Source organism: Thermodesulfovibrionales bacterium, assembly GCA_035686305.1.
Taxonomy (GTDB): domain Bacteria; phylum Nitrospirota; class Thermodesulfovibrionia; order Thermodesulfovibrionales; family UBA9159; genus DASRZP01.
Genome location: DASRZP010000084.1, coordinates 1 through 53,305 on the forward strand (window position 1 = coordinate 1; position 53,305 = coordinate 53,305).

Here is a 53,305-nt window from a genome sequence, read left to right on the forward strand (position 1 = left end):
AGCCTTCACCGCGTGGGGATGCTGAAGGAGATGGAGAAGCCCCTCGATATTGGCATCGAGGATCCTGTGCTTCACTCCGTATGAAAGCAAGGCTCCCGAAAGCTTCGAGATGCCGGCCGGGGGCTCGGAGGGCTTTGCAACAGGCGGGTAGATAAGGAGCATTCAAAGAAAAAAGGGCTTTATGGCGTTGCCATACAGCCCTTCTCCCTTTTCATTCCTGAGAATGGGTCCTGCTCTCTCTTAGTAAATCCCCACGTGCGGTTTCGCAGCCTTCTCGATCTCACGGCGTGCTGCCATATCCATAAGGATCTTCTCTGTGGCGAACTTGCCGCGCTCGTACTTCTTCAGCTTCAGGGCCTCACGGGCCTTATCGATGTAATCGATTGCAAGGTCGAGCATCTTCTGGGGGTCCGGCTCAAAGTGGAGAGAACCCTTGAATCTCTCGAACCAGCCCTCGGTCATGAGCCGCGTCACTTCCTTGCTCGCAGAGACAGGCGATTCACCACCGAAAATAACCGGCACGCCTGATGCCGCGAAGTAGCATCCAATGGCGATCGCCTTCTCCGACATCCACTCAGGGGCGATGCCGACCGCAGGCATGCCGCCGATTTCATCGGACAATCCGCCCTCGGCAGCCATGGCGCTGGCTATCGTGAGGATTCTCGAATTATCGACACAGGAACCAAGATGGAGGATCGGCGGAATACCGATGGCCTCGCAGACTTCCCGTAAACCCGGTCCTGCCTGCTCAAGGGCCGTCTCGGGAGTGAGATAGCCCACGGTACCACAGGCTGCAGAGCCGCAGCCCGTCGAAACGATCAGGATGTCGTTCTTGATCAATTCCGTAGCAAGGAACTGATGGAGTCCCGTTGAGGGAACCCTCGGGTTGTCGCATCCTGCGAGTCCCACAACGCCACGAACCCTTCCCGCCATGATGGCGTCATTGAGAGGCCTGAAGGAACCCCTCCATTTTCCTCCCTGCATGTATTCGATGTACTCATGGGAGAAGCCGGCAATGGCAGGGAACACCTCCGTAATATGGCTTCCCTTCGCCTTTCTGTTCGGGAAATTGTCAATCGCCATCTTGAGCACCTCCCTGGCAATGTCCTTGCCCCGGTGCTCGTCGAATTGGACATGGACCGCCCCCACCATCTTTGCCTTGGGGTTTGTCGTAATGACCTTTGTATGGAACTTCTTCGAGAGTTCTACGATGGCAGGCATGATGCACTGCACATCCACGGAAATGGCGTCTACCAGCCCCGACATGATACCGAGTTCCTGGTTCGTAAATCCGCCAGCCGAAGCTATCCCGTGACGCACGAGGATTTCGTTTGCCGTACAGCACATCCCTCCCAGGTTGATTCCCTTGGCGCCCTTTGACTTGGCATAGGCGATCATCTCAGGATCAGAGGCCAACTCAACGATCAGTTCAGCAAGGAGAGGCTCATGACCATGGACGATAAAGTTCACCTCATCTTCCTTGAAGATGCCGAGACTCATCTTGGCCTGCTGCGGGCTCGGCGTTCCGAAGAGGATGTCTGTGATATCTGTTGAAATCATGCAGCCGCCCCAGCCGTCAGCAAGGGCTGTCCTCAAACCTTGGAGCAATAGATGGTCCGGGTCGTGATCAACACCGATGGCAGTGCGGTGCATAGTCTCGACAACCTCCCGGTCAATGCTGCGGGGAACGATCCCCCATTTCCGCCACCGCTCCTGGGTCTTCTTCGGGGCCCTTTTCACGTAGTTCAGTTCGCCGCCGTGCTGGCGTCCGAAGTCATTGAGAAGCGTCGTCGCCACATCGCGGGCAACATCGTTCACCGGCCTTCCCTCAAACTCGATATCGAGAATACCGGCGACCTTGTAAAGCTTTCTCACATCGGTGATCTTAAAGTCCTTTGTCTCGCCGTTCGCCACAGCAAGGAGCGCTTCAGCCATGCCGCGGGCATGGTCAGAATGGGCCGCGGTCCCTGCCGCGATCATGCGGAGGAAATTCCTCGCCGTCACCGTCGCAAGGGACGCGCCGCATACACCGGTAATCTCTTCCTCCGCGTTCTTGCCGACGAGCCTGCAGGGTCCCATGTGGCAATGCTTGCAGCAAGCACCCACATGGCCGATCGGGCAGGGTTTCATCTTCTGGGCACGCTCAAAGACCGTCTCTATTTTCTGTTCGACTCCCCATTCGTGGATCTTCTCAGAGAAGGGATTCCCGCTCTTCGTTCTTCCTTCTTTTTTTGCCTCTTCACTCATAGTTGCCTCCAATGGTAACGTTGTTTTATCCTTTTCCAAGGCCGAAATCGATTGTCTCGACCCTTCCTCTCCTTTGTTCTATATGATCGAAGCCATCCCCAATGCAGGATGTCCTACCTGTGTCAGGTGTTCGACCAGTTTTTCAGAATCCTCACAGATCGACTCATCAGCGATTTTGTCGAGGAGGTCCGGAACGCCGGCAGCCTCAGCAGTCTTTTTGAAATCCTCGGCGATCCTCTCTTTCAGCGCCTTCGGCATCCAGACGATCCTGCTGACGCCTCCGTCGCCAAAAAGGAACTTCTTGCTCGATATGAAGTTCACCCCGATGCCCATAAAACCTGGGGTCTGCGCCCCTCCGCCAACGGTGCCGGCAAGGGTCGAGAACTTCATTCCGATCGGTGTCATTCCGGTATGGCCCCTATGGACGATCATGACGCCGTTTGCCTCGGGGATGATCGCAACGATGCACTCGAAACATCCGCAGGAGGTCATCGGATTTTCCATAATCGTGTAGAGGTTCAGTGTTTCAACGGCATTGCCCGTCGCCTTTTTGAGATATTCGTCTGCTCCGGTGTAACGGCCATATTTTGGATCGATGCATTCACCCTTTGCGATGGGCTGATTGCCGCCGGTGGGGTCTATCTCATAGGCTGCCTTGCCGTCAAGCCAGTTGTAAGCGCCGCAGAGCCCGAGTCTTTCCGGTGTTATGACGCAGACGTGGCTCGGCGCAAAAGACTGGCAGAGAAGGCATGAGTAGAAGGTGTCGACCGCTTCGTCAGTAAGGCTCCCGAGCCTCGTGTCACGCTCCCGGTAGGCATGCCTCGCCTCTTCGAGTTTCTCCTTCACATCCTTCTCGTCAATGAAGAGTGTGACCTGGACCTTATCGACAATGGATTTGAAACGGTGATGGGTCATCGTAGCATTGAGGATACCGAGGTGTTCAAGGGTAAATCCCTCGTTCTTTGCGGCGTTGCTGATTCTTATCCAGTTGATGTCGCGCTGGCCCATGTGCCAGACGCCCTGGGCCTCATTGATGTTGTGATGGATCTTTCTCTCTATAACGGATTCAAAGTCCTTCTGCATCTTTCTTCCGGCGACCTCGATGAGGATGCCGAGGGGGAGTTGGCCGCCCTTTTCAAACCGCTCCTGCCAGTTGTCTCCGGCAACAATGACCTTATTGTCTTCTATCTCATCCATCTCCCTCATCCTGACCCATTCAAAGGCCGGTGTCCTCTGACCGCCGAACTCGATGAAGGTGTCTTCCTTCCTGATCCTCTCGCCTTCGAAGGCAGGGCCGTAGGCGACAGGGATCGGCGGCTTCTCGACCGTGATCTTCAGTCCGCGCATCTCAATCGCCTTCTGGACAATCTTCGTATGGTCGAGTTCCTTGTCCACTTCTTCGTACGTGCATACTCCCGTAGGATGAATAACGGGGATGTCGGTATCGGCTATTGCGGGGAATCCCATGTTTATGGCGCCTGCGCCGGTCGTCCATATAATGTCATTAAGGGGACCGAGGACGATCGCAAAGGCAAAGACCCTGTCTTTCTGGTACATAAGGTGCGCCTTAAAGTCACCGGGCTTCTTGCCTCCGAAGATTAGAGATGCCCTAATCGCCCAGTCAAGGGCGTAGAGCGTGTGCTCGGTGTCGGGACCGAGAGGTACAATCCTTGTATCCCAGCCGAGCTCAACACCTTTTCTCAGGAGCTGTTTTGTAACGCTGTTTCCGTTGACGTTTCCGGAAAGGAAGGTCAGGATGTTCTTTTCCTGGAGCTCCCTGACGATATTCACCGCAATGTCATCAGTGGGAGCTGCGCCGATAATCGCTGCAAAACCGGGCATGGTGCCGTCGACAAGCTGTATGCCGAGATTTCTCTGAATCGTGTCTGATATGAACCCGTTGTAAACGTAGCCTGTCTCCGTGTCTTTGCACGGTTCGAGGCCGTAGATATATCTGATAGCGAGTATGATCTCTTCTGCAAAGAGGGTTGCCATCCCCGAATCAAGGGCTTCGCCCAGATAGGGCTTCCAGACATGTTCTATAGGTTCCTCGTGCTGAAGTTCCTTGGCAAAGCCAAGGGCCACCTTCATGTCTCCGAGGGTCTTCACCGCAAAGCCCGTCATCGCCAAAATCATCGGGAGCTGGAAGGCGGTGTCAGCAAACTCAAAGGTGAAGTCCTTCCCTTTCTCTGCTATAACTTTTTCGAGCATCTCTTCGGCCTGCGCCACGAGCCTGTTGGCACCTCGTATAGCCGCAGTTGCAATTAACTTGGACATGCTGACCTCCTGTTTTTTTATTTTATACTATAACAAGTATGTTACACAATTTCAATTTCGACCGTCACCCTTGTCGGGGAGATATTCCTGCTATCCCCGTAACTTTAGGAATGCAGGCAATGCATTCGCCTCCCTCGGTCCGACAGTCACCTTCCAGCCGGAGAGCTTCTCCTCAACAGAGCCGCTCAGGATCGCCACATATCCCGGAAGGATAAGTTCCCTGTGCTTTATCTCGTTTTCTACGCCGCTTTCCTGGATGAATTGCGCTATCTTTGAGGCAGTAAATTTTCCTGCCGCCCATGCCGTAAGAACGGACAACCCCTCGCAGTCCATGACCGCCAGCCTGCTCGGCACCTTGCTGTTTTCAACTTCACCGGAGACGATAAAGTAGGTGAGAGAGAAATTCGTGGTTATCATCAATGGTGAATCAGGGGTAGGTTCTCCGATCTTGTAGATCTTCTGTTCGACCTGCATCGGCACCTGTGGGTCGGTATAGACATTCTGCCTCAGAGTAAAGAGGGCAAGGTTTTTCCATCTGTCGACACTACTCATCACGATGATCGAGGAATATTTTGCGACGCCGAGAGCTGCGATAAGGAGCTCAGCCATACTGTCGTCCCTCTCGGCAAAGGTTATCACCGGGTATCCAAGGGCCTTGAAGTTTTTCTTGATCGCGGCGCGGCGAATGAGAGTATTGTCTCTGATAATTTCCTTTGCACTCCGCGCTCCGGAATCAATGACGATATCATCGACGCCGAGACCTTTTATCTTTTCGGTCAGTGTCGAGAGCGCATCGAGTCCATCCGCCCTCACACCGAGGGAAGTCTTGTAAGTCTTCGCAAGGACTGCCATGGCCTCGGCGTTTGATCCGTCAGCACCGTAAAGAAGAGTCTTCTTGTCCCCGACGACCTTAAGGGCAGCCTCGGCTGACGCGGGATTGCCTGTGGATATGATTAAGGGGACCGCAGGGGCCTTTGAGGCGACAGCTTTCACAACACCCTCAAATTTTGAAGCGTCGTTCGACGAGTTCGTTATGCATATTGCGTCGATCCTCAGTTTCTGGCCGACCCTGTCGATCTCGGATGATAGAACACCATCGACAGTCCTGTTGATCTCATCTTCAGGCATCGAATCCTTTACCTCAACAGCAAAGACCGCAGGGTTAACGAACTTCTTCTCGTGTCTGAAGAGGACCGTCTCTTCACCCATCTTGACAGCCTTGTCTCCCGTACCGAGGGTTATCGGCCTGACAGGGGGAGCAGAAGCCTCACCCAACAACTTCTTCGCCTCTTCTGAAACGTCAGGGCACGCATCAAGAGACGCCTGCCTCTGGGCGAGCTTCATAGCAAAGGCAAGACATGTTGGATGTCCGCATTTTTTGCAATTCGTCTTTGGAAGTAATTTAAATATCTCTACACCGGTGAGAGCCATATCCTTCCTCCCTTACATTAACTCGTCAATGAATTTTTCGACTGATTTTACCGCTGCCGGATGCCTCATGATCAGAAGCTCAGCTCCTGCAACAAGCAGCGCTCCTGCCGTAGTCGTCTCCCAGGCAATGCCCCTCTCCTCAAGAGAACCCCAGAGGGGAAGGTCGGCCTCGGGAGCCTGGGTTTCCTTGACCTTCCACACGTACATCCCGACATCACCAAGCATGGGAGGCTGCATCGTCGCGTCATTCTGCGTAAGCGCTGCAAGCCGTATCCTCTCCATGACGGAATACGTATATTCAACGCCGTATCCTAGGGCAGAGCACATCGGGTCGGTTATGAGCCGCTCTTTCTCGAAGCCCATCTGGGTTATGAGAATGTTGAGCTGCTTTGAGAGGTTGATGTCGAGCTCTGACATCGCGATGAGCTTGTGATTGTTCGCCATTGCCGCAGCGGCGATCGTCTTGTAGTTGGCTTCCTGTGCCTTCCCGATAATGCAATTCTTGTCCTTGGCTGCCTCTGCAGCCGCAACGAGCACAGAGGAATCCTTCTCGGAACTGTTGCTGCCGAGGATGATGAGAGGGACTTTGATAGCGGCAAGGACGTCCTTTACTGTTTTGGCAGCGTCCTCGGGAGAACGGTTTTCCCTGTCCGGATGTGTACCGATAAGCCTGAGGGCTATTGCCTTTGCCTTCAGTTCGTTCTGGCAGTATCCGGCCCACGTGACGGGGTCGCCCGAAACGCTTGCATAGACATTCTTCACAGTCTCAGGCCAGTCATCAGGAGGAATGTCTTGGATCTCAAAGGCTATGAGAGGTCTGTTCGGGACATTCCCTTCAAAAGAATGGAAGGTCAGTACGTTCTCTCCGCCGAACTTGGCGGGGTTATCGGTTCCTATGGTAACCTCAAAAACCTTGCCCGGATACGTCTCTGTCGGAGCAGCAAAAGCCATGTTCTACCTCCTAAGAATTAAGGATACGATTAAGGTCAAGATTAAGATTCATTAAACACGATGGCTTAACCCCAACCCTCGTCTCCATGCATTTACATTTCCAGATAGGAATGGGCGTACAGGGTCCTGCCCGTGATCACATCAACGGTCTTGATGACCTCGGCCATTTCATGGGCGTCAGCAATCGCCGCTGTCAGGCCGGCTTCCATGAGCAGCAGGAAAAAGTACTTGTTCAATATCGGCCTCAGTGTTTTGGGACAGCCGTTCGATATATTGCTTAAGCCCACCACGGTCTTCATGGGCGGATCGTTCAATTCCTGGAACATCTTTATGGACTTTATAACGTGGAGGGCATGGTCCTGGGAGGTCGCTATCTGCAGGACGAGGGGATCAAGGTAGAGGTCTTCGAGAGGAACGCCGCACTCCATCGCCCTAGCCATGATTTCTGCCGCTATCCCTGCCCTCTCTTCGGCATCAGCGGGAAGGCCACCCTTTCCAACGGTAAGTCCGATGACCTGGGCATGATACTTTGCCCCCAGCTCAAGGATAGGGAATCGTTCAGGGTCGTTCGAGGTGGAATTGATCAATGGCCGGCCCCACTGGTTATTATGTACCTTTAATCCAGCCTCAATCGCCTTGAAATTCGTCGTATCGAGACAGACGGGAAGGGAGACAACCTCCTGAATAGTCGTGACCATCCATTGCATCAGGTCTTCTCCTCCGTCCTCAGCAGGTCCTATGTTGGCGTCGATCATTCCAGCCCCCTGCTTCCACTGGGTCGTCGCGATTTCCTGGATAGGCCCCTTGTCCTTCTTCATCATAGCCTCTCTGACCCTCTTGGCTATGATGCTCAATTTCTCTCCGATAATAAACATTCCTCTCCTCCTTTCAAGAATATAAGCTTTATTAATCCGAGGATTAACAATCTTAATCAATTCTTCCACAAAAGTAAAGATTTTTCCGACACGGATCACTTCAGAGTCAAGGCACCAAATAAACAGATTATGCTCCCAAGAGCTCTTCGTCCCAACAGCTGCTCCCAATGATCGAAAGAGTCGAAAACCTTCCCAACCTCAATGTGAAGGAAGCATCACTGATGCTCTCCTTGCTCAGCAGATGGATGAGCGGAGCACGAGGAAACGTCCACTACCGGCCAATGATAAGGATAACAAAGATTTAAGAAGATTTCCATAGCTCATCTAATAAGTCTTATAAGATTATTTTATGAACTCATAATTATCAGGTCCTTTCTCTTTGGTGGGAGCTTTTCGGTCCTGAGGAGATGATTTACCTCCCTCCCTATGTGATGGAAATTTGCCCGGAGGAAACGGCAAAGACAGGATAAGCGATACTCGAAGATGTGGCTTGCTACGGGATCTGTAATGAATTGAATATGCTGAATACGGCTCTTACTGATTTCGCATCTTCGGGCAGGTTCATCACAGGCCTGCCCTCAAGATCATAAGTGAAGACGAGTTTATCCTGCGGCACTAGGCCGGCAACATGGATTCCAAGGTTCTCGGCCATTCTACTCAGTTCTTCCCCTTCATGTCCGGTCACCCTGTTTATGAAAAGGACCCTCTTGTCAATCTCGAGCCGGAGTTCGTCTACGAGGTCATAGATACGCTTGGCAGTCTGTATCCCCTTCACCGTTGGGTCGCTCACAATGATCAGGAGATCGACCTTGTGCGTTGTCCTCCTGCTGAGATGCTCCATGCCGGCTTCATTATCGATGACCACGTAGGGATAGGTCTCGGAGAGTTTATCGGTATACTTTCTGATCGTATTGTTGGCAGCACAGTAGCAGCCGGGACCTTCCGGTCTTCCCATGACCATGAGATCGAATCCCTTTGCCTCTATGACTGATTGTTGGACCTGGTAATCGAAAAGCTGCTCCATACTCATGCCGCCGGGCCGCTCCCCTCCGCCCCGGATGGCTGCAAGAGACTCCTCACGGAGTTTTCCGATTGTAGCGTGCACCTTGATGCCGAGGGCCTCGTTGAGGCATGAGTTGCTGTCGGCATCAACGGCCAGAACCGGACCTCTCCGGTTCTTCAGGAGATATTTGACGGTAAGGGCTGCGGTGCTTGTCTTGCCCGTCCCACCCTTTCCTGCGAAGGCAATTACGTACGCCATGAACTATTATACATAAGAAACAAAAAAAAAGAGGAACAGTGACTCCAATGGGGCACCGTCCCTCTTTACTCATCATTAGCAGCCTTCTACTGCCTTTTTCTTTGGTGCTGCCTTTGTCGCCACGCCATCCTTGACAGTGACTTCGTCGCCGACCTTCAGGTCCTTCGCGGACTTCACGTCAACGGTAACTTCCTTGTCTTTTGTCTTGATGGTGAGCTTGTTGCCGTCTATCTTCGTGATCTTGCCCATCACCGGTTCTGCAGCAAAAGCGAGGCCGACAACCCCAAGGGTGAATATCACGGCCACGAGTAAAGCGATAATCTTTTTTGTCATCATCTCCTCTCACCTCCTTTCAGTCTCTGAATTCTCCCCAAAGCATCTACAAGTATCATGCCAGCCGATATCCCCTATTGCAAGAGGCCTATCACCACACAAATATTCCCATTTCAGCAAGCCTTCCCTTTTTCAGGAGAGCTCAACCGCTAATCCTGCATCGGCTTTATGAACAGGAAATAGGTCATCGTCCAGTTGCCGAGGATGATAAAGATCGTCGCAACAATGCTTTGCAGGGCCAAGGCCGACATACCTGTCAGCGAGTGTCCGACAGTTCAGCCGCCGGCTATGGCAGCGCCGAAGCCCATCACAAGGCCGCCGAGAAAGACCCTGATCAATTCATCGACCTGCTTTGGCGCGGTCCACTTGAACTCGCCAAGTCCTTTTGAGCTGAGGTACGCCCCTATCGGAACACCTATCACGTAAAGGGCGCTCCACGAAGCCACACCGACACCGAAGAGATTGAATACCACGTCATTTTTTGCACCGCTGTTGCCGACGAGGACAAACATGAGGAACTCAGCAAGAGGGCCTGAGAAGGACAAGCCCCTTGCCCGGCCGCCCCACTGGTATGATGCCCACCATGCCACAACAACCAATACTCCGACGAGCAACCCGCCGACAGACCATGACCAGCCCTTCTTCGGCCCTTTGCCAAAAGGCTTTCCCTTCAGCACAACAGGGATGATGATAGCAGCGACGACGGCGATAACGACCCATTTCACCGTCATACCGCCGCCGACGAGGTCCCACAGGGCAGGGCTGGTTATAGCATCCTCACCCTGGCCGATCGAAACCTTGAATTGCTTGATGATCTGTGCAAGGGGTTTCAGGGGGCCATGCAAGGTTGCGATCAGAGATACACCGAAACCAAAGGTTGCTATGACAGCGGCAAACTGGCCTTCACCCTGTTTGTAGAGCACGCCACTTCCGCACCCGCCGGCCATAACAATGCCGACGCCGAAGATGTAGCCGCCGACAATAGCGGCAAGAGGGGCAAAGGCCTGACGAGTCAAACCGTCTTGACCCATGAACCCGAATTGCTCTAGGAGATTGGAACCGATCACGGCCACCAGGAGAGCCAGAAGCCATGAACGAAACAACGTAAGGTCATTAACAAAGATCACGTCTCTGAATGCTGAGTTCATTCAATATCTGCCGCGCTGGAGAACAAAGCCGAAGAGAGTGCCTACCAGGAGCGCACTCAGTACCGTAATGATACTCGCTGTCGCTACCTCTTCCATTCACTACACCTCCTCATGGTATTTGCGGCCACTCCATGGGCCCTCATTCTTCTCAGCGGTGGCCTATCGCAGGAGTCGAGGACTCCTGGTAATCTCAGCTAGTATGGCAGCACGTGGTCGTACTGCAACAGTCTCTCCGCAATCTCCTCTACAGGTATAACCTCACCCTGTCCATTCTCATCATAATTTGTATAGACCTTAAGGCCCATCTCTCTGATCATTTCGAGGCCGAATCTCACCTCTTCCGTATCTGCCAATCTTCTGTCAAGGATAAAGATATTCACATCATCGTTCAGAATAGTCAACCCGATGCCCATTCGTAAAGCCTCAGCCTGTCGGTCCCTGACGATGACAGCAATTCTCTTCATCGACATAAAAGATAATAGAAAGGAGACAAAAAAGACAATAAAAAAGCCTTATCAATCAATAAATCGGGTTTATGAACATGACGGTGAAAGAACTTCCTGTAATCCTTGTTTCGCCGAACAACCCCATCTAATCTTCACCCTCCTCATTCGGCTGACCGGATGAGAGTACTCCTGAATCTTCAAATTCAGAGGCCGTTGTTTCGTACCGTGCCTGACACTCGATACAGCGGAGAGCAAAGGGCATGGCATTCAATCTTCCAACAGGAATTTCTTCCCCGCAATCCTCGCAGATCCCGTAGGTACCGTCCTCGGCCCTGAGGAGGGCTTTTTCTATCGCCTTGAGCTGTGTGCGGTGACGACCTAATCTTGCAGCCTGCATCACATCCCTCCACGCCATGTCTGCCAGGTCTGCATCATCATGACCGCCGTTATAGTTGTCTCCCTCCTTCAGGATTTGACCGATCTCCGTCTTCGCTTCCCGGATAATCTCCTGCCGCATGAGCATGAGTTTTTTTCGTACGCCTTCAAGCCTGTCATCTTTCTTTTTCATGTCGCTCCTCTTTATCTCTCTTCCCTTCTTCGTTTGCGCCACATTCTATTATAAAGAATCTCGTCAAAGATCTTCTCGATGATCTTCTCTTCTCCGGAGGTCAGCACGTCCCGGCGCTCCATATTTTTATTCCCTCTCTTTACATATCGAAAGGCGCATGCAAAAACTTAAGCAGCATCAGTCTCGGCCCTTCAATCGATGAGACACATGAGTCGTGAATTCGCCCAACAACTTGTATCTTGAAGACCCGTTTGGTATTCTGACCTTGAATAGGAAGTCCCTTTTGATCATCTCATGGCGGCCCGATGCCCCATGGAGATCAACACATTGACACAACACATTGACGTGAGGAGGAGAGATATGAAGAAAGAAATGTACACGGCGATCGTCCTTCAGGGCGGCGGCGCCCTCGGCGCATACGAATGCGGCGTCATGAAGGAGCTCTATGAGTCCAGGGGCCCAAACTTTAAGCCTGACGTTATAACAGGGATATCCATAGGGGCTATCAATGCCGCGATCCTTGCCGGTTCCGAGAATCCGGCCGCGACTCTCGAACATGTCTGGCGTGAAGGCTTTTCGCTGCTCACACCCCTGCCTGCCTTTCTTGAAGCGACATACGAATCGCTCATACCACAGAAGGTGCAGCAATATCTCTCCGCTCTGGGCAACGAAAGCATGTACCGCTTGCGGCCTGAATACTATTGCAGCCCCGTCTTTGCCCCGTTCTTCACGAGCAGTATCTATGACACCTCCCCACTCCGTGCAACACTCGAGACCGTGGTGGACCTGAACAGATTGAACAGGGACTGCCAGGTAGTCGTGACGGCGGTGAATGTCGAGACCGGCAAGGCCGCGATATTTGGGAACAGACTCAGCATGAACGGCGGGGTCACCTTTGACAACGAAGACGGCCTCTCCATCGACCACGTCATAGCAAGCGGGAGCCTGCCGCCGGCATTCCCGATGACCGAGATCAAACAGAACTTTTACTGGGACGGAGGCCTCCATTCGAATACTCCCCTTTCAGAGGCAATCAATTGTCTCGAAAGGTGTAAGGCGGGTTCCCTTGACGTAAGGCGGGAACTTATCATTGTCGAGCTCGTCCCCATGGAGGGCGAGAAGCCGGGGAACATCGAGGAAGTCATGAGCCGCTTTTTTAATATCATCTTTGCCAGCAAGCTCAACCTCGACGCGAAATTGTTTTCGCAGTATTCGGATTTCGTGGATCTTGCCGGGCATCTTGACGTTCTTTTAAGGGCGATAGAGGCCGACGATGACCTCAGAAAGAAAGTGGACAAGGCCCTCTCCTCCAGCGGGAGTAGCATCACCGTTAATGCGATTCGCAACCATGCCGGATACAAGGAGCTCATGGATCACAGGAGGATTGATGCATTCACATACGTTCCCTTTACCGCCGGTCATGCACTGAGAAACGCTTCAGACTTCTCCAAGGGTTCCATAGAAGCACGGATCGAGGCAGGGCAACAAGAGGCCAGAAAACAGAAGATTGGCGAACATCATTTCCTCAAAAGAGCCAGTGCGTAACGTGACAAAAGAAAGGATGCCTTTGAGAAACCATGAGACAGCGGAATCCAGGTAAAAACTGCAGCGAGAGACCCTTACCTGTCCTTCATACTCGCCTTGACCATATCGAGGTACTGAATAAACATCTCAGGTTCGATGTTCTCGACAAAGCAGAGCCTCTTGCCGCGGGGGTCCTTGACAATATTTCCCTTTGAGTCCATGAAAAGGAGAAGGCAGTCCTTTTTGTAGTCGTATTGCTCGCCGAGCTTTTCCTCCTCCCGAGTAAGTGCCTTTGTGAGGTCGACCCGTATCGGTACAAAATCCTTCATGATCTTCTCCGCAATGGAGGGTTCATCATAAACAGCCTTCTGAAGCATCTCGCACCGGGGACATCCCTTGCCGAAAAAGAAGTCCACGATCATGGGCTTGTTCTCCTTTTTCGCCATCTCCCTGCCCTCCTCCAACGACAGCCACTGAATCCCGTTTGCTGCAAAGGTGAGAGATGCCAGAATCACAACAACGGCTGCTGCCAGGATGCTCGTCTTTTTCATGGTACGTCTACCTCCCCCTCAGAAATTCATCTATCCTTCTCAGGACCTCTTCTACCTGTATCATAGTCATACATTCAACGGTTTTGCAACTCATCCTGTAGCATGGCGAGCAAGGGAGATCGCTCTGAATGATGGTATGGTTGCTGCCGTAAGGGCCTGTCCTCAGAGGATTGGTGGATCCGAAGAGCGCGAAGACACGGACACCAAGGGCTGCCGCTATGTGCATGGGGCCTGTGTCGTTACAGACCATAAGGCGCGCGGACCGGATGACCACGACAAGGTCCCTCATGTCCGTTTTTCCCGTGATCGAGATAGCCTTCCCTCTTGATTCGCTCACGAGTTCGGCGGCAAGGTGGAGGTCGCTCTTGCCCCCGATGACAACCGTCTTGAACGGTAACTGGGATGCAAGTTCCCCGAATCTCTTGGCAGGCCACCGTTTTGTAGCGCCCCGCGCTCCTGGAGCCATCACCACGTAATCGCGGGAAGCCTGCTCCGATGACGGAAGGATTTCTTCCAGTGACTTAAGAGGCTTTGGGAAAGGAAATCTCACCCTCGAAATGTCACATCCAAGGTACGCCGCTATCTTGAGATACCGGTCGACGGCGTGAATGTCGCTGTACAATCCTCCTTCGACGGCATCGGTGTAGAAAATCGTGCTACCCTCCCTCGCGTCGCTAAAACCGAGACGCACAGGGGCATTCGAAGCTCTCGCGATAAAACCGCTCCTGAAAAGTCCCTGAAGATCGACGGCGGCATCAAACCTCTCCGCCCTCAATCCGTCAAAGAGGCTCCGTAATTCCCGAACGGAACTCTTCACCTTCGATATCTTCTTCCACGCATCTTTATCGAGTATCCAAAGTTTCTTGATAAAGGGATGACCTTCGAGGATGCCCTCAAAGCCTCTTGCCACGACCCAGTGTATCTCCGCGGCAGGAGAAGACCGTCTCACTGCAGCGAGGACGGGCAGACTGTGAACGATATCACCGAGGGAACTCGGCTTTATGATGAGGATCTTCTTAAATGCAATCATGGGACACGATAAGGTCCACTGCCTCTTTTAGATTGGCAGCGACGGAATCAGCAAAGCTTGATGTATCCTGTTGACCGGTCTTCACGAGTATACCCCTGGAGCCGACAGCCCTGGCAAGGAGCATGTCTGCGTCCTTGTCTCCGACAACATAGGATTCTCTGAGATTGATCTTATGCCTTGCACGGGCAGCAATAACCATTCCCGGCTCAGGCTTTCTGCACGGGCAATGGTCATCAGGATGGTGGGGGCAGTAAGAGAAATCGTCAAATCCGCAGGTCTCGACAAAGAGCCTGTTCACCTCTTCGACAAAAGACCTCTCCACGATCCCTCTTGCAATACCTGACTGATTGGACAGGCCGATCAGAAGAAAACCTTTCTCCTTCAGACGCCTGAGGTTTGCTATCTCAGGAAAGACCTTGAAGTCATCCCAGGAATTCAGATAGCCGGCGTCCCTGCAGAGTGTCCCGTCCCGGTCAAGGAAGACCGCCTTCTTATGCGGGAGTAATCTCCTGGTCTCGATATAGACATCATCAGAAGATATGGACCACATGCATTTCATATCCTCGCTCTTGCAGGTCCGTTCAAAGCAGGGGCTGCAATCGAAGTCGTTCCTGAGCACAGCGGACCGATGATCAGCATACCCTGTCAGTTCTGGTGCCGTCGAGCCGAATATCGTCACGAGAGGAGTCCCCACTCCATAGGCAATATGCATCGGCCCCGAATCATTCGTAACAAGGACATCGCACTCCGAGATCAAGGAAATGAGCTCCCTGAGGGTTGTCTTGCCGGCGAGAAAGAGTTTATGATCGATGATGCTCTTATCGATCTCCTCTGCAATGTCGGTCTCCTTCTTTCCCCCGAAGATCACGACGCTGCCGCCCGTATCCCTGATAAACCAGTTCGCCACTTCAGCAAAGCGCTCAGGGAACCACCTCTTTGCAGAGCCATACGAGGCCCCCGGGTTGATTCCGAGAACCGGTCTGCTCAGTGTGGCAAGTCTTTCCCTTGCCGAGAGCCTTTCGTCGAGTGTCAAAGGAATCCACGGCTCAGTGCGCTCAGCGTTCATCCCCATCGCCCTCAGGAGGTTGAGATAATAGTCGATATGATGCCCTTTCCTGTCTTCATGGTTGAAGGGGACCGGTTTCGTCAGGAGGAAGCCGCGTCCGTCCCTGTCGTATCCGATCCTCTCAGGAACTCCTCCGAGGAACGTAATGAACGCTGCATCAAAGGCGTTCTGAAAAAGAATCGCCCTCGAAAAACCCCTTTTCCTCAGCAGGCGGGCGAGCTTTATCTTTCCGATCAATCCCCCGAATCTCTCGTCGTACAAGAGAACCTCGTCAATATCACGGTCTGAATCAAAGAGAGGTGAAACGGAAGGTTTCACGAGGAGAGTCAGTCCTGCGTCTGGATAGGCCCTCTTGATCGCCTTCAGCGCAGGCATCGACATAACGGCATCGCCGACCCAGTTGACTCCCCGCACAAGGATTTTTTCTGACATACTGTACTGTAGCACAAAAAGGCGGGTCTTCGATTCTCTGGGGCAGGATTCACGGTCATTGACCTGTGCGCTTACGCTGAACGCAGCCTTTTCGTTCGTGAGGATGGCGGGGGTGCTTAACAGAATCATCAGGAGCACGGGCCCTCCGAAGGAGCGCCCGTGCTCCTGATTTGCTTCAAGGCCTATCTCTTCAGGTTTACGACCTCCTGCATAAGTTCATCGGTCGTCGTGATGATCCTCGAGTTTGCCTCGAATCCCCTCTGGGCCGAGATCATATTGACGAACTCCTGTGCGAGATCAACATTACTGAGTTCAAGGGAGTTCGATACGATCGACCCAAGCCCGGAAGTGCCGGCTGCCCCTACGAGCGGCTGCCCTGAATCATAGGTTTGGGCATAAAGGTTCTTTCCGAGTTTCGTCAAAGCGGTGGGCGCAACGAACTTCGCGAGGGCAACTTGGCCAATCGTCCTTGTCTGACCATTCGTAAAGACCCCGGTTATTCTCCCGTCTTGCGAGATCGACACATTCTTTAAAGATCCCGCCGAATAGCCATCCTGAGTGAGATTGATGACCGCAGAACTTGATGCGAACTGGGTCGTACTGTCCAGCCCGGTGCCTGCAGGGGTTTCACCCGTCCCTGTTCCATAATTGAAGGTTATCGCTTGAGGAGATGTGACAGAGCCTCCAAAATCGAAGTTTATGGCCGTGCCGCTGTTGTCGTCAGTGAGCGAACCGTCTTTTCCGAAGGTGAGGTCCTGGGTTCCTGCCTCGACGAGCTGGCCGGGATTCGCAGGATCGTCATGAACATAATGCACAGTCCAGGCGTTATCGGCCGTCTTCACGTAATAGAGCGTGACATCATGCGCTCCGCCCTGAGAATCGAAGACAGATATCGTATTTGAGAAATTGTAGTTCGCAGGAGTCGTCGGGGGTGTGCCCAGGGTGAATGCAGCGCCAGGCACTTGAGCGGTCGCATCGAGATTCACCGCTACTGTTGCTGAAGAAGTTGCGCTTGCAACCGACTGGGTCGTCGCCATCTTAAGATCACCTAACGTGCCGGTAATGTTACCGGTGGCATCAGCCTGAAAACCCTGGAGCACGAGACCGTCGGGATTGACGATATTCCCGTCCTTGTCAAGAGAGAACTGGCCCGCCCTTGTATAGTAATTTGCCCCATTCTCGTTCACGATAAAGAAACCGTCCCCGTCAATGGCCATGTCCAGGGCACTCGATGTCGTCTCAAAGGAACCCTGTGTGAATTGCGGGTTGACACTACTTACGAGCACACCGCGGCCCACCTGTGCCGACCCTGAAACGCCGGCGAGGGTCTGGCTTAGCACGTCACCAAAGGCCACGGTGCTCGCCTTAAAGCCCACCGTATTCTGATTCGCGATATTGTCCCCGATAACCGATAGCGACGTACCATTCGCATTCATTCCGCTTACTGCCGTGTAAAGTGTTGTTAACATATTAGGTTCCTCCGTTAATCTCTTTGATGTCGCTAAGTTGAACCTTTGTCTTCCCGTCGATGACAAGGTACGTTACGTTATTATCATAGGAAATGCCGGTGACCGTTCCATCTGAGGTGGCCGTGGCATTGAGCGCGTTCCCGCTGGCATCGACGGCATCCACCTTCACCGTATATTGCCCGTCGGGAAGCGTTTTCCCTGTGGAATCTTTCCCGTCCCACGTATAGCTCCCCTCTCTTGATTTCTGGGGGCCGGCGTCAATTTCCCTGACGAGATTTCCATTGGTATCGTAGAGTGAAAGCTTCACTTTTGCCGCGTCCTGGGGAAGAGTATATGCGATCTGAGCCGTACCTTTGAGAGCCACACCATTCCCTGAAATCTTCACCTTCTTTCCGATCAGTCCTGCAGTAAGGGTATTCTGGAGTGAATTCTGATACGTGAGCATATCCTTCATCTGGCTGCTGAGGTTCGTCAGCTGCTCGAGGCTGCCGAACTGTGCGAGCTGGGCTGTGAAGTCGGTGCTGTTCATAGGACTCATGGGGTCTTGATATTGCAGCTGCGTCACAAAGAGCTTCAAAAAATCGTCCTTGCCGAGTGTCTTTGCAGCGCCGCTTACCTGAGCTGCGGGCTGACTGTTGCTTACTGCTGAAACATCCATAGTTCCTCCTTTCCTCTTCAGATATATAGGTTAATAAGTCCCTTGCCGGCATTCATACCCGTCCCATACGTCACGGCCGATACCTCTTGGGAATCCCCTACCCTTCGGTCAGTACTTTCCTGTGATGCCCTGCCCTTTAATGCGCCGCTCCCCGCCTCCTGCCCGTCTCTCAGGGAGACCGAAAAACCTCCGACGGCGATGCCTTCGTTCAGAAGAGAATGAATAATCTGCTCGACGTTCTTCTCGATGAGGCCTCTTACGGCGCTGTCGGACACATTGATCTGAGCATTTACTATTCCCCTGTCAAGGCTGAGATTGATGTTGAGCTTTCCAAGGCCCTCAGGTTCAAGGGTGACGGCAAGGGTATTGCTGTCCTTCATCACATAGACCCGGTTATCGCCGAGATCAGAGGCCGTTGACTTTGCCGCTCCCGGCGCCGGAATCTCAGGGCGGCTCGCGGGCTGACTCACAGCCTCGTTGTGCGATGCGGGAGCAAAAGGAGTGGTTCCCGAAGCATAATCACCCTGATCATGGAGGGCACTGGTGTTGGCCTTTTCGTAAGGGGCGCCCTCTATCGTGTCGGTCCCCTTTGAATTCTGAGGAGTCAAGATTTCAATCCCGCTGGTCTCTTCTTTCCCTCCTTCCCTGTCCTGAGGTTGCAGATGAGCACTCTTGGCAATCTGTGCGGTTTCAATCTTTCCATTCCCGACATCATCGTGCACGATCGCTTCATTCTTTCCATCTTTCGCCGGGGCGTCGGAATTCGCCACGGTCTTTTTCAGGTACAACGGAAAAACCTTATCGTCGCTGTTCTCTGTCGTTGACTGGAGAGGCGAGACTCCTTTGTTGGATTGCGCTTCTCCTGCGGCTGACGCCATTGCCTTTTGCATCTGGACGTCGGCCTTTTCAGTCGACTCACCTCCCTTTCCCGTGGTAAGAATGAAACCGGAGGAAGCCTTATCAATAATTGCCCCATCATCTTTGGCATCAGACACCGACAAAGGAGTGGTCTCTGTCTCGGTCCCGGCAGTATTACCGATAATGCTCTTCAGTATCGCCAGAAGAGCAGGATTCACGTGAGACATCCCCCCTCCTCCGTCCTTGTCGGTCCCCGGGGTTTTTGGGCCCTGTGGCGGGGCATCATCGACTGAAGGATTACCTCCCTGTCCTTCTCCCCCGGTCGTCTTCCCCGCCTCCAGCAATTTTACTAAGGACTTAAGGACATTACCGAAACCCGAATCTGCCTCTCCGCGTCCGGCGAGACCTGATACGCTGTTACCGACGCTTCCTTCACTATCCTGTAACGGCGGGCTCTGAAGTCCTTTCTGTCCCTGTGCAGCCGGTGCTTCTGAAGGTATAGCAGCAAACATACGGCACGAGAAAAGCAACTCTTATGCCACGAAGAAGGGACAGATATGTCAGCGTGAAAGGAACGGAAAATTCACGGAAGAAGAGAAAAGGGACGGTCCATTGCCCTCCTGTGGAGAACGTGAAAATGAAAAACTTTCTCGATGGAGGAAAAATTTTCCGGTCAGTCCTCGCCACAGAGGCTCACTCTCTGCGAAGAAGCGGATGTCGGTCCTCGGTGAGAAAACGGATGAATTGATGTAAACTGCGGTGACGAGAGAGTAAGGGTTATCGCATCAGATGCGATCATCGTAATGCATGATGATAGGGCTGTAGCCCTCTTCGGCAAGGGTCTTTGCGAAGCGAAAGGCATTCCCCCTTCCGGAAAACTTTCCGATCCGGACCCGGTAAAATGTGGAATTGTCAATCACGGTCTCGGCGATGAAGACACCCTTGTACTTCAGGTCGAGTCCGTCTTTCAGGTGTTGCGCATTGTCGAGCTCCCTGAATGAGCCGACCTGTATGGTGAAAGGAGAGGATGTTCCTCCCCCTGCTGGCAGGTACCGAACCTCTTTGACATACGCCGAATCGCGACCGAGTTCCTCGATCCTCACAATGGCTGTTCCAGGTCCGATAAGATCAATCTCCTTTGCGGCTGCATAGGAGAGATCAATATCCCTGCCGGAAATAAAGGGCCCCCTGTCGTTAACCGTACATTGAACGGATTTCCCCCCCGCAATGTTTGTGACCTTTACCATAGTCCCGAAGGGATATTCCCTGTGGGCACAGGTCAAGGCATTCATGTCGTATCTCTCTCCCGACGCAGTCTGCCTGCCCTGGAACTCATGGCCATACCAGGAAGCGACAAGAGTTCCCGGTTCGCGCTGGGTTCCGTAATGGGCAGAGCTGCAGGACCCAAGAAGACAGATCATCGAAAGCAAAAGAAGTTTTGCCGTGGTTGGATGAAGAGTGTCCCTAGAGGATATATCTGCTGAGGTCCTCATCCTTCACAATTTCTGCGAGTTTCTCCCTGACATAGGCCTTGTTGATGATCAGTTTCCCGTTCTTTCGTTCAGGCGCCTCGAAGGAGATGTCTTCAAGAAGCTTTTCCAGAACGGTATGAAGCCTGCGTGCGCCGATATTTTCCGTCTTTTCATTCACCATCGCGGCAATATCCGCAATCTCGTCTATGGAATCTTCGGTAAATTCTATGTCCATATCCTCTGTTGCGATAAGGGCCTTATACTGCTTTGTGAGGGCATTATAGGGCTCTTTGAGAATGCGCACGAACTCCTCCTTCCCGAGGGGATCGAGCTCAACCCTGATCGGAAACCTTCCCTGGAGTTCGGGGATGAGGTCCGAAGGCTTTGTCATATGAAATGCCCCGGCCGCGATAAAGAGGATATGGTCTGTTCGGACAGGACCGTGCTTTGTCGAGACCGTGGAGCCTTCGACGATGGGCAGGAGGTCTCTCTGAACCCCTTCCCGTGATACATCAGGGCCGTAGGAACTCCCCCTGCTTGCTACCTTGTCTATCTCGTCAATGAAGACGATGCCCGTCTGTTCTACCTTCTCAACGGCCTCCTTCTTGACTTTGTCCATATCGATGAGTTTGTTCGCCTCTTCCTGTATAAGGATTGTCAGCGCTTCAGGGACCTTTACCTTTTTTCTCTTCGCCTTCTCGGGAAGAAAATTACCGAGCATCTCCTTCAGATTGATCTCAAGATCCTCGAGTCCCACATTCGACACGACCCCGAAGGGCATGCTCTTCTCTTTGACCTCGATGTCGACATACCTCGAATCGAGTTTGCCTTCGAGGAGTTGCTGCCGCAACCTCTCGCGCGTCTGCTGGTAGTTCTCCTTCTCCTCATCGGTATTTATACCCCTCACAGAGCGGGGTGTAGGAAGGAGATAATCGAGGAGCCGGTCCTCGGCCAATGTCTTTGCCTTTTCCTGCACCTTTTCGACATGCTCCGTCCTGACCATATTAACGGCGATCTCCGCGAGGTCCCGTATCATCGATTCCACGTCACGGCCGACATAGCCGACTTCCGTGAACTTTGATGCCTCCACCTTCAAGAAGGGAGCATTGGCAAGTTTCGCAAGCCTCCTTGCGATCTCGGTCTTCCCAACACCCGTCGGCCCTATCATGATGATGTTCTTCGGCAAGACCTCATCCCGTATGTCAGGAGCGAGTTTCTGCCTTCGCCATCTGTTCCTCAAGGCAATAGCAACGGCCTTTTTAGCCTTGTGCTGTCCGATAATATACCGGTCGAGTTCTTCGACTATTCTTTTCGGCGTCAAGTGATCCATATAGGTGATGCCTCCTGGCCTACAATTCTTCAATCGTTATATTCTTATTGGTATAAATACATATGGAGCCCGCTATCTCCATGGCCTTTTCGACAATCTCCCTTGCCGCCAGTTCCGTGTTCTCATAGAGTGCCGTTGCCGCGGCCTGGGCGAAAGGGCCTCCTGACCCGATGGCCGCAACGCCGCCTTCAGGCTCGATAACGTCTCCATTGCCCGAGATGATAAAGGAGTGCTCACTGTCGGAGATGATGAGGAGCGCCTCAAGCCTTCTCAACACCTTGTCCGTTCTCCAGTCCTTGGCCAACTCGACTGCGGCCCTTGTTATATTGCCCCTGTAGGATTCAAGTTTGCCCTCGAATTTTTCGAAGAGCGTAAAGGCATCGGCAGTTGCACCGGAAAAACCGGCAATAACCTTGTCATTATACATGCGCCGTATCTTCTTTGCGTTCTGCTTGAGTACGGTATTACCCAGGGTTACCTGGCCATCACCGCCGATAGCAACCCTTCCGTTTCTTCTCACACAGAGTATCGTCGTTCCCCGAAACATCAGTCAAATCCTCCGTTCCTTCATGCCGCTCAAAACCTTCTCCCTTTTCAGGCCGTCACATTCACCCTTCGTGCTCTTTCGATAGAGGATGGGCCTTATCGTAAATATCCATCAGATGCGTTATGTCCAGATGGGTGTATTTCTGGGTCGTCGACAGGGATGAATGACCCAGAAGCTCCTGAATAACCCTTAAATCGGCACCTCCCTGGAGAAGATGGGTTGCAAAGGTATGTCTGAGGGTATGGGGCCCTATCTTCCCGTCAAGCAATGCGGAGCGAGCATATTTTACTACTATACGCCTTACTCCCCTGTCTGTCAATCGTGTTCCCCGGCGGTTCAGAAAAAAGGCCCGCTCTCTTTTCCTTAATAGGACCTTCTCTATCATGTACGCCCTCAACGCGTCCAGGGCCTTCTTGCCAACGGGAGCGATCCTCTCTTTCTTGCCCTTGCCCCGTATCTTCACAAGACCTTCCCTGATGTTCACATCATCCTGGTTCAGACCGGAGAGTTCGCTCACCCTGAGACCGCTGGAATAGAGCAGCTCAAGGACCGCCCTGTCCCTCGCGGGCAGAAAACCGATACCTTCAGGCTTCTCGACAAGGGAAAAGGCATCGTCAACACTGAGGAACTTGGGAAGCAGTTTCGCCTTCTTCGGGGTACTGACCAGCTTGGCGGGGTTGGTCTTCACATGCCCCTCCCTGTGGAGAAATCTGAAAAAGGACCGTATCGTCGCGAGCCTCCTCCCTGCCGTACTCTTTTCAAGGCCCCTGTTCATCTGGCTCGCAAGAAATCCCCTGATCTCGATAGACTCCATGGATTGCGGCTCGGACTTAACATACGCGAAAAAGGCCTCAAGATCTTTTTTGTATGATCGTATGGTATGCGGGGAGGCCCCTCTCTCCGTCTCCATGTACCTCAGAAACTGGTCTATGAATTCCTTCATTCCATGGCCCTCTTCACAAAGATGTCCCAGTCCTCCAGGGCCCTCTCTACAAGCAGTCTCCTTCTCACTTTCTTGTCTCCTCTGTCAGATTCCGCTTGAGGGAAGAGGCCGAAATTGATATTACTGGGCTGAAAGTCCCTGGTTTCCGAAGTTATATGACGGACCAACGAACCATGGGCAGTAGTCGGAGGCACGTCGAGAGGATATCTCCCGTCCATCCTCCGTGCAGCGTTTATCCCTGCGAGAAGCCCCGCAGCCGTTGATTCTATGTACCCTTCAACACCAGTGATCTGACCGGCAAGATAGACGTTCTGTCCCAGCCTCAGCGACAGATCCCTGTCCACAAAGAACGGTGAGTTGATGAAGGTGTTCCTGTGGATGCTTCCGAATCTGAGAAATTCTGCGTGTTCGAGACCTGGTATCAGTCTGAAGACGCGCTTCTGTTCAGGCACGATGAGACGGGTTTGAAAGCCGACCATGTTGTATGCAGTCTTCTCGTTGTTCTCCTGTCTCAACTGAACAACGGCAAAAGGGTCGCGGCCGGTTCGAGGATCTTTGAGACCGACGGGTTTCATCGGGCCGAATCTCATGGTGTCTCTTCCCCGCAGCGCCATCACCTCAACGGGCATGCAGCTTTCAAACACCTTTTCGTCCTCAAAGGCCCTCCGGTTGACTCTGTCGGCTTCGAGAAGGGCATCATAAAATACCTCATACTCCTCCCTTGTCATTGGGCAGTTGATATAGTCATCGCCTCCCTTGCCGTAGCGGGAGGCAAAAAAGACCTTTTCGTAATCGATGCTCTCCGCGTCGAGAATCGGCGCAATGGCGTCATAGAAGGAGAGGTATTCTGAACCCATAAGTCTCCTCAGGGCGTCAGCCATCGCCTCTGACGTCAGAGGACCCGTTGCGACAATCGAAAAAGTATCAGGTATCTCCCTGACCTCTTCTCTCACGACCCGGATATTTTCGTTGTCAGAAATGGCCTCTGTGATGAACCCGGCGAAGGCAGCTCTGTCGACGGCAAAGGCGCTCCCCGCAGGGACCCGGGCTGCCTCAGCAGCTGCCATGATCAGGGAGTCGGCCATCTGAAGCTCTCTCTTCAGTAAGCCGGTAGCACTCATAGGATCGGCTGAACGAAGAGAATTGGAACAGACCAGTTCCCCCAATAACCCGGTTTTATGGGCCTCGGTGAACTTCGTGGGCCTCATTTCATAGAGGACGACCTTAACGTTGCTCTTTGCAGCCTGCCACGCGGCCTCACACCCGGCGAGTCCGCCGCCAATGACAATCAATTCTTTCATGGTTCTATTGTAAAGAGACCACAAAGTTGTTTCAAGGTACCCGCGAAGTCCTTATGATTCGCCCTCAACCAAAGAGAGGTGCTTCGAAAGGCATGGGAGCAGCGGATGAACGGTTTTTAGCGGCACAGGAACCTTCACCAGGAGGGTGACGCGTGCCGGTACCTCGGGGACAGGCGGGATGCCTGGCGGGAATGAGTGAATCCGTTGTTCTCATGCCGACGAAGTCCCGCTGGATAGGTGGGAGCGGATTCTCCTATTGTAATATCCTACGGCGAATCTCTATAATTCAGAGAGTTCGTCTTATCACAAGGAGCGGTCTCAATTGAGAAAGATCAGTGCGGAATCCGCACAACCGGGGATGAAACTCGCCAAGTCGGTCCAGAACGAGACGGGCATGACCATGTTCGGGGAAGGCACGGTCCTCACGGAACAATTCATCTCAAGGCTTCAATCAATGAACATCCCTTCCCTTTATGTTGAGGGCACGGCAGCGCCGAGCAGGTCCATGGAAGAGGAACTCCTCTTCCTCGATGAGCGGTTCAAGAAGATAGGAGAAGAGCCTCATATGGCAATAATAAAGAAAATCATGAAGGAACATATAGAGTCCCTCTATCCAGAGCATGAACGCCCAACAGCTTCGTGATCAGATAGAACAGGTCGACAGCCTTCCGACGATCCCGCCGGTAGTCAGAAAATTGCTATCGACCATTGATTCGCCCACACTCTCCCTCACCGAACTCGGCAATGTCATATCGAAGGACCAGGCCCTCACTGCAAGACTCCTCAAGATGGTGAATTCACCGATCTACGGTTTTCCCGGCAGGATTTCGTCAGTCTCCCAGGCCCTGATACTCCTTGGACTGAATGTGGTAAAAGGTATGCTCCTCGGCATATCGGTCTTCGAGATCATGGAAAAGACGATGATGGGACTCTGGGAGCACTCTCTTTCGACCGCTGTTCTTGCCCGTTCGATAGCTATGAGGAAGGGACTCAATGAGCCCGAGGAAGTCATGGTATCTGCGCTTCTCCACGACATCGGCAAGGTCGCCATGAAGACGAAGTTTTCTGAAGACTACGAGGCTGCGCTTTCGATATCCGAGAAAGAAGAGATACTCATCAGGGACGCCGAAGAAAAGGTCTTCCCCTTAAGCCATGCTGAAGCGGGTGGTTGGCTTTCGAAGAAATGGAATTTCCCCGTGACGCTCATCGAACCGATAGCCTATCACCATAAACCTTCTCTTGCAAAAAATGCCCCGCTCCAGACCGCTATTGTCCACCTTGCCGATGTCCTCGTAAGGGCGAGGGGCATCGGCTTTGCGGGAGACAGACTGGTTCCGGCAGTCAACCCAAGGACATGGGAGGAGCTTGCTTTGACGGAGTCCGATATGAGAGAGGCGCTCATGACGATGGAAGACAGTGTTCAGGAGGCTGAAGATCTGGTCATCTGATGAAGACAATCGCCCTCATTAGCAACGATGGAGGTCTAAACAAGAGGATCACAGAAACCATCGGCACCCGTTACGACGTCGTGCTTATGGATAATATCAACCGTCTCTTTGAGTTCTGTTTCACCGTCCCCCCTGATCTCATTCTCCTTAGTTACGACGTCCTGAACATGAAGGTGGCGGAAGTGATCCTAACCTTGAAATCGGACCCGCTCTTCGGTCATCTGCCGATCCTCATCGCCACAGATGACGTGGAGAAGCTCAAGACCCTTCAACTCAGGTCTATTATCGATGATTATATTCTCACACCCTTCGGAATAGAAGACGTCGCATTCAGGATCGACCTCGGCATGTCCCGTGTCCAGAAGATCCTCGAAACCAACCCCCTCACACGTCTCCCCGGAAATATTACGATCATCAAGGAGATCCAGCGGAGACTCGACACAGGAGCCATATTCGCCCTCTCCTATACGGACATTGATTACTTTAAGCCCTTCAATGACAGATACGGATTTTCGAGGGGAGATGAGGTCTTGCGCATGACCGCCCGGCTCATCACGAACGTCATGAAGATGAAGGCCCCTTCCGAAAGCTTCGTCGGTCACATCGGGGGCGACGATTTCGTCTTCATCGTCCCCTTCGAAAACCTCGACGCCGTCTGCACCGATCTTATCTCAAATTTCGATGAGATCATCCAGAGTTTCTACGATGCCGAAGACCGCGAAAAAGGTCTCATAGAGTCTCATGACAGGGACGGAGTCAAGAGGACCTTCCCCTTCATCTCCCTTTCCATCGGTGTTGCCCATAACAAATATAAGAACTTCTCCCATTACGGCCAGGTGAGCGAGATCGCTACTGAGATGAAGAAATATGCGAAGAGATTTCCTGGCAGCTGTTACAGGATGGACTCGAGAAGAAGGTGAGAGCAGCTTCTCACGAAGGTCGTAATAATTCTTTTCACACAGGTTTATCGTCGACAAGAAAACGAGGGACAGGAGAGAGAAGATCCTAGAATCTCCCCTCCCCTCTCTTTGGAAAAGAGGGGTAATGCCTCCCTTTGGCAAAGGGAGGTTAGGAGGGATTTTCTGATGTGCATACTATTTCGAGACTGTTACCAATTAAAACCAGACAGTCAAAAGTTCAGCACAAGGGCTTAGACGCCTGTCATTGCGGCTTGTCCGCAATCCTTCTGAAAGATTCCAGGCAAGCTGGAATGACAGTTACGAGTAAAGGTATCCATGAGACATTACAGTAGATGATCTGCTATCTTCAGCCTGATATTCTTCTTTCTCTCAGCTCCCTCTTATCCCGATCTACTTCTGTTCTGCCTACAACAATGGCCGAAGCCTTCGCTACGTCTTCGAGCGGGGTATTTATTAAAAGGACATCGTCGCGGAGTATGACTTCCTCAACGATACCGAGGGCCATGTCCCTGTTCATTTCATCCCTGAATGAGACGATTCTGTTTCTAATCCCGGAGAATTGCGGTTTGTCCCCGGTAAACCGAATGCCGACATTCCTGAGCGAAACTTCTCTGATCTCGGCAGGATTAAAATACTCCGTGATCTTCTCAAACCGGTGGAGATTCCGCTTTGAAGGGCTCCTTGATTCGGTCTGTGGAGGAACAGAAAGCCTAAGGACTTTTGGGCGTTTGTGAAAACGGAAGGCATCGAGGATACCGGCTAGTTCCCCCGAATGTTCAAGGCCGATAATGATGTCCGGAAAGATGACATCGATCTTGAACTGTTTGAGCACGCGTCCGGCCGGTTCTGCAATGAGCCCCGAGGTGTCGATAAGCACCTTCTCACAGGAAGAGACCGCGCGCTCTGTTACCATCCTCGCTCCGACGATTGAGGAGAGGAGACTTCCCATGGGCGTTATCGTACCGGTGAAATAGAAATCCTCTACGGCGATATCCGACCATTCCCGGAATCCCCCCTCAACCCTGCCCCAGGCGATGGTGGTCGGAGGGCCTATATGAGACTGCCCCACATCCAGATCAACGATAGCGGCAGCCCCCTGTCTTGAGAGAAGATCACAGAGGCACGCGATAAGGGTCGTCTTACCGGTATCGGAACCTCCGATAACCATGATGATTCTGTTCCGCGTGTCAATAAGGTCAATTGTGATTCCGGCATCGTCTATGAAGTCTTCTAAACGTCCTGCCATCCCTTTCATTCCCACCCTGTAAGGAGTGATGAACGGTTGTCCTCTTCAGCGGACCGTGCGAACAGTGACCAGTGCCTACTTCTCGATGATCCTGACCTTCATCTCGACCCTCTCATCGGGGTTGTCCCTCGCGTCTCTCGGCTGGCTTACGATCTTGTCCGCCACGTCCATTCCTGAAATGACTTCGCCGAAAACGGTATATTGCTTGTTTAGAAAAGGAGCGTCGGCAACACAGATAAAGAACTGTGATCCGGCGCTGTCAGGATTTGCAGCCCTTGCCATAGAGAGCGTTCCTCTCTTGTGAGGTTTATCATTGAACTCTGCCTTCAGCGTATATCCGGGTCCGCCGGTACCGTGGCCGGCCTTGTTCAGGTCTTTCGATTTCGGGTCGCCGCCCTGGATCATAAAGCCGGGGATGACGCGATGGAATGTCGTCCCGTCATAGAATCCTTTCTTCGCAAGCTCGATAAAGTTGTTGACATGATTGGGAGCGACTTCGGGGAAAAACCTGAGGTCGATGTTTCCGAACTTCGTCTCGATTATGGCCTTGGTCTCTGACATCTTCTTGATCTCCTCTTTTGTGAATTTCTTATCCTTCATCTCAGCATGGGCTGCTATGCTGAACGACACCAGACAGATAATTGCCAGACCTATGAGAGAACGTCTCATATCTCCTCCTTCTCTGTTTCGGCAAGATGGTATAGTCTAGCATGCCAACTGTCCCTCTTGCTCTTCCTGAGGCTTGATAAAAAAGGGTTCTTGCCTGATAATAGCATGATAAACATCGTTTCGTGCACTCATATGGATGATGATATCATAAATGAATTAAAGGCCCTGAACAGGTCTCTCCGGAGGCTGGCGGATCTTTACCTGCCCCAGGTCGACTTTCAGGTCTTTGATCAATTCGATGCGTTCAAGGCTGTGAAGCTGAATGGTCACGCCTCTTTAAAGGGGATTGCAGAGCCCGATCCCGTGAGCTTTTGTGAACTCCGGGGGATCGGGTCTGTCGAGATATCCCTGAGAGAGAACACCGAGCAGTTCCTCGGAAATCTCCCCTGTAATAATGTCCTTTTGCACGGTCCGAGGGGAACGGGAAAATCCTCGGCGATCAAGGCGATCTTCAACGCATACCGTGATCAGGGATTGAGAATGATCGAGATGCCAAGGGATACCCTTTTCCATCTCTTTGAAATTGCCGATATGATACGGGGGAGGTCAGAGCACTTCATCGTCTTCTGTGACGATCTCTCCTTTGAGGAGGAAGAATCATCCTATCGTCAGCTCAAGGCGATCCTTGAGGGAGGTCTCGAAACGAGACCGAAGAATATGCTCATCTATGCCACCTCAAACAGGAGGCATCTCATGCCCGAGAGGCAGAGGGACAACCTGCCTGTTTATTCAGACGGAGAACTCCATCCCGCTGAGACCCTTGAGGAAAGGCTGTCCCTGAGCGACAGGTTCGGCCTCAGGCTCGGCATGCTCCACTTTGACGCCGAAACTTACCTGGATATCGTTCATAACTATGCCAAGCTGCGAAAGATCGATATCGAGCCTGAAGAGCTGGCGAAGAAGGCCATGCAGTGGTCCCTGTCTCATGGGAGCTATTCCGGAAGGACCGCCCGCCAGTTCATCGACAACCTCGAAGGCTTTCGGGCCCTGAAGCAGAGGAAGAGATGAATCGTAGGCGAGTGGGATTTCTTCCACGGTTTTTCGAAGTCCGCTGAAGGTGATAAAGAAAAGTGATGAGGAGGTCTAGGGCGGCGTCCCTAAAGTTTTCTTCTGCTTGAGCCGAAAAGATTACATAGAGGGTGTTCGTTATGAAGGCTGGTGTTTTGCGGGAGAACGATGAAAGACTCGCCATACAGCAAGGCTTTACTCACAAATAAACCGGCTTTGAGATGAAAAAAAGTATAAAAGCCACAGAACTGAAGGTAGGCATGCATGTTAAGCTGCCTGCATCATGGTTTGATCACCCGTTTCTCCGAAATGAATTTAAGATATCATCCCGTGATCAGATCCGGAAGATAATTGATACTGGTTTTAAAGAAGTCCTTGTAGACTTAGAGGATAGGGGAGTCGAAGACAAAGAATCACCAGAGTACAGGGACAAGCATCCGTCCCCGCCTCTAAAATGGGAAAAAGATAAGCTGGTCCCCGATGAGCTAAGAGAGGCGGTCACCAGCAATACCCTTGCACCGGCCGAGAAGACAGCGATTGTCTATCAATCGTCCCTTACAATCATGGAGCGGCTTTTGCAGGACCCTAAGGCGGAAAATATCCGCGAGGCAAAAGAAGGCATTGCCGAGGTCGTTGACTTCATCCTTTCCGAGGACACAATTGCACAGAACCTTCTGACCATAACATCCCACGATTTCTATACCTATACGCATTCGGTCAATGTCGGAGTGCTGTCCATCTTTTTTTCAAAGGCCCTGTTCAAAAATTCTCACGCCCACAATATGCATGAGCTCGGGGCAGGTTTTTTCCTTCATGATATAGGCAAGGTGCGCATTGACTCTTCCGTGCTTGATAAGCCCAGAAGGCTTACTGACGAAGAGAAGCTGCAGTTGAGGAGACATCCCTATGAGGGATATAAAATCTTGAAAGACGCAGAACAATTGACAGAGGAATGCCGTATTATCACAATACAGCACCATGAAAGAGAGGATGGGACGGGCTATCCTGAAAAGCTCAGGGGGGACGACATTCACATTTATGCGCGTATATGCTGCATAGTCGATGTCTATGATGCGTTAACAGCTGACAGGCCATACCAAAAAAAACTGAAGCCCTTTGATGCCCTTACCCTTATGAAGAAACAGATGCTAAACCATTTCTCCCAAGATCTCTTTGAAAAATTTGTCCTGTCTTTAGCTGGTTCCCCCTTGACAAATTGATGATCGCACATTTCGATATTGGAGACTAAGAAAATACCGGCCATAATCGTAAACCGAGGCCATTCAAAAGGTCACCGCCGGAACGGAAGCGACCAAGGGCCCGCCTGATTGCCTCAAAGCGCTCTGCCTGTGGTCACCCACAGGAAAAACTACCGCGTTATTTCGCCGATGCCCTTGTACGTTGCACCTATGGATTCCGCAAGAGCCTTGTGGACAATGTGACCGCGGTAGGTATTCAGGCTGCTCATGATAACAGCGTCCCCCCCGACAGCGTCTTCTATGCCGCGCCTGGCCATCTCTTTAATATAAGGGAGCGTTGCATTCGTCAGTGCCAAGGTAGAGGTCCTTGGATATGCGCCCGGCATATTGGCGACGGCGTAATGGATGATGCCATCGACCTCGTAGACGGGGTTATCATGGGATGTCGCTCTCGACGTCTCAACAGACCCGCCCTGGTCAACAGAGACGTCTACGATCACCGCGCCTTTTTTCATGGTCTTGAGCATATCCCTCATTATCAGGATGGGTGTCCTCCCGCCGGGAACAAGGACCGCTCCGACCACGATGTCTGCATTCCTGATCTCCTCTCGTATGTTGTACTCGGTCAACGGCAGCGTCCTGATCCTTCCCGAAAAGACCTCGTCGAGCCTCTGCAGCCTTTCAATGCCCCTGTTCATGACAGACGTCTCCATGCCGATTCCGATAGAGACCCGGGCCGCATTGCTTCCGACGACACCGGCCCCGAGTATCAGGGCATGTGCAGGCTTAACTCCGATCGCCCCAGTCGGCAGGATGCCTTCGCCACCGTGGATCTTTTGGAGAAAATAGGCGCCCATGAGGGGCGCCATCCTGCCGGCGATCTCGCTCATTGGCGTAAGGAGCGGCAGGGTGCCGTCCTTCTCGAGGGTCTCGTAGCCAAGGGAGGTCACCTTTTTCCTGAGGAGCAGTCCTGTAAGCTCAGGATTTGGTGAGAGGTGGAGATAGGCGAAGATCGCCTGCCCTTCCACGATAAGGTCAAATTCAGGCGGGAGGGGTTCCTTTACCTTGACGATAAGGTCCGATTTGTTGAAGACGGTCCTTCTGTCAACGATATCGGCGTCCGCCTTCAGATATTCGTCGTCTGAGAAACCGCTTCCCTCTCCAGCACCGGTCTCAATGAGAATTGTATGGCCGTCCTTCTTGAGCTCATCAGCACCAAAAGGGGTCATACCCACCCGATATTCCTCTTTCTTGATCTCCTTCGGGACACCGATTATCATCGTACCTCCTTCTTAATGACCATTGATCGTTATCGTTCCCGGTTTTCCGATCTCGCCATCGACAGAGCACCTGAAGTCGTGAAACAGGCCTATCACCCAGAGGTTTGTCATGAGATGCTTGGTGATGCAGGACGTGGTGAAGACAGATTCATCTCTGCAGAGAGCGAGATAGAGAACGATCTGGTCTGCCAGGTGGGGATCGAAGGACGAGCCCGTTCCGTAGTAGCGAAGGAATTCATCTGCTGCCTCCTCACCCACGGTTTCAGCCCTTTTCCCCCGTTCTCCAAGGGAAGAGAAACCTGCGACAGCGTCTTCAGATTCCGCCTGGAGGTAGACAAAGGTCCCCTGTCCGTGGGCTGGAACACTCATGACCATTATCTCTGGAGCTACCGACAATTCCTCTTGAGATTCCAGCTTTTTTATCATTATATCCCGTTGCCTCTCGGCGATGGGCAAGGGGAGATTACCGACGGCCGAACATCCTGTCAGCCTCAAGACCCTTCCTCTCCTCATACTCTTGAGTGGCTTAAGGGTCTCCGCCGGAAATATGTCGGCCCTGATCGTTCCTCCGCCTTTTGGATAAAAGCCATACAACTCGATCCGTACGGTCATCCTCACCCCCAATCGCTGGATTGTGGGGACAAAAACACCTGCTATATAGTGAAGGGACGGGCTAAAGGGTACGTGGGTTCCTCCCTTCAGGGTGATGGTACTCCTGTTCTTCAGCATCATAAGGGAGGGGACAATCGTCTGGAGAACCAGGAGCGTTGAGCCCGCAGTGCCGGTATCGAAGGAGAAGTCGCCGCTCTTTACAGAGTGGGGGACAAAGAAAAGGTCCGTCGAACCCACGCTGTTGCCCCTGACCTCTGCATCTGTGATCTCTTTGGCAGCGCTGACCCCGGTCAGGTGCTGGGGCATGAGCCCCGGTCTCTTCCGCCCCCTCCTGATATTGAATATCCTGAAGGGCTTGTTGAAGAGGCAGGACAGGCCCACGGCTGTCCTGAGAATCTGACCCCCTCCCTCTCCATGGCTTCCGTCGATCTCTATCATGCCTTCACCTTCCAGTTGCACAAAACTATCTTCTTTGGAAGGCAAGCATGGCGAGAAGCCCTGTGTCGCAGTACCTATGGAATAACCTTTCCATAAATCTTTTCCCGGTACTCAGGAAAATCCTCGACACTGAACGGTCTTCTTCTCATCTCGTTGAATCTGAGAAGCTTATAGTTCAATTCCCTGATCTTTCTTAATCGTTCTTCATGGTCGTCTATGGTCTGGATCAAGTCCCTGAGATTCATGATCTCTTTCCTCATCCCCATCTCCTCAGGCAGATATCCCGCATTTTTCAGAATCCGATATGCGGGGCGCAGGTCTTCAGGGACCCACGTCTCATCATGAAAGGAGAGAGACTTGCCGGCGCCCCGGAGATTATCGAATTCACCGTTCTCCATGGCCCTTCTGATCCTCTCCTCTGCTATCTTTGCGATCGCTTCCATACCTATTCCGTGATTACCGAGTAGGCATAGTGGAAAGAGAGCACGCCAAAAAAGAGCATCGTCAGGATCATCATCAAGAGATAGAGCGCCCTCGGTACATTCTTTGCTCTCACATGGAAGATGAATCTCGGAGCAAGGGTGAGCACACCGAAAATGAGCATCAAGCCTATGAGTATCTGTGTTGCAATCCTGAACATGAAACTCCTCGTTGCCGCGAGGCATGACGATCTCCCGCAGGAACTACGGGAGTATCAAAAAGAATAGTATATCAGATTTCGTGAGGCTGCGTTTCAGAGGAAAATCTTCAATCGAGAGTGCCGGAAAGAAGGATCTCTTTTCCATTCCGTAGGACGAACACTTACAGGAGCAGAATCATATTCCTACAAATAATTCAGGTTTTTGCCGATACCTTTTCTTCCCCGCAGGCATTATGCTTATCTCGATGATACATACGACAGAACCAGTCGTCTTCAATAACGGTCAGAGGCGGATGCTCCAAAGGCCGGGCAAGACCCGTGAGAAACACACAGAGGTTGGAAGAGCGTCATTGAGGGCTCTCGCAGAGGCGATCATGCTTCAGGCGATAGAGGACCTCTGGGACCCTTCCAGCCGGAAGGAGAGCATCGATTTCTTTTGGGGAGAAGGGTTCACGCTCTGCGCCGATATTGCAGGGATGACCGGCCACGAAAAGTCCGCGCTCACGAGACTCGTAGAAGAGGCCTTGCCGTAAGGGGGTCATCACAGAGAGACACCGTTTATAAATACCTTCCTTGCCGACAGTCCATCCCGGCAATCCTTTTTATCAGTCCCTCTTCTATGAAGAGAACCTTGTCGCGTACGAAACCGTCACCAGGAAAGAAGATGCCGTCTGCTTCTATAATAACCATGACAGAAACTATGTAAGAGCATCTCTCGTTATCTTCTCAGCGGCTTCAAAGACTGCACGCTTTCCCTCCCCTGTCCTCGCCTCTATGTAAAACCTCACCTTGGGTTCTGTCCCTGAAGGCCGTATCATCAGCCATGAACCATCATCAAAGACGATCTTTGTTCCGTCCACCGTTATCACGTCCCTCACCCTCCGTTGAGCCCCGCCTATGGTAATAACCGTCCCCTCCTTATACTGCTCACGGATAGATGAAAGCTTCTTGACGAGCGGCTCACCAAAGAGTGACTTTTCGACTGCGATGCCGGAACGGTCCGGATAGTAGTACCCGTATTGATCCATGAGGTCACGGAGATAGACACTGAGATTTTTCCCGGTAAGGGCCATCATCTCTATGGCGAGGAGAAGACCGAAGAGGGCATCCTTTTCCAGTGTATGGTTATAGCCCGATATGCCGTCCGATTCTTCGAAGGCAACAATCGCCCGTTCCTTAGCAGTCTTCAGGAGATAGGGCCTGAAATTCTTGAAACCGACCTTTGTCTCACGCACCGGCACTCCAAGCCCTTCGGCAATGGCATTCACAAAATTGCTGGTCCCCACAGACTTGGCCGCCACTCCTGAAAAACCCTTATGGACGGTGAGGAAATGGAGAGCCATGGCCCCAAAGTAGTTCATTGATATCTGCATGGTACCGTCAGAGTAACGGATACGGTCGCCGTCAGGGTCCATGATGACGCCGAGTTTGGAAGAAGCCTTGCTTGCCCTGAGAAGTCTTTCCACACCTTCCATATTCTTTTCTGAAGGTTCAGGCGCCACGCCTCCAAAGAGAAAATCATTCTCCTTCCTCAAGTACTCGATTTTTGTGCTCATGCCGAGGATATGCTCTATTCGTCCTCTTGTAGCGCCATGGACGTTATCTATGCAGACAATACAATCCTCTTCTTTGATGAAATTCCGGATCCTTTCGATGTCGAGGGTTTTCCGTTCAGTGATGAATGCCTCATAGAGTTCAGTGAGGTCGACTCTCTCGACGGCCCCGGGCCTTCTTGACTGAAACACCCGTTTCTCGGCCATCATGCTGTTTGCTATCTCTTCAATCCTCGTCGTAATCTCCGACCCCGCAGGGCCTCCGTCTGAAGGATTAAACTTAAAGCCCGAGTAATTTGCAGGGTTATGAGAGGGAGTGAGGTTGATAGAGCAGGCGGCACCGAGCATCGTAATGCCTGTAGAAAACTCAGGCGTCGTTGCCTCGCCTCCATACCACGTCCTGATCCCCTCTTCCTGGAGGAGTCCGATAACCTCCATGGCGAACTCGGGACCGAGGAAACGGTTGTCATGACCGACGATGACACCTCTCTTCTTTATCTCATCAAAGCCCGAAACTCCCATCGCCTGAAGAACAGAAGGACCTTCTCCCTTGAACATCTCGATGACGGCCCCGGTCACGACCCTCACATTCTTGAAGGTGAAATCCGTACCGATCTCTCCCCTCCACCCCGAAGTGCCGAATTCAATCTTCGCAGGGTCTGTGTTCTCACGTGCAAATTTCTCGATGATCGTCAGTAATTCCTTCCCCTTCGTAACATCAGACAGTATCTCTTTCCAGCATGAAGGAGCGTCTCTAAATCCCCGTTCCATGATCCCTCCGCTTTCTTAATGATCGCTGTTCACATTCCAACATGAAACGATGCTGATCGTGAAGGCAGGCTTGGCAAGAAGCCCTCTATCGCGATACCTGAGACGGTTGCCCGCTGCCGCTGTCTGCTCCTTTCGGTGAAGTCCCCGAAGTACCTCATTGCCAAAAATCCCGTCGCATGGAGAGGGCTTCGATCCATGCCTGACGGTTTTTACAACATTATGGTTTGCCCTCCTCAATCACGTCCCGCTCTCTTTTGTTTCCCTGATTATGCGCTCCACCTCGGCCTTTTCGAGGACTTCCTCCTTGATAAGCGCCCCGGCGAGAGCGTCGAGGGCATGCCTGTTCTTTGACAATATCTCTTCCGCCGTCTTCTCTGCTTCGAAGATCATGTTCTGAATTTCCTGGTCCATGATCCATGACATCTCTTCACTGTAACGCTTCGGCAAGGAAAGCTCTCTTCCCAGGAACGGATGCTCTTCTCCCCTCCCAAAGTTTACGGGCCCTACTTTGTCGCTCATGCCCCACTGGGCCACCATCTTCTCGGCGAGAGAGGTAGCCTCCTTCAGATCGTTCTGAGCGCCACTGCTCATATCATGAAAGACGAGCATCTCTGCGCCCCTTCCCGCAAGGGCAACACTGAGTTTGTTCATGAGGTAGCTCCTTGGATAATAGTGCCTGTCCTCTTCCGGAAGAAGCTGAGTTACGCCCATTGCCATTCCCCTGGGGATGATGCTCACCTTATAGATGGGGTCTGTCCCGGGGAGTTCCCACGCAACGAGGGCGTGCCCTGCCTCATGGTATGCCGTGATACGCTTTTCCACGTCGGTGATCGTCTCTTCCCGGACCATGCCCATGAGGATAATGTCCCTCGCCTCTTCAAAGTCCTCCATCTCTATTCTTTCCTTGTTCTTCCTGAGTGCGACAAGGGCCGCCTCATTCGCCAGGTTTTCGAGGTCAGCTCCCGTCATGCCCGGCGTCCCCTTGGCGAGTGTCTCGAGATCGACATCAGACCCGAGGACCTTGCCTCTCACATGGATCTCAAGGATCGCCTTGCGCTCTTTCCAGCCCGGCCTGTCGATCACGATATGCCTGTCGAACCTTCCGGGTCTGAGGAGCGCCGGGTCGAGGACGTCGGGCCTGTTCGTTGCAGCCATAACGATCACTTCCGTGTGAGGATCAAATCCGTCCATCTCGCTGAGGAGCTGGTTCAGCGTCTGCTCCCTCTCGTCGTGCCCTCCTCCGAGTCCCGTGCCGCGCGTACGACCGACAGCATCAAGCTCATCGATAAAGAGCATGCTCGGATGGGCTGCCTTCGCCTTCTGAAACATGTCCCTCACACGCGATGCCCCCACCCCTACGAACATCTCGATAAACTCAGAAGCACTGATGCTGTAGAAAGGAACCCCTGCCTCACCGGCTGTTGCACGGGCAAGGAGCGTCTTCCCGGTGCCCGGCGGTCCGATGAGAAGCACTCCCTTCGGCACTTTTGCGCCTATCTTGGCGAATCTCGACGGGTCCTTGAGAAACTCTATCGTCTCCCTGAGCTCCTGTTTCACGTTCTCCATGCCTGCAACATCCTTGAAGGTTACACTCGGCTTCTTTACGTCATAGAGCTTTGCCTTGCTTGCCCCGAACGTGAAGAGTCCGCCTGGACCTCCCTGCACCTGCTGGGCGCGGCGCATGATAAAGAGCCAGACACCGATGATCAGGACCCACGGCAGGACCCCGATCATGATCTGCCAGAGGACGGACTCCTGCTCAGCCGGTTCAATACTGATGGTAACGTTCTTTTCCCTGAGCTTTGAAAGGATACTATCCCCCTGAAAAGAAGGGAGGGACGTCAAAAAGCTCTTCACCTTTACCGGCTTTTTCTGATCGGGCAGGAGGATCTCGGTCTCATTCCTGAACTCGCCCGTCACCCGCAACTTCTTTATCGAGACTGATTTTATATTGCCGGCGTCAAGTTGTTCCAGGAACTGTGAGTAGGTAATGGGATACTGCGCAGGCCCGCCTGCAGAAAAAAAATGGCCCCAGAAGTAGAGGAGAACGATCATGATCAAGGCGGCTGCAAACCACCTCCATTGAGTTCTTTTGAGCATCTCCGCCGGATCTTTGCCGTCAGCCATGATTAAATTCTACCATCTCACCGCCAAATTGTATAATAGTCTCATGAATCCCTATGGCTGTCTCATTCCGCGTCTCAACGGAAAAGAGATTGAAGACAACTTCGATTATTATCTTGGCCTGGTGAAGAAGGGCATTGCCGGCTTCATCCTCTTCGGCGGAGAACTCGATATAGTGCGAGCAAGGCTGAAGGAACTCCAGCGCTCGTCGCAGCATCAGCTCATAATAGCTTCTGACCTCGAACAGGGATTAGGTCAGCAGGTTGAAGGCGGCACACTCTTCCCCCCTGCCATGGCAGTCGCTTCGGCAGTAAAGGGTCTTGCTCGGCATCATGCCCGGTCTATCCTGAAACGGCTTTACCACGCAATGTCTCTTGAGGCGGGATATGCGGGAGTAAACACAGTCCTGGCCCCTGTCCTTGATATCAATACAAACCCCAAAAATCCTATCATCGCAACACGGGCCTTTGGAGAAGATGTAGAGACGGTCTCCTTTTTGGGCTGCAAGTTGATAGAGACGCTGCAGGAGAACGGAATTATGGCCTGTGGAAAACATTTCCCGGGGCACGGAGATACTGAGGTCGATTCCCATATCAGTCTCCCCGTCGTCGGAAAAGAACTCTCTTCTCTGGAGGGCCATGAGCTTGTACCGTTCCGGAAGGCCATTGATGCAGGCGTCGGCATGATGATGCTCGGTCATCTGGCCATCCCTGCCCTTGATCCGTCAGGCACGCCGGCTTCGCTTTCCGCAAGAGTGGTCTCATATCTGAAGAAGACCTTGAGATTTCAGGGCATCGTCATCACCGATGCCATGAATATGGGTGGACTTGCGGGCTATCCTGAAAAAGAAGCATCCCTCGTGGCACTTCGCGCAGGTGTCGATATCGTCCTCCATCCGACAGATCCTGACGAAGTCGCCGGGTATCTTAAGGAGAAACATTACTCCTATCCTCCCTCTGCCTCTTTAACGCCGTTCGTCTCTCCCATACATAAGGGAAGGAGTGAGAAAGAATTTCTTCCTGATTTCGCCGAACATAAGAGACTCTCAGAAGAAATTACACGGATGGCGATCAGGACAGAAGGCGATAACCTGCCGCGAATAAAGAAACCCTTTATCATCATTTTGAACGAAGACAGAGAAGATAAGGAGCCCTTTTTCGTCAGGGCCCTTCAGGAACGGTATCCCGACGTCCGCTCTTGCACGGTCGTGCCCGAAGAAGAGATACCCTGGCACATGATCCCGAAGGACTCTGAACTCATTATTGCGGCGTTCTCTTCGGTGAGGGCGTGGAAGACGAGCGCTACCCGGTGGATAGAAAAAACAGTGCGGGAGTGTAGAGGGAAAGCGAGAATCTTCGTCTCCTTCGGAAACCCTTACATACTGTACGGGTTATGGCAGGACGTCACAAAGATATCTGCCTTCTGGGATTCATCTATCGCACAAAGAGCCGTAGCCGAAAAGATCCTTGCCTTTCACGGTTGAACTTTAAAAAACTGGGATTCCAGGTCTTCCCATTTCTCACTTTCTATGTGATAATGTGGGAAAGATCCTTAAGGAGGTTGAAGATGAAGAGAGTTATGGTCGTGCTGTTTTTGGGTTTTCTTTTCGTAGTCTTCGGTGGAGCGTATTCATACGCTCAGATGTGCGGGTGCGTGGAGGGCATGGGTGAAGGCATGGGCGGAGGCATGCCGATGATGGGGGGAATGAAACACCAGAATATGGGAATGATGGGTGAAATGAAACATGAGTGCATGGGCATGGGAATGTCAGGAGGAATGATGGGAGAGGACCATCCCATGTGGAGACATCTCATGGGCCTCCGCCTCGATGAAAAACAGAAGGACGCAATACGAGAGATCAAAGGTAGACTGCTAAAAGAGACGATAAAGAAAAGGGCTGAAAAACAGATTGCAGAGATAGAGTTGAGAGACCTCCTGACAAAAGACCCGGTTGACATGATGGCGGTCGAGGCAAAACTGAAACAGAAGGAGTCGTTAGAGACGGATATTCGTCTCGCTCATTTCGCGGCGATGGAGGAAGTGAAGGCGAATCTGACCCCTGAGCAGAGGAAGAAGATGAAAGAGATGATGGAGATGGGCGGCATGATGCGCGGTTGCGGCTGCGGCATGATGGGCGGAATGATGGAGCATGGTGGGATGGGAGGAGCAATGCGGCCATCTGAAAAGAAAGACTAGCCTGAAACCGAGCATCAACACGACTGATGGAAGAGAGAGGGAGGCTCGTGCACGAGCCTCCCTCCTGGTGTTGAGAGCGCCTTTTCTCCGGTGTGAAAGTGCCGATCACAAGATATCATCGGGGACTCCGCACTGCGGGCATGTCGCAGTTTTCTTGAGATATTTTATGAGAACACTGCATGGCGCTTCGCGGCCTTAAACGTCAGGTTTCTTGTCATGATTTTACACGAGTTATTATAAGAACTGCTTTCAGCTGTCCAAACAAACCCGGCCACCTATGGGTTCTGCTGACTCCCCATCCCCACAGTATCATTGCTCATGTGCGGAATTCGTTTTTCATCTTCTTGACCTGTTCGTTATTTTTATACTAACACACTTTTCACGACCCTCCACGCAGGGTGAAATGTCGAACCGCAAGAATGCCGGCACAATTTTTTGGTAATCTATGAAGCTCCCGCAGGCTTTGGACTGATTCCTGAGTCCTGAAGAATTTGGTATCATGTAGTCTGTGGATGGTATCAACAAATTGTTATCGGATAAGAGGTTGCTAAAGTATGGAACATGAACTCAGCCGGCAGGAAGTGGAAAACTTAGTTATCAGACTCCTTCAAGAGTGTCCTCTTTGTGTGATTGCAACGTGTTCTGATAGCATCCCGCGGGCATCTACGGTAGAGTTTTTCCCGATGGGGACGACTGTTTATATTCTTACGAGGGGGGAAAGAAGATCGAAAACATTAGACGGAATCCTTACGTGTCGGTGGCGATTCATGCTGAGTTCACAGGATGGTCAGATGTTAAGGGTCTGCAGATAACAGGACATGCCGAAATAGGGGAAAAGGGGTCACCTATCTTTGATGACGGCATCAAGGCCTACAAAATGCGCAGGGGATCACAGAGCACAACCCTGTCTTTACCTGATTTCATGCATGTCATAAAAGTAAAACCTCAAAAGCTCGAATATTTGGATTCCGCATTGACCGGAAAGGGATATAAGGTACGGCACACACTTCTGTTATGAAGTCATGGAAGAACGTGTGCCGGGGATAGGTCGATTAGCTCTCATTGCCGCTGCAGTCTTGGCGGCAATCATCGCGGGAGGGTGTGTTGTGACAGTGGAAGAGGCAAAATATAGTGTTGTCAGCAGGGAGGGAAACTTTGAGCTTCGCGACTATGCTTCTCATGTCGTGGCAGAGACCGTGGTGGACGGCACCCTTGAAAGCGCAGGGAACATCGCTTTCACCAGGCTCTTTGCGTACATATCCGGAAAGAACCGAGCGAGCGCCAAGATCTTGATGACGGCTCCGGTATCTCAGGAAGCAGCGTCTGAAAAAATAGCGATGACAGCACCGGTCGGACAGCGTCGTACCGAAGAAGGGTGGGCAGTCTCTTTCGCAATGCCTGCATCGTATACACTTGAGACTCTTCCGGTGCCGGATGACCCTGAAGTTGAGTTGCGACTGGTCCCTGCGCGCAGGATGGCAGCCGTGAGGTATTCAGGAACGTGGAGCGAACAGCGCTACAAACGCCATCGTGGAGAACTGGAATCCTGGATTAAAGGGAAGGGCTACAGAATCCTGGGGGAAGCGGTGTGGGCACGCTACAATCCGCCTTTTACTCCATGGTTCCTTCGACGAAATGAGATCCTGATCCCGGTCGATTCAGAGGCATATTGAGCGAATACAGGCAGCCGACTCTGTTAAAAGAAGAGATCACTTTCTCCGACCTTTCCCGGATGCCCTTTCCCCCCAGCATACTTCAAGGTAAAACATGTTGGATCGCTTGGCTGCTCTGAAAGACTCTCACTCCTCGCAATGTCTTCCTGAAATCTTGCTTTTCTTAAGCTTGTTATCGGCCTTAGCTTTCTACCAAAAATTGACGCTTTTTACGTTCAATCTTCCTCTTGACTCAGAGCTCTGGCTTGGTATAATGAACTTACTGAGGGGAAGCTGCATGTTAGAGAGAAAACTCGATAACACGACAAATTGAATATTAGTCGAATAAAGAACTTATTTAAATCAGCAAGTTGCAGCAACAGAGGCATTATTTCTTCATGGGGCTGGTTGCGCCAGGTTGTCGTACCCTCAAGATCTAATGCGGCGAGTAAGCAGCGCACGCGGTGCGTTCGTTGGAATCGAGTACTCCCGGATTAGAGTGTTCGGGAAAACGACGGTCATAACTTAAAGGAGGTGTATGATGGATATAAATATGATCTTTTTTTCTCAAACCGGCAATACACGTGACGTAGCAAAGGCAATGGCTATTGCATTTGAGGAGGGCGGACATAAAGTGCAAAGCCTCTCTATGAAGAAGGCAAAACCTGAAGATGCGTTGAAGGGTGATCTACTTGGAATAGGAACTCCTACTTTCGAAAGTCACGCACCAAGGCCGGTAATGAATTTTCTCAAATCTTTACCCGCAATGGATCATCGTAAGGCATTTGTCTTTGCAACAGCAGGAGGAGCACCCGGCAAGGTTCTCTATGATTTGACAAGACTGCTACGCAAGAAGGGTTCAGAGGTTATAGGAGGATTTTTGACTCGTGGTGAAATACACCATCCTGCCCCATGTATAGTTGGCAAATCCCTAGGTCGTCCAAATAAAGAAGATTTAGATAAAGCCAGACGTTTTGCGGTAGCTGTCGCTGATCATGTGTCAAGTGATCGTCCTGGCCCTTTACCCGAAAGCCGAGCGGAAGCACTAAAACCAGGAAAGGGTTTTTACGATTTAGTTGGAGCAATTACAAGCTCTGATAGTTTAATACGTTTTCTTGAGCCAGAGCCAAAACTTGACCAAAGTAAGTGTGATCAGTGTAAATGGTGTGTTCATGAATGTCCTATGGACAATATTACTATGCAGCCCTATCCCGTACTTGGCGATAAATGTATACGATGCTACCGTTGTCTGACCGGTTGTCATACAAAGGCATTTAATGCAGGCTGGCGGTTCAGTAACCTTGTTATTCTGGCTTTTTGGAATGAGCCCTTTATGCGTTGGTTCGGAGAATACGATTAAATGGAAGGTTACATCTTAGATATTAATAAAAAACTGCTTAATCGGGTAAGGGACGGAGCTGACCGTCCCTCCCCACAACACCCCGCATGCGGGTTCACACGGGGCGTTTCGCTGAAATCATCGGGTCGTAACCGGATATCTAAGCTTTTCCCGTTTTGTTACTGCCGTAAATCTTCAGTCACCTACCATCCTCACTTTTGCGCATTTGTCGGTGCAACCGAGATCACACGACTGCCTTGTGCGTGACGCATAGCTGCGCATACTTCAGGGCCTAACTGCGAAATAGTCCTTTCGCGCAGACAAAGAAAAGGGGACGTTGTTTCTAATTGTGCACTTATCTCGGCAAGTCAGAGGCAGGGAATACAGCATTGGCTGAAAGCATTTTTAGAAACAACGTCCCTGGCAACCCTACGCATTGACGGCACTACCAACTATATTCATGGTTACCCCATGTTTTCGGTATCAATAGCGTTGGAGTATGAGAGGAAGATTGTTCTCGGAGTTGTCTTGGATCCCTTCCGAGACGAACTCTTCCATGCGATCAGGGGTGGTGGCGCCTTCTTAGACAACAGGCAAATCCATGTTTCCCAAATCACAGCCTTTGATAGAAGCCTTATCGCCACAGGGTTCCCTTTCCGAGCAAAGGATATGATCGATTATTACCTGGGTGCATTCAAGGCGATCTTCGAAAAAGTGAGCGACATAAGGCGGGCCGGTTCTGCTGCGATAGACCTTGCTTACGTCGCAGCGGGTCGCGCAGATGGCTTTTTTGAACTGAAACTCAGTCCGTGGGACGTGGCTGCGGGAAGCCTGCTTATCACCGAAGCAGGGGGCATGGTCAGTGATTTCGGCGGGAAAGGGGATTACCTCTCAACGGGGAACATAATTGCGGGGAACACAGCTATCCACCCAATGATTCTCGAAATAATTAAGAAGATTTTTGGCGGGAAAGTCGAACAATAGAACACCCGGGTTGTATCATCAGGCCAAGTCTTTGGACCCGCCACGGGTACGGCGTTCCCGCTGACCAGCCTTTTCCGGCAGGGCCGGATCCGCGCTTGGCCAAAAACAGCTCAGTTCAGTCATAAAGGGGACTACCGACCCGCTGCTCCGACGAACTGAAAAGAAAGATCGGTAGGAGGCGTCCCGTATATTACAGGCGCAGATAAGATTGTGAGAAAGGGAGCCCTGGTGATATACAAAAACAGAGGAGTCGCAATCTTCCTGTGGAGTTCTGTGACCTCCTTTTCGAAGATTACCATGCCTTCGTGAAACCGGTACTTCAGGCTTTCTTCTTCTGTTTCATCTCCAACTGGACCTCTTTTTCCAGCTCCCCTATCTCTTCAAGAATCTCATTAAGACGGCTGTTCATCGTTCCTCCTCTCTCGCACTCCCGTTTCCCGGAAAAGGTTGCTCTTCGTCAATGCTATCGCTGTTCCCCCGCCCGTGTTGTAGAAACTATAACACTGGTTAGTGTCAATTTCTAAGAGCTTCTATCGTGTTTTGGCGTGAAGAGATGTGCAAGCTCGAAAAAGAGCATACAGACGGACTCCTTGAAGAAGCGCCACCATGAAGAAACAGGTGAGGAATGGTAAGATATTGAGAAGGCAGAATGAACACAGACTGGATTCTATGGCGGCGATGAATGATTAGTGGCGGAGAAGTCATCATAATTCTTATCGTAGCTTTGATTGTCTTTGGACCCAAGAGACTCCCCGAATTAGGAAGGGCACTTGGCAAGGCGATGCATGAACTCAATCGATCCATGCAGGATTTTAAAGCCCAAATGGAAGCTGAGAGTGAGGAACAGCGAAAAGATACCAAGAGTGAGGATGATAGAGTACCGGAGGAAAAGACGATGGCCGGTGATAAATCTGATTCAAAGGATAGAAGCTGACTTAGCTATGATTGCTGATGTTCTCAGATCAACAATGACACTGCCCCCGCGTATCATCGCCATTTTGCTCTGTATCTTTCTCTCGGATGCAAAGTTCCCAGCATTGCTGCACGGGGCCACAAATAATGTACCAACCCACAATCCTTATTCTCATGAGGCCATTGCTAGGAAGATTGCTAGGAAGAATTATCATGGAATCACTCTCAATGTTCTCACCCTGTCGACGCCGGTACTGGGCGAGCCGACTGTTTTGCATGCCAGGGAGTTCGAAAAACTTACCGGGGCCAATCTCAATGTGACCCGCGTGCCCTTTGACAAGTTGTATCAGGAGACGTTGCTGGGATTAAGGCAGGGCAAATACGACGTACTGTTTTTCGGTTCGATGTGGATCGCCGATGTGCAACCTTACCTCGATCCAGTCCCCAGACAGATGCTGGAATCGACGCAGTACCAGGAAGTTCTGCCTCACTACAGACGCGTGGCAAGTTGGGACGACACGGCTTATATGGTCCCTATCGATGGGGACCGTCATTATCTGCAGTACCGGCGGGACTTTCTTGAAAATCTTATGTATAGGACCGAGTTTCAGAAGAAGACGGGGAAAGCCCTCAATGTTCCAACGACATGGCCAGAGCTCCAAGAGATAGCCCGATTCTTTCAAGGCCGAAGGCTTCCTGATGGCAGCACAATCAGCGGCCTTGCCGAGGTCACAGTGAGTGATGCTCTCCTTGGTAATTACTTCATTAAGCGTGCGGCACCTTATGCAAAGCACCCTGATGTCAAGGGCGGCTTCTATTTTGACCTCAAAACTATGGAACCTCTCATCAACACTCCGGGATGGGTTGAGGCGCTCAAGGATTTTGTGGCTGCCCAGGATCTGTATCCGGCGGGCGGGAGGAACATGAGCTTCTTTGATGTGATCAAGACCTTCGGACGCGGCAATGTTGTGTTCTCGGATTCATGGGACGATCCTTTTGTCGAGGCCATGGAGCCGGGCAATCCGCTACGCAACAAAGTCGCCGCTGCCCTGTCTCCCGGGTCAAAGCGAGTGTGGAACCGCAGGAGTAAACAATGGGACTATTTTCCGGAGGTCAATTATGTCCCCTATATAGCCTATGGATGGACTAGTGGCGTGGCCAAAAACAGTAAGCATAAGGAGGCAGCCTTCGATTTCCTCGGATTCTACGCCAACAATAAGAACCACAGGGCCGACCTGCAGGTGGGACGCTTTGGCATAAACCCCTTCCGTCAGTCTGATCAGGATGAGCGTTTTTGGGTCAGGATTGTCGGATGGGATCCTGCGGTGGCACATTCCTATGTGGAAACACTCAATCGCCAGTCGAAGATGACGAACCGTGTGCTCGATCTTCGGATCCATAGAGGACAAGAATACGTCTATATCCTTTCTGTAGGGGTCTATCGTGCCCTGACAGGGCGAGAATCTCCCCAGAGTGCGCTGGACCATGTGGCAGAGAGATGGCGGCAGCTTACCAACCGGATAGGTGTAGACAAACAGCGGAAAGCCTACCGCCAAATTGTTCGTTTTGAGGACAACGAATAGCCATGAGAATTCAAACCAAAATCATAAGCGCTGTAATGCTTGTTTTCGCGGTCCTTAACTGCGTGTTTACCTTCTATTTCATAAACAGGGAGCGGCATCGTGAGATGGTTGAGCTTCAGGCAACTATGGAAGAAAACGATGCGCTGCTGAAAGTTGTGGCGGCAGGGCCTCTCTATGATGGAAATGTGGAACAACTCGATGCCATTCTCGATTCTATCTTCGATCACAAGGATATCGTTCTCATAGAGCTAACTGAATATAACGGGAACATAAAGCTGTTCCGTACGAGATCACCTGAATCAAAGCATGCCAAATCGTTCACAAGACGGGTAGTGATCACTCGGGGCATAGATCAACTGGGTGAGATACACACTATATATTCCACAGCGCGCATCGACCAGCTCTTTATAGCGTCGGTCAAACGCTCATTCTATTTTGCCCTCCTCATGCTGCTCATGCTTTCGGGCGTTATCTACCTCGTCGCACGAGACATCACAGGTCCCATAGAGCGTCTGACGAAGTCGGCCTGTGACATGGCAAGCGGGGATTTGGAGCGGGAGATCAGTGCTACCGGCGCCAAGGAGCTGAGGAGTCTTGGACGGAGCTTCACGAAGATGCGAGATGCGGTCCGGGAAAAAATGAGGGAATTAGCGGCACAGAACCAGACACTCCTCCGTACACAGTTTTCCATTGATCGTGCAAGGGACGCCATCTTTTGGGTAAGAAGGGATGGACGCTTTGTCTATGTCAACCATGCTGCCTGCGATTCCCTCTGCTATACGAGAGAAGAACTGCTCTCTCTGTCCGTGTTTGACATTGATCCGTACCATCCCAGGGAACGGTGGAAGGCCCGCTGGGAAGAGACGCGAAACCTGGGATCTGCCATACTTGAGACCGTTCACCGTGCAAAAGGCGGAAGGGTTTTCCCCGTGGAACTGTCCATTGACTTCATGAGTTTCGCCGGTGAAGAATATCTATGCGCCTTTGCGCGTGATGTCGCCGAGCGGAAACGTGCTTCCGCAGAACAACAGAAACTCGTCTCGATCATCGAAACCTCTTCAGATTTGATAGGGATCGCAGATCTGGAGGGCAGGTTGCTCTATCTGAATGTCGCCGGCCAGAAGCTGGTGGGCCTTGACAGTTTCGAGGAAGTTTGTAACAAGTCCGTCAGCGAGCTTCATCTGGCTACAGACTACCTCACGGTTGAGAAGGTGATCCTGCCCTCCGTACTCCAAAGCGGCAACTGGATGGGGGAGGTCTCATTCCGCCACTTCAGGACAGGGGACGAGATCCCCGTCGAGATGAACGCGTTTCTGATTCGGGACCGTGGCACTGGCCAGCCCATCGCGATGGCCAATATCAGCAGGGACATCAGGGAGCGCAAGCGGGCGGAAGACGAAAGAGCGCAGCTTGAGTCTCAACTTCTCCAGGCCCAGAAGATGGAATCGGTGGGCAGACTGGCCGGCGGAGTGGCACACGATTTCAACAACATGCTCACTGTCATTTTGGGGTATGCGGAATTGATCATGAGCCGCCTGCCCGAAGGAGATCCCCTGTCAGAAGATATGGAGGAGATCCACAAGGCCGCTATTCGCTCGAAAGACATCACCCGTCAGCTCCTCGCATTCTCGAGGCAGCAGATCATTGAACCGAAGCCCGTTCAACTGAACGACCTGCTCACAGAGATGCAGAACACCCTTGGACGGCTCATCGGTGAAGACGTTCACCTCTCCGTCTATCCAGGGAACGACCTCTGGATCATTAGTGTTGATCCATCCCAGATTGACCAGATCCTCATTAATCTTGCAGTGAATGCTCGTGATGCCATGCCCGATGGTGGCAACCTTACCATCGAGACGGCCAATGTCCATGTCGATGAGGCCTCCTGCCGAGATTATGCAGGATTTACATCAGGAGACTACGTCCAGCTAACGGTGAGCGACAGCGGGGTAGGCATGGACAGCGAAACCCTTTCCCATGTCTTCGAGCCCTTTTTTACCACCAAGGACGTGGACAAAGGCACCGGGCTGGGCCTGGCCACTGTGTACGGAATCGTACGGCAGAACAAGGGGTTCATCAACGTCTATAGTGAACGCGGAGAGGGGACAACCTTCAGGATCTCTTTCCCCAGAGCTCCTATAAAAGAGGCGGAGATAACAGAAAAGCATCATGCAACTGAAGCGGCTCCGGCCACAGGGACCGTTCTTTTGGTGGAGGACGACGATATGGTGCGCTCTGTTGCGACTGCACTACTTCAGGAGCTCGGCTACACAGTCCTAGTCGAAAGCAATCCAATGGATGCCCTTTCCTTATTGCAGAGGACAGACACGGCCGTCGACCTTCTCCTGACTGATGTGGTAATGCCAGGGATGAAAGGAACCGAATTGCGAGACAGGGCAAGGCTTGCACGCCCAACTCTCAAGGTGCTCTTCATGTCAGGATACACAGCCAATGCCATCGTCCATCATGGCGTTCTGGAGGAAGGGGTGCATTTTGTCCAGAAGCCTTTGAACCTTGACAACTTGGCAAAGAAGGTCAATGATGCTATCCAGGGATGATGACGGGTACGCATAATTAAACATTTTTCCGAAGAACGTTCCATTCAGCGGGAAACATCGGATATTTGCAATGACCTGACAGTCGGACAGCAAAAAAAGGTGCATGGAGAATTAAGAAAGATTAATGCTTGCCGGTGCGAAAATCTTGATATAATGAATTCAAATGAGAGGCGGTAGAAATAAAAGTTACGAAGTGTCCAAAGAAGGCAGGATTATCATTTACCCATCTCTTTATCAGACGAAACGAGTGGGTAATATCAGGCGTATTCTCAAACGGCTAATACACATCAAGAAGGGCCATTGAAAGGTACTCTATGTACTCTATGGACAAGATATTTTTAAATGATGACCAGCTTGAAGAATGGGTAGAAGCTGCACTCGGCTCTTGAACACTCTATCGATACCGAAGTTGAGGATGCCCTCATCTTTCGGGATCTCTTAGAGCTGCAGAAATTACGACTCCATCAAGCAGTCAGTACGCGACTGCCAGTGAGTTCCATTCGAAGCTAAGACAATTGAGGCTCGACAATCCCATAAACGCATTCTTCCAGCAGTCGAGCCTCGCAACTTCTTGCCGGAGTTTAGATGTTCCAACGGAAATACTGATGAAAACTGGTCCCGCTCCTTGACTCACCGTTCATCTTCGGGCGTCAGGACAATCGATTAATCTACGGGGCGATTTTGAAGTTGCCCCATAATCATCCGGTGCTGGCCTATTGACCATTGAACCTATTGATCCATTTGATGTAACCTTGGCCTAACCTGTGCATAAACCAGTCAGGGTAAAGAGCAGGGATATCGGTGGCTCTGCCTGCCGATATGATAATAGGAGCTATCCCCTGCTGGTCCCCACTCGGGGTCCTGATCGTTACCTTCTGCCAGCCCGTAAAAGACATTTTTCTCCCTGACGGTTAATTGTAGAAAAGACTCTCGATGTTTGAAAAGGGCCAGGGGCAAACCATAGTGTTGTGTTTAGATGTTTCCAGCTATAGAATATTGAATAGAGAAGAAGGAGAAAAGATGAAAAACCTCTTAATTGCATTGACAGTTATATTTACGTTTGTATCGTCCCTTTCTTACGCTGAAGAATGGTGGGGAAGGAGTTATGATTGGAGCTGGGGTTACGGGGCTGGCAGCTGCTTTTTGATCCCATTGATATTGCTGATTGCCTTCTGGATTGCCGTGGTTATCGGGATGGTCTACTTTGTCAAATGGGTCACGTCAACACGGAAAACGCCTAAGATACAACAAGAGGATACAGCCCTTGATATCCTGAAGAAACGCTATGCCAGGGGGGAGATTTCCAAGGAAGAATTTGAGAGGATAAAGGAGGATATTCAATAGAAAACTACACTTCATCCGCAAGTAGTTGAGGTCACTAGTACCCAGCTATCCCCAGGGCATTAAGAAAGACAAGGGAATAGATACAAGATCAATAAAGGAGACATAGCATGAAGGTAATGGCATTTAACGGAAGTCCAAGGAAAACATGGAACACCGCAACGTTGCTTCAGAAGACTCTTGATGGCTCTGCCTCAAAGGGGGCAGAAACGGAACTTATACATCTCTATGATCTCGACTTCAAGGGATGCATAAGCTGCTTTGCTTGTAAAACCATAGGGGGTAACAGCTATGGCAGGTGTGCTGTTAAGGATGACCTCGCCCCTGTTTTCAATAGGATTGAACAAGCTGATGCCATTGTCCTGGGTTCCCCTATTTATTTTGGTGATGTTTCTGGTGAAATGAAATCATTCATGGAACGGTTACTGTTTCCTTATTCAACGTATACCGATCCTCCGCAGTCGCTTTTTCCCAGGAAGATTAAAGCAGGGTTTATCTATACGATGGGCGTCACAGAGGAGATGATGCAGCAACTGGGATATGCTCAATATTTCAACCGTCATGAAATGATCCTCACAAGGATATATGGCTCTTCAGAATATATGTGTTCTTTCGACGCCTACCAGTTTGATGATTATTCCAAGGTGCTGGCTACCCGTTTCGACCCCGTGAAGAAAAAGCAGAGGCATGAAGAAGTATTCCCTCTTGATTGCCAGAAGGCATTTAATATGGGTGTCAGGTTTGCTGGCGGGAAGTAGCAGGGACTGGATGCTGAACCACACCGTTGAAGTCTTTTCTAATATCCTGATGAAACTGGTGGTCAGTCGGGATCAGCAATCCATTCCGCGGATCCTCCCCCGAACACAACACCAGCACCGTAAGCCCACGGAGGTAGACAGCCCTGCAGCCAAACCAGGCACGATCAAGATAACTCGCATCATCATGAAGGGATTCCACTGTCCACAGGAGGGGGTGTGGTTTTGTTTTCTTGCGGGTGGATGTGATTTTAGTAGTTTTTGAGTGTATTGGATAAAGTCATCCGTTAATTACAAATCTATGATGCAAGAACCTGTGAGATAAAATTCTCTACGTGCAAAGCTAAAGCCTTGCCCTTTCCGCAAACAAGAGCAATATGGTCTGGATTGAAATATTTCGCCATTGGAAGAAACCTAATTTTTCTCCCTGCCAAAGGATCAAGCCCCTTGGCGATAGTTGCAAATGATATCCCGATACCCGCTTCCACATAACGGGAACTAAGCTCCACATTGCTTGATTCCATGATAACCCTAAATTCGATGCCTTCCGTTGCAAATCTTTGATCCATGAGCCTTCTGGTACTACTGTCCAAGCTCTTAGGAGGCAGTATCAAAGGATATTGTGCGATGTCTGATAACGTTATCTGCTTTGCTCTCAGGAGAGGATGTTTATGCGGAACCATCAGCACTGATTCAATCTCCATCCACCTTCTGATCTTCAATCCTTTTGGCACATGAGATTCCAGAGCTATAGCAATGTCAATCTCCCCCGCCTTTAGTAATTCAATTGCCTGACGCTGGGGTCTGTCAAGTATGGTGAGTTCTACATACGGATATGCTTTCAAATAGGTTTTGAACTGTTCGGGGAAAGGTGGTACAAAGTAGTAAAGGGGGCTGCTATGCTTAACTTGCCGATGGGTACCCCCCTGATAGCCGAAATATCGTCTGACAGCTTCTCAAAATCGCTTATCGCAGATGCAACGAATTGGTAGAGTTTCTCACCGGCAGCGGTCAGTGTAAACTTCTTTCTGCTTATACGGTTTATCAGAGGGCATTGGAACTCGTCCTCAAGTTTCCTGACTTGCTGGCTCAACGCCGATTGGGTTCTATATGAGACCTTAGCAGCTTTTGTAAAGCTCCCCTGCCTCACCAATTGGTAGAAACCGATAATCTGTTGCCATTCCATGATTAGCCTTGCTAATTATATTAAGTATGACAATTATTAATGGTCTCATAATAGTCTGCACATTCTTGGCCGTCATTCCCGCGAAGGCGGGAATCCACTTTGAACAGAATGGATGCCCGACTAAGGATCTCGGGCATGACCAATAATAGGGAGCACATCTGTAAATATTATTT

The 53,305-nt window shown here is 51.4% G+C and carries 49 protein-coding genes; 18 read left to right on the forward strand and 31 right to left on the reverse strand.

Annotation, left to right across the window (positions count from 1 at the left end; genetic code table 11):
* Nucleotides 1–240: 240 nt before the first annotated feature.
* From cooS to VFG09_09730, 5 genes are all read right to left on the reverse strand, one after another.
* Nucleotides 241–2,247: an anaerobic carbon-monoxide dehydrogenase catalytic subunit gene (cooS, locus tag VFG09_09710; GenBank protein ID HET6515421.1), complete on the reverse strand. Its 2,007-nt coding sequence runs from the start codon at nt 2,245–2,247 to the stop codon at nt 241–243.
* A gap of 78 nt (nt 2,248–2,325) precedes the next feature.
* Nucleotides 2,326–4,524 carry an acetyl-CoA decarbonylase/synthase complex subunit alpha/beta gene (gene acsB, locus VFG09_09715; GenBank protein ID HET6515422.1) on the reverse strand — a complete coding sequence of 733 codons (2,199 nt, stop codon included), beginning with the start codon at nt 4,522–4,524 and terminating at the stop codon, nt 2,326–2,328.
* Between the two features lie 90 nt (nt 4,525–4,614).
* A complete protein-coding gene (gene acsC, locus VFG09_09720; protein ID HET6515423.1) occupies nt 4,615–5,955 on the reverse strand; it encodes an acetyl-CoA decarbonylase/synthase complex subunit gamma in 1,341 nt (446 codons plus the stop codon).
* A gap of 12 nt (nt 5,956–5,967) precedes the next feature.
* Nucleotides 5,968–6,906: an acetyl-CoA decarbonylase/synthase complex subunit delta gene (locus VFG09_09725; GenBank protein HET6515424.1), complete on the reverse strand. Its 939-nt coding sequence runs from the start codon at nt 6,904–6,906 to the stop codon at nt 5,968–5,970.
* Between the two features lie 92 nt (nt 6,907–6,998).
* Nucleotides 6,999–7,781, reverse strand: coding sequence for a dihydropteroate synthase (locus VFG09_09730; protein ID HET6515425.1), 783 nt, complete (start codon nt 7,779–7,781; stop codon nt 6,999–7,001).
* Nucleotides 7,782–7,948: 167 nt separating this feature from the next.
* On the opposite strand from VFG09_09730, the gene VFG09_09735 reads away from it, so the two are divergent.
* Nucleotides 7,949–8,086, forward strand: a complete 138-nt coding sequence (locus tag VFG09_09735) for a hypothetical protein (GenBank protein ID HET6515426.1) — start codon at nt 7,949–7,951, stop codon at nt 8,084–8,086.
* A gap of 188 nt (nt 8,087–8,274) precedes the next feature.
* Here VFG09_09735 and VFG09_09740 read toward each other — a convergent pair whose 3' ends face one another.
* The 5 genes from VFG09_09740 to VFG09_09760 form a co-directional block, all read right to left on the reverse strand.
* Nucleotides 8,275–9,042 carry an AAA family ATPase gene (locus VFG09_09740; protein HET6515427.1) on the reverse strand — a complete coding sequence of 256 codons (768 nt, stop codon included), beginning with the start codon at nt 9,040–9,042 and terminating at the stop codon, nt 8,275–8,277.
* Nucleotides 9,043–9,117: 75 nt separating this feature from the next.
* Nucleotides 9,118–9,378, reverse strand: coding sequence for a hypothetical protein (locus VFG09_09745; protein HET6515428.1), 261 nt, complete (start codon nt 9,376–9,378; stop codon nt 9,118–9,120).
* Between the two features lie 272 nt (nt 9,379–9,650).
* Nucleotides 9,651–10,523, reverse strand: a complete 873-nt coding sequence (locus VFG09_09750; protein HET6515429.1) for a YeeE/YedE family protein — start codon at nt 10,521–10,523, stop codon at nt 9,651–9,653.
* 194 nt (nt 10,524–10,717) lie between these two features.
* Nucleotides 10,718–10,993: a hypothetical protein gene (locus VFG09_09755; protein HET6515430.1), complete on the reverse strand. Its 276-nt coding sequence runs from the start codon at nt 10,991–10,993 to the stop codon at nt 10,718–10,720.
* Between the two features lie 121 nt (nt 10,994–11,114).
* Nucleotides 11,115–11,537, reverse strand: a complete 423-nt coding sequence (locus VFG09_09760) for a TraR/DksA family transcriptional regulator (protein ID HET6515431.1) — start codon at nt 11,535–11,537, stop codon at nt 11,115–11,117.
* 360 nt (nt 11,538–11,897) lie between these two features.
* Between VFG09_09760 and VFG09_09765 the strand changes: the two genes are divergently transcribed.
* On the forward strand, nt 11,898–13,082 hold the full coding sequence (locus VFG09_09765; GenBank protein HET6515432.1) for a patatin-like phospholipase family protein: 1,185 nt from the start codon (nt 11,898–11,900) through the stop codon (nt 13,080–13,082).
* Nucleotides 13,083–13,156: 74 nt separating this feature from the next.
* Here VFG09_09765 and VFG09_09770 read toward each other — a convergent pair whose 3' ends face one another.
* From VFG09_09770 to trmFO, 11 genes are all read right to left on the reverse strand, one after another.
* On the reverse strand, nt 13,157–13,612 hold the full coding sequence (locus VFG09_09770) for a thioredoxin family protein (GenBank protein HET6515433.1): 456 nt from the start codon (nt 13,610–13,612) through the stop codon (nt 13,157–13,159).
* A 7-nt stretch (nt 13,613–13,619) separates the two neighbouring features.
* The gene (locus VFG09_09775) at nt 13,620–14,642 is read right to left on the reverse strand and encodes a glycosyltransferase family 9 protein (protein ID HET6515434.1); all 1,023 of its coding nucleotides are present in this window, start codon (nt 14,640–14,642) and stop codon (nt 13,620–13,622) included.
* Nucleotides 14,629–16,269 carry a lipopolysaccharide heptosyltransferase II gene (gene waaF, locus VFG09_09780; GenBank protein ID HET6515435.1) on the reverse strand — a complete coding sequence of 547 codons (1,641 nt, stop codon included), beginning with the start codon at nt 16,267–16,269 and terminating at the stop codon, nt 14,629–14,631. Before waaF ends, VFG09_09775 begins: the two co-directional genes overlap by 14 nt.
* A gap of 53 nt (nt 16,270–16,322) precedes the next feature.
* Nucleotides 16,323–17,609 carry a flagellar hook protein FlgE gene (gene flgE, locus VFG09_09785; GenBank protein HET6515436.1) on the reverse strand — a complete coding sequence of 429 codons (1,287 nt, stop codon included), beginning with the start codon at nt 17,607–17,609 and terminating at the stop codon, nt 16,323–16,325.
* 1 nt (nt 17,610) lies between these two features.
* Nucleotides 17,611–18,267, reverse strand: coding sequence for a flagellar hook assembly protein FlgD (locus VFG09_09790; GenBank protein ID HET6515437.1), 657 nt, complete (start codon nt 18,265–18,267; stop codon nt 17,611–17,613).
* Between the two features lie 17 nt (nt 18,268–18,284).
* The gene (locus tag VFG09_09795) at nt 18,285–19,637 is read right to left on the reverse strand and encodes a flagellar hook-length control protein FliK (GenBank protein HET6515438.1); all 1,353 of its coding nucleotides are present in this window, start codon (nt 19,635–19,637) and stop codon (nt 18,285–18,287) included.
* Nucleotides 19,638–19,910: 273 nt separating this feature from the next.
* A complete protein-coding gene (locus VFG09_09800; protein HET6515439.1) occupies nt 19,911–20,618 on the reverse strand; it encodes a septal ring lytic transglycosylase RlpA family protein in 708 nt (235 codons plus the stop codon).
* Nucleotides 20,590–21,927 (reverse strand): ATP-dependent protease ATPase subunit HslU, encoded by a 1,338-nt coding sequence (hslU, locus tag VFG09_09805; GenBank protein ID HET6515440.1) that lies wholly within the window; start codon nt 21,925–21,927, stop codon nt 20,590–20,592. The genes VFG09_09800 and hslU overlap by 29 nt, the downstream gene beginning before the upstream one ends.
* 19 nt (nt 21,928–21,946) lie before the next feature.
* A complete protein-coding gene (gene hslV, locus VFG09_09810; GenBank protein ID HET6515441.1) occupies nt 21,947–22,474 on the reverse strand; it encodes an ATP-dependent protease subunit HslV in 528 nt (175 codons plus the stop codon).
* Nucleotides 22,475–22,535: 61 nt separating this feature from the next.
* Nucleotides 22,536–23,417, reverse strand: a complete 882-nt coding sequence (gene xerC / locus VFG09_09815) for a tyrosine recombinase XerC (protein ID HET6515442.1) — start codon at nt 23,415–23,417, stop codon at nt 22,536–22,538.
* The gene (trmFO, locus tag VFG09_09820; protein HET6515443.1) at nt 23,414–24,718 is read right to left on the reverse strand and encodes a methylenetetrahydrofolate--tRNA-(uracil(54)-C(5))-methyltransferase (FADH(2)-oxidizing) TrmFO; all 1,305 of its coding nucleotides are present in this window, start codon (nt 24,716–24,718) and stop codon (nt 23,414–23,416) included. Before trmFO ends, xerC begins: the two co-directional genes overlap by 4 nt.
* Before the next feature lie 322 nt (nt 24,719–25,040).
* On the opposite strand from trmFO, the gene VFG09_09825 reads away from it, so the two are divergent.
* From VFG09_09825 to VFG09_09835, 3 genes are read left to right on the forward strand one after another with little or no spacing between them, the layout of a single operon-like run.
* Entirely contained in the window at nt 25,041–25,361 is a 321-nt protein-coding gene (locus VFG09_09825) for a hypothetical protein (protein HET6515444.1), read from the forward strand.
* Nucleotides 25,339–26,166: an HDOD domain-containing protein gene (locus tag VFG09_09830; GenBank protein ID HET6515445.1), complete on the forward strand. Its 828-nt coding sequence runs from the start codon at nt 25,339–25,341 to the stop codon at nt 26,164–26,166. Before VFG09_09825 ends, VFG09_09830 begins: the two co-directional genes overlap by 23 nt.
* Nucleotides 26,166–27,086: a diguanylate cyclase gene (locus VFG09_09835; GenBank protein ID HET6515446.1), complete on the forward strand. Its 921-nt coding sequence runs from the start codon at nt 26,166–26,168 to the stop codon at nt 27,084–27,086. Before VFG09_09830 ends, VFG09_09835 begins: the two co-directional genes overlap by 1 nt.
* 346 nt (nt 27,087–27,432) lie before the next feature.
* Here VFG09_09835 and VFG09_09840 read toward each other — a convergent pair whose 3' ends face one another.
* Together VFG09_09840 and VFG09_09845 are read right to left on the reverse strand one after the other, a co-directional pair.
* On the reverse strand, nt 27,433–28,332 hold the full coding sequence (locus VFG09_09840) for a Clp1/GlmU family protein (protein HET6515447.1): 900 nt from the start codon (nt 28,330–28,332) through the stop codon (nt 27,433–27,435).
* A gap of 75 nt (nt 28,333–28,407) precedes the next feature.
* Entirely contained in the window at nt 28,408–29,001 is a 594-nt protein-coding gene (locus VFG09_09845) for a peptidylprolyl isomerase (GenBank protein ID HET6515448.1), read from the reverse strand.
* A 105-nt stretch (nt 29,002–29,106) separates the two neighbouring features.
* Here VFG09_09845 and VFG09_09850 point away from each other — a divergent pair, with 105 nt between their 5' ends.
* Together VFG09_09850 and VFG09_09855 are read left to right on the forward strand one after the other, a co-directional pair.
* Nucleotides 29,107–30,009: an ATP-binding protein gene (locus tag VFG09_09850; GenBank protein HET6515449.1), complete on the forward strand. Its 903-nt coding sequence runs from the start codon at nt 29,107–29,109 to the stop codon at nt 30,007–30,009.
* Between the two features lie 221 nt (nt 30,010–30,230).
* Nucleotides 30,231–31,229 (forward strand): HD-GYP domain-containing protein, encoded by a 999-nt coding sequence (locus VFG09_09855; GenBank protein HET6515450.1) that lies wholly within the window; start codon nt 30,231–30,233, stop codon nt 31,227–31,229.
* Nucleotides 31,230–31,378: 149 nt separating this feature from the next.
* On the opposite strand, the gene ald is transcribed toward VFG09_09855, so the two are convergent.
* From ald to VFG09_09875, 4 genes are read right to left on the reverse strand one after another with little or no spacing between them, the layout of a single operon-like run.
* Complete coding sequence (gene ald, locus VFG09_09860) at nt 31,379–32,488, reverse strand: alanine dehydrogenase (GenBank protein ID HET6515451.1); 1,110 nt, start codon at nt 32,486–32,488, stop codon at nt 31,379–31,381.
* Nucleotides 32,489–32,500: 12 nt separating this feature from the next.
* Entirely contained in the window at nt 32,501–33,559 is a 1,059-nt protein-coding gene (gene rtcA / locus VFG09_09865) for an RNA 3'-terminal phosphate cyclase (protein ID HET6515452.1), read from the reverse strand.
* 53 nt (nt 33,560–33,612) lie between these two features.
* On the reverse strand, nt 33,613–33,981 hold the full coding sequence (locus VFG09_09870; GenBank protein HET6515453.1) for a DnaJ family domain-containing protein: 369 nt from the start codon (nt 33,979–33,981) through the stop codon (nt 33,613–33,615).
* Nucleotides 33,982–33,983: 2 nt separating this feature from the next.
* The gene (locus VFG09_09875) at nt 33,984–34,178 is read right to left on the reverse strand and encodes a hypothetical protein (GenBank protein HET6515454.1); all 195 of its coding nucleotides are present in this window, start codon (nt 34,176–34,178) and stop codon (nt 33,984–33,986) included.
* A 233-nt stretch (nt 34,179–34,411) separates the two neighbouring features.
* On the opposite strand from VFG09_09875, the gene VFG09_09880 reads away from it, so the two are divergent.
* Nucleotides 34,412–34,711 carry a hypothetical protein gene (locus VFG09_09880; GenBank protein ID HET6515455.1) on the forward strand — a complete coding sequence of 100 codons (300 nt, stop codon included), beginning with the start codon at nt 34,412–34,414 and terminating at the stop codon, nt 34,709–34,711.
* Between the two features lie 165 nt (nt 34,712–34,876).
* Here VFG09_09880 and VFG09_09885 read toward each other — a convergent pair whose 3' ends face one another.
* Both VFG09_09885 and ftsH read right to left on the reverse strand, forming a co-directional pair.
* On the reverse strand, nt 34,877–36,502 hold the full coding sequence (locus VFG09_09885; GenBank protein ID HET6515456.1) for a phosphomannomutase: 1,626 nt from the start codon (nt 36,500–36,502) through the stop codon (nt 34,877–34,879).
* Between the two features lie 237 nt (nt 36,503–36,739).
* Nucleotides 36,740–38,629 carry an ATP-dependent zinc metalloprotease FtsH gene (ftsH, locus tag VFG09_09890; GenBank protein ID HET6515457.1) on the reverse strand — a complete coding sequence of 630 codons (1,890 nt, stop codon included), beginning with the start codon at nt 38,627–38,629 and terminating at the stop codon, nt 36,740–36,742.
* Between ftsH and VFG09_09895 the strand changes: the two genes are divergently transcribed.
* From VFG09_09895 to VFG09_09940, 10 genes are all read left to right on the forward strand, one after another.
* Nucleotides 38,628–40,109: a glycoside hydrolase family 3 N-terminal domain-containing protein gene (locus VFG09_09895; GenBank protein HET6515458.1), complete on the forward strand. Its 1,482-nt coding sequence runs from the start codon at nt 38,628–38,630 to the stop codon at nt 40,107–40,109. The two genes, ftsH and VFG09_09895, sit on opposite strands and share 2 nt — an antisense overlap.
* A gap of 83 nt (nt 40,110–40,192) precedes the next feature.
* Entirely contained in the window at nt 40,193–40,822 is a 630-nt protein-coding gene (locus tag VFG09_09900) for a Spy/CpxP family protein refolding chaperone (GenBank protein ID HET6515459.1), read from the forward strand.
* 1,022 nt (nt 40,823–41,844) lie between these two features.
* Nucleotides 41,845–42,495 (forward strand): heme-binding protein, encoded by a 651-nt coding sequence (locus VFG09_09905; protein HET6515460.1) that lies wholly within the window; start codon nt 41,845–41,847, stop codon nt 42,493–42,495.
* A 517-nt stretch (nt 42,496–43,012) separates the two neighbouring features.
* Entirely contained in the window at nt 43,013–43,834 is an 822-nt protein-coding gene (locus VFG09_09910; GenBank protein HET6515461.1) for an EFR1 family ferrodoxin, read from the forward strand.
* Between the two features lie 414 nt (nt 43,835–44,248).
* Complete coding sequence (locus VFG09_09915; protein HET6515462.1) at nt 44,249–44,797, forward strand: inositol monophosphatase family protein; 549 nt, start codon at nt 44,249–44,251, stop codon at nt 44,795–44,797.
* 682 nt (nt 44,798–45,479) lie between these two features.
* Nucleotides 45,480–45,731: a twin-arginine translocase TatA/TatE family subunit gene (locus VFG09_09920; GenBank protein HET6515463.1), complete on the forward strand. Its 252-nt coding sequence runs from the start codon at nt 45,480–45,482 to the stop codon at nt 45,729–45,731.
* A gap of 7 nt (nt 45,732–45,738) precedes the next feature.
* A complete protein-coding gene (locus VFG09_09925; protein ID HET6515464.1) occupies nt 45,739–47,292 on the forward strand; it encodes an extracellular solute-binding protein in 1,554 nt (517 codons plus the stop codon).
* Nucleotides 47,293–47,327: 35 nt separating this feature from the next.
* Entirely contained in the window at nt 47,328–49,850 is a 2,523-nt protein-coding gene (locus VFG09_09930; GenBank protein HET6515465.1) for a PAS domain S-box protein, read from the forward strand.
* 933 nt (nt 49,851–50,783) lie between these two features.
* On the forward strand, nt 50,784–51,194 hold the full coding sequence (locus VFG09_09935) for an SHOCT domain-containing protein (protein HET6515466.1): 411 nt from the start codon (nt 50,784–50,786) through the stop codon (nt 51,192–51,194).
* A 107-nt stretch (nt 51,195–51,301) separates the two neighbouring features.
* A complete protein-coding gene (locus VFG09_09940) occupies nt 51,302–51,949 on the forward strand; it encodes a flavodoxin family protein (GenBank protein ID HET6515467.1) in 648 nt (215 codons plus the stop codon).
* Nucleotides 51,950–52,245: 296 nt separating this feature from the next.
* On the opposite strand, the gene VFG09_09945 is transcribed toward VFG09_09940, so the two are convergent.
* Together VFG09_09945 and VFG09_09950 are read right to left on the reverse strand one after the other, a co-directional pair.
* Entirely contained in the window at nt 52,246–52,791 is a 546-nt protein-coding gene (locus tag VFG09_09945) for a LysR family transcriptional regulator substrate-binding protein (GenBank protein ID HET6515468.1), read from the reverse strand.
* Nucleotides 52,788–53,132: a LysR family transcriptional regulator gene (locus VFG09_09950; GenBank protein HET6515469.1), complete on the reverse strand. Its 345-nt coding sequence runs from the start codon at nt 53,130–53,132 to the stop codon at nt 52,788–52,790. Before VFG09_09950 ends, VFG09_09945 begins: the two co-directional genes overlap by 4 nt.
* Nucleotides 53,133–53,305: the final 173 nt, after the last annotated feature.

Bases quoted from the DNA above. Each gene is read 5' to 3' on its own strand.
- VFG09_09885 (HET6515456.1), bottom strand. From the start codon at position 36,502: ATGGAACGGGGATTTAGAGACGCTCCTTCATGCTGGAAAGAGATACTG.
- VFG09_09760 (HET6515431.1), bottom strand. From the start codon at position 11,537: ATGAAAAAGAAAGATGACAGGCTTGAAGGCGTACGAAAAAAACTCATG.
- VFG09_09725 (HET6515424.1), bottom strand. From the start codon at position 6,906: ATGGCTTTTGCTGCTCCGACAGAGACGTATCCGGGCAAGGTTTTTGAG.
- trmFO (HET6515443.1), bottom strand. From the start codon at position 24,718: ATGAAAGAATTGATTGTCATTGGCGGCGGACTCGCCGGGTGTGAGGCC.
- VFG09_09845 (HET6515448.1), bottom strand. From the start codon at position 29,001: ATGAGACGTTCTCTCATAGGTCTGGCAATTATCTGTCTGGTGTCGTTC.
- acsB (HET6515422.1), bottom strand. From the start codon at position 4,524: ATGTCCAAGTTAATTGCAACTGCGGCTATACGAGGTGCCAACAGGCTC.
- VFG09_09795 (HET6515438.1), bottom strand. From the start codon at position 19,637: ATGTTTGCTGCTATACCTTCAGAAGCACCGGCTGCACAGGGACAGAAA.
- VFG09_09935 (HET6515466.1), top strand. From the start codon at position 50,784: ATGTTTGAAAAGGGCCAGGGGCAAACCATAGTGTTGTGTTTAGATGTT.
- xerC (HET6515442.1), bottom strand. From the start codon at position 23,417: ATGAAGGAATTCATAGACCAGTTTCTGAGGTACATGGAGACGGAGAGA.
- VFG09_09910 (HET6515461.1), top strand. From the start codon at position 43,013: ATGATGGATATAAATATGATCTTTTTTTCTCAAACCGGCAATACACGT.
- waaF (HET6515435.1), bottom strand. From the start codon at position 16,269: ATGATTCTGTTAAGCACCCCCGCCATCCTCACGAACGAAAAGGCTGCG.
- VFG09_09830 (HET6515445.1), top strand. From the start codon at position 25,339: ATGAACGCCCAACAGCTTCGTGATCAGATAGAACAGGTCGACAGCCTT.
- VFG09_09765 (HET6515432.1), top strand. From the start codon at position 11,898: ATGAAGAAAGAAATGTACACGGCGATCGTCCTTCAGGGCGGCGGCGCC.
- VFG09_09835 (HET6515446.1), top strand. From the start codon at position 26,166: ATGAAGACAATCGCCCTCATTAGCAACGATGGAGGTCTAAACAAGAGG.
- ftsH (HET6515457.1), bottom strand. From the start codon at position 38,629: ATGGCTGACGGCAAAGATCCGGCGGAGATGCTCAAAAGAACTCAATGG.
- VFG09_09920 (HET6515463.1), top strand. From the start codon at position 45,480: ATGATTAGTGGCGGAGAAGTCATCATAATTCTTATCGTAGCTTTGATT.
- VFG09_09775 (HET6515434.1), bottom strand. From the start codon at position 14,642: ATGATTGCATTTAAGAAGATCCTCATCATAAAGCCGAGTTCCCTCGGT.
- VFG09_09855 (HET6515450.1), top strand. From the start codon at position 30,231: ATGAAAAAAAGTATAAAAGCCACAGAACTGAAGGTAGGCATGCATGTT.
- VFG09_09930 (HET6515465.1), top strand. From the start codon at position 47,328: ATGCTTGTTTTCGCGGTCCTTAACTGCGTGTTTACCTTCTATTTCATA.
- ald (HET6515451.1), bottom strand. From the start codon at position 32,488: ATGATAATCGGTGTCCCGAAGGAGATCAAGAAAGAGGAATATCGGGTG.
- VFG09_09880 (HET6515455.1), top strand. From the start codon at position 34,412: ATGCTTATCTCGATGATACATACGACAGAACCAGTCGTCTTCAATAAC.
- flgE (HET6515436.1), bottom strand. From the start codon at position 17,609: ATGTTAACAACACTTTACACGGCAGTAAGCGGAATGAATGCGAATGGT.
- VFG09_09840 (HET6515447.1), bottom strand. From the start codon at position 28,332: ATGGCAGGACGTTTAGAAGACTTCATAGACGATGCCGGAATCACAATT.
- hslV (HET6515441.1), bottom strand. From the start codon at position 22,474: ATGTTTCGGGGAACGACGATACTCTGTGTGAGAAGAAACGGAAGGGTT.
- VFG09_09740 (HET6515427.1), bottom strand. From the start codon at position 9,042: ATGGCGTACGTAATTGCCTTCGCAGGAAAGGGTGGGACGGGCAAGACA.
- VFG09_09790 (HET6515437.1), bottom strand. From the start codon at position 18,267: ATGGATGTTTCAGCAGTAAGCAACAGTCAGCCCGCAGCTCAGGTAAGC.
- cooS (HET6515421.1), bottom strand. From the start codon at position 2,247: ATGAGTGAAGAGGCAAAAAAAGAAGGAAGAACGAAGAGCGGGAATCCC.
- VFG09_09750 (HET6515429.1), bottom strand. From the start codon at position 10,523: ATGAACTCAGCATTCAGAGACGTGATCTTTGTTAATGACCTTACGTTG.
- VFG09_09895 (HET6515458.1), top strand. From the start codon at position 38,628: ATGATTAAATTCTACCATCTCACCGCCAAATTGTATAATAGTCTCATG.
- VFG09_09770 (HET6515433.1), bottom strand. From the start codon at position 13,612: ATGAAAAAGACGAGCATCCTGGCAGCAGCCGTTGTTGTGATTCTGGCA.
- acsC (HET6515423.1), bottom strand. From the start codon at position 5,955: ATGGCTCTCACCGGTGTAGAGATATTTAAATTACTTCCAAAGACGAAT.
- VFG09_09755 (HET6515430.1), bottom strand. From the start codon at position 10,993: ATGTCGATGAAGAGAATTGCTGTCATCGTCAGGGACCGACAGGCTGAG.
- VFG09_09735 (HET6515426.1), top strand. From the start codon at position 7,949: ATGATCGAAAGAGTCGAAAACCTTCCCAACCTCAATGTGAAGGAAGCA.
- VFG09_09870 (HET6515453.1), bottom strand. From the start codon at position 33,981: ATGGAAGCGATCGCAAAGATAGCAGAGGAGAGGATCAGAAGGGCCATG.
- VFG09_09850 (HET6515449.1), top strand. From the start codon at position 29,107: ATGATAAACATCGTTTCGTGCACTCATATGGATGATGATATCATAAAT.
- VFG09_09875 (HET6515454.1), bottom strand. From the start codon at position 34,178: ATGTTCAGGATTGCAACACAGATACTCATAGGCTTGATGCTCATTTTC.
- VFG09_09900 (HET6515459.1), top strand. From the start codon at position 40,193: ATGAAGAGAGTTATGGTCGTGCTGTTTTTGGGTTTTCTTTTCGTAGTC.
- VFG09_09905 (HET6515460.1), top strand. From the start codon at position 41,845: ATGGAAGAACGTGTGCCGGGGATAGGTCGATTAGCTCTCATTGCCGCT.
- VFG09_09745 (HET6515428.1), bottom strand. From the start codon at position 9,378: ATGATGACAAAAAAGATTATCGCTTTACTCGTGGCCGTGATATTCACC.
- VFG09_09730 (HET6515425.1), bottom strand. From the start codon at position 7,781: ATGTTTATTATCGGAGAGAAATTGAGCATCATAGCCAAGAGGGTCAGA.
- VFG09_09925 (HET6515464.1), top strand. From the start codon at position 45,739: ATGATTGCTGATGTTCTCAGATCAACAATGACACTGCCCCCGCGTATC.
- VFG09_09800 (HET6515439.1), bottom strand. From the start codon at position 20,618: ATGAGGACCTCAGCAGATATATCCTCTAGGGACACTCTTCATCCAACC.
- VFG09_09940 (HET6515467.1), top strand. From the start codon at position 51,302: ATGAAGGTAATGGCATTTAACGGAAGTCCAAGGAAAACATGGAACACC.
- VFG09_09950 (HET6515469.1), bottom strand. From the start codon at position 53,132: ATGGAATGGCAACAGATTATCGGTTTCTACCAATTGGTGAGGCAGGGG.
- hslU (HET6515440.1), bottom strand. From the start codon at position 21,927: ATGGATCACTTGACGCCGAAAAGAATAGTCGAAGAACTCGACCGGTAT.